The organism is Brevibacterium sp. LAARM3_SD1 (genome assembly GCF_057364765.1).
Genome location: NZ_JBNFOL010000021.1, coordinates 1 through 57,671 on the forward strand (window position 1 = coordinate 1; position 57,671 = coordinate 57,671).

General features: G+C 64.5%; 51 protein-coding genes, 3 tRNA genes and 3 pseudogenes (1 of these 57 running past the window's edge). 44 read left to right on the plus strand and 13 right to left on the minus strand.

Annotation, left to right across the window (positions count from 1 at the left end):
• Positions 1-111: 111 nt before the first annotated feature.
• Positions 112-185, minus strand: a tRNA-Met gene (locus AC2W7L_RS12185).
• 161 nt (positions 186-346) lie between these two features.
• Here AC2W7L_RS12185 and AC2W7L_RS12190 point away from each other — a divergent pair.
• Positions 347-895: a YceI family protein gene (locus tag AC2W7L_RS12190; protein ID WP_486004679.1), complete on the plus strand. Its 549-nt coding sequence runs from the start codon at positions 347-349 to the stop codon at positions 893-895.
• Between the two features lie 212 nt (positions 896-1,107).
• Here the strand turns inward: AC2W7L_RS12190 and AC2W7L_RS12195 are convergent, their stop codons facing one another.
• The 5 genes from AC2W7L_RS12195 to AC2W7L_RS12215 are packed head-to-tail and all read right to left on the minus strand — an operon-like array spanning position 1,108 to position 6,154.
• Positions 1,108-2,373 (minus strand): aminotransferase class I/II-fold pyridoxal phosphate-dependent enzyme, encoded by a 1,266-nt coding sequence (locus AC2W7L_RS12195; protein ID WP_486004680.1) that lies wholly within the window; start codon positions 2,371-2,373, stop codon positions 1,108-1,110.
• The gene (gene hisN / locus AC2W7L_RS12200; protein WP_486004681.1) at positions 2,373-3,164 is read right to left on the minus strand and encodes a histidinol-phosphatase; all 792 of its coding nucleotides are present in this window, start codon (positions 3,162-3,164) and stop codon (positions 2,373-2,375) included. The genes AC2W7L_RS12195 and hisN overlap by 1 nt, the downstream gene beginning before the upstream one ends.
• Positions 3,165-3,173: 9 nt before the next feature.
• Positions 3,174-4,328 carry a ribosome small subunit-dependent GTPase A gene (gene rsgA / locus AC2W7L_RS12205; protein ID WP_486004682.1) on the minus strand — a complete coding sequence of 385 codons (1,155 nt, stop codon included), beginning with the start codon at positions 4,326-4,328 and terminating at the stop codon, positions 3,174-3,176.
• Position 4,329: 1 nt separating this feature from the next.
• The gene (gene aroA / locus AC2W7L_RS12210; RefSeq protein WP_486004683.1) at positions 4,330-5,664 is read right to left on the minus strand and encodes a 3-phosphoshikimate 1-carboxyvinyltransferase; all 1,335 of its coding nucleotides are present in this window, start codon (positions 5,662-5,664) and stop codon (positions 4,330-4,332) included.
• Positions 5,657-6,154, minus strand: coding sequence for a DoxX family protein (locus AC2W7L_RS12215; RefSeq protein WP_486004684.1), 498 nt, complete (start codon positions 6,152-6,154; stop codon positions 5,657-5,659). Before AC2W7L_RS12215 ends, aroA begins: the two co-directional genes overlap by 8 nt.
• Before the next feature lie 143 nt (positions 6,155-6,297).
• Here AC2W7L_RS12215 and AC2W7L_RS12220 point away from each other — a divergent pair, with 143 nt between their 5' ends.
• Both AC2W7L_RS12220 and rsrA read left to right on the plus strand, forming a co-directional pair.
• Positions 6,298-6,954 (plus strand): sigma-70 family RNA polymerase sigma factor, encoded by a 657-nt coding sequence (locus AC2W7L_RS12220; protein ID WP_486004685.1) that lies wholly within the window; start codon positions 6,298-6,300, stop codon positions 6,952-6,954.
• The gene (gene rsrA / locus AC2W7L_RS12225) at positions 6,951-7,208 is read left to right on the plus strand and encodes a mycothiol system anti-sigma-R factor (protein WP_167195710.1); all 258 of its coding nucleotides are present in this window, start codon (positions 6,951-6,953) and stop codon (positions 7,206-7,208) included. The genes AC2W7L_RS12220 and rsrA overlap by 4 nt, the downstream gene beginning before the upstream one ends.
• Before the next feature lie 99 nt (positions 7,209-7,307).
• Here the strand turns inward: rsrA and AC2W7L_RS12230 are convergent, their stop codons facing one another.
• The 3 genes from AC2W7L_RS12230 to AC2W7L_RS12240 all read right to left on the minus strand — a co-directional run bounded on the left by AC2W7L_RS12230 (position 7,308) and on the right by AC2W7L_RS12240 (position 11,851).
• The gene (locus AC2W7L_RS12230) at positions 7,308-7,382 is read right to left on the minus strand and encodes a 50S ribosomal protein bL37 (protein ID WP_098731028.1); all 75 of its coding nucleotides are present in this window, start codon (positions 7,380-7,382) and stop codon (positions 7,308-7,310) included.
• A 147-nt stretch (positions 7,383-7,529) separates the two neighbouring features.
• The gene (locus AC2W7L_RS12235) at positions 7,530-8,144 is read right to left on the minus strand and encodes a GDSL-type esterase/lipase family protein (protein ID WP_486004686.1); all 615 of its coding nucleotides are present in this window, start codon (positions 8,142-8,144) and stop codon (positions 7,530-7,532) included.
• Entirely contained in the window at positions 8,141-11,851 is a 3,711-nt protein-coding gene (locus AC2W7L_RS12240) for a multifunctional oxoglutarate decarboxylase/oxoglutarate dehydrogenase thiamine pyrophosphate-binding subunit/dihydrolipoyllysine-residue succinyltransferase subunit (protein ID WP_486004687.1), read from the minus strand. The genes AC2W7L_RS12235 and AC2W7L_RS12240 overlap by 4 nt, the downstream gene beginning before the upstream one ends.
• Before the next feature lie 102 nt (positions 11,852-11,953).
• Here AC2W7L_RS12240 and guaB1 point away from each other — a divergent pair.
• The 31 genes and pseudogenes from guaB1 (at position 11,954) to AC2W7L_RS12395 (ending at position 44,893) form a co-directional block, all read left to right on the plus strand.
• Positions 11,954-13,409: pseudogene (gene guaB1 / locus AC2W7L_RS12245) on the plus strand (GMP reductase).
• Positions 13,410-13,540: 131 nt separating this feature from the next.
• A complete protein-coding gene (locus AC2W7L_RS12250; protein ID WP_486004688.1) occupies positions 13,541-14,872 on the plus strand; it encodes a hemolysin family protein in 1,332 nt (443 codons plus the stop codon).
• Positions 14,869-15,930 (plus strand): hemolysin family protein, encoded by a 1,062-nt coding sequence (locus AC2W7L_RS12255; RefSeq protein WP_167195725.1) that lies wholly within the window; start codon positions 14,869-14,871, stop codon positions 15,928-15,930. Before AC2W7L_RS12250 ends, AC2W7L_RS12255 begins: the two co-directional genes overlap by 4 nt.
• A gap of 434 nt (positions 15,931-16,364) precedes the next feature.
• On the plus strand, positions 16,365-17,402 hold the full coding sequence (locus AC2W7L_RS12260; protein WP_486004689.1) for a M15 family metallopeptidase: 1,038 nt from the start codon (positions 16,365-16,367) through the stop codon (positions 17,400-17,402).
• Positions 17,403-17,515: 113 nt separating this feature from the next.
• Positions 17,516-17,591 (plus strand) — tRNA-Arg (locus AC2W7L_RS12265).
• 122 nt (positions 17,592-17,713) lie between these two features.
• The gene (locus tag AC2W7L_RS12270) at positions 17,714-18,487 is read left to right on the plus strand and encodes an ABC transporter ATP-binding protein (RefSeq protein ID WP_486004690.1); all 774 of its coding nucleotides are present in this window, start codon (positions 17,714-17,716) and stop codon (positions 18,485-18,487) included.
• Positions 18,484-21,033, plus strand: coding sequence for an ABC transporter permease (locus tag AC2W7L_RS12275; protein WP_486004691.1), 2,550 nt, complete (start codon positions 18,484-18,486; stop codon positions 21,031-21,033). The genes AC2W7L_RS12270 and AC2W7L_RS12275 overlap by 4 nt, the downstream gene beginning before the upstream one ends.
• Before the next feature lie 49 nt (positions 21,034-21,082).
• On the plus strand, positions 21,083-22,258 hold the full coding sequence (locus tag AC2W7L_RS12280; protein ID WP_486004692.1) for an MFS transporter: 1,176 nt from the start codon (positions 21,083-21,085) through the stop codon (positions 22,256-22,258).
• Between the two features lie 107 nt (positions 22,259-22,365).
• Positions 22,366-23,190, plus strand: a complete 825-nt coding sequence (locus AC2W7L_RS12285; RefSeq protein ID WP_486004693.1) for a DALR anticodon-binding domain-containing protein — start codon at positions 22,366-22,368, stop codon at positions 23,188-23,190.
• Positions 23,190-24,629 carry a diaminopimelate decarboxylase gene (lysA, locus tag AC2W7L_RS12290; protein ID WP_486004694.1) on the plus strand — a complete coding sequence of 480 codons (1,440 nt, stop codon included), beginning with the start codon at positions 23,190-23,192 and terminating at the stop codon, positions 24,627-24,629. Before AC2W7L_RS12285 ends, lysA begins: the two co-directional genes overlap by 1 nt.
• A 35-nt stretch (positions 24,630-24,664) precedes the next feature.
• Positions 24,665-25,972, plus strand: a complete 1,308-nt coding sequence (locus AC2W7L_RS12295; RefSeq protein ID WP_486004695.1) for a homoserine dehydrogenase — start codon at positions 24,665-24,667, stop codon at positions 25,970-25,972.
• A gap of 2 nt (positions 25,973-25,974) precedes the next feature.
• Positions 25,975-27,059: pseudogene (gene thrC, locus AC2W7L_RS12300) on the plus strand (threonine synthase).
• Between the two features lie 2 nt (positions 27,060-27,061).
• Positions 27,062-27,964, plus strand: coding sequence for a homoserine kinase (thrB, locus tag AC2W7L_RS12305; protein ID WP_486004696.1), 903 nt, complete (start codon positions 27,062-27,064; stop codon positions 27,962-27,964).
• A gap of 224 nt (positions 27,965-28,188) precedes the next feature.
• Positions 28,189-30,234: a transcription termination factor Rho gene (rho, locus tag AC2W7L_RS12310; RefSeq protein ID WP_486004697.1), complete on the plus strand. Its 2,046-nt coding sequence runs from the start codon at positions 28,189-28,191 to the stop codon at positions 30,232-30,234.
• Position 30,235: 1 nt separating this feature from the next.
• Positions 30,236-31,312: a peptide chain release factor 1 gene (gene prfA / locus AC2W7L_RS12315; protein ID WP_486004698.1), complete on the plus strand. Its 1,077-nt coding sequence runs from the start codon at positions 30,236-30,238 to the stop codon at positions 31,310-31,312.
• A gap of 180 nt (positions 31,313-31,492) precedes the next feature.
• Entirely contained in the window at positions 31,493-32,230 is a 738-nt protein-coding gene (locus tag AC2W7L_RS12320) for a N5-glutamine methyltransferase family protein (RefSeq protein ID WP_486004699.1), read from the plus strand.
• Positions 32,231-32,308: 78 nt separating this feature from the next.
• Positions 32,309-32,959: an L-threonylcarbamoyladenylate synthase gene (locus AC2W7L_RS12325; protein ID WP_486004700.1), complete on the plus strand. Its 651-nt coding sequence runs from the start codon at positions 32,309-32,311 to the stop codon at positions 32,957-32,959.
• Positions 32,960-34,069: an MraY family glycosyltransferase gene (locus tag AC2W7L_RS12330; protein WP_167195761.1), complete on the plus strand. Its 1,110-nt coding sequence runs from the start codon at positions 32,960-32,962 to the stop codon at positions 34,067-34,069.
• Positions 34,066-34,512 (plus strand): Cg1360 family ATP-synthase-associated protein, encoded by a 447-nt coding sequence (locus AC2W7L_RS12335; protein ID WP_486004701.1) that lies wholly within the window; start codon positions 34,066-34,068, stop codon positions 34,510-34,512. The genes AC2W7L_RS12330 and AC2W7L_RS12335 overlap by 4 nt, the downstream gene beginning before the upstream one ends.
• Positions 34,513-34,775: 263 nt before the next feature.
• Entirely contained in the window at positions 34,776-35,588 is an 813-nt protein-coding gene (gene atpB / locus AC2W7L_RS12340) for a F0F1 ATP synthase subunit A (RefSeq protein WP_228281799.1), read from the plus strand.
• Between the two features lie 81 nt (positions 35,589-35,669).
• A complete protein-coding gene (gene atpE, locus AC2W7L_RS12345; RefSeq protein WP_025776917.1) occupies positions 35,670-35,894 on the plus strand; it encodes a F0F1 ATP synthase subunit C in 225 nt (74 codons plus the stop codon).
• Positions 35,895-35,913: 19 nt separating this feature from the next.
• Complete coding sequence (locus AC2W7L_RS12350) at positions 35,914-36,465, plus strand: F0F1 ATP synthase subunit B (protein ID WP_039210678.1); 552 nt, start codon at positions 35,914-35,916, stop codon at positions 36,463-36,465.
• Positions 36,465-36,770, plus strand: coding sequence for a hypothetical protein (locus tag AC2W7L_RS12355; RefSeq protein ID WP_486004702.1), 306 nt, complete (start codon positions 36,465-36,467; stop codon positions 36,768-36,770). The genes AC2W7L_RS12350 and AC2W7L_RS12355 overlap by 1 nt, the downstream gene beginning before the upstream one ends.
• Positions 36,767-37,270, plus strand: coding sequence for an ATP synthase F1 subunit delta (atpH, locus tag AC2W7L_RS12360; protein WP_486004703.1), 504 nt, complete (start codon positions 36,767-36,769; stop codon positions 37,268-37,270). The genes AC2W7L_RS12355 and atpH overlap by 4 nt, the downstream gene beginning before the upstream one ends.
• An 81-nt stretch (positions 37,271-37,351) precedes the next feature.
• A complete protein-coding gene (atpA, locus tag AC2W7L_RS12365; RefSeq protein WP_486004704.1) occupies positions 37,352-38,986 on the plus strand; it encodes a F0F1 ATP synthase subunit alpha in 1,635 nt (544 codons plus the stop codon).
• Between the two features lie 31 nt (positions 38,987-39,017).
• Positions 39,018-39,950 (plus strand): F0F1 ATP synthase subunit gamma, encoded by a 933-nt coding sequence (locus AC2W7L_RS12370; protein WP_062242192.1) that lies wholly within the window; start codon positions 39,018-39,020, stop codon positions 39,948-39,950.
• A gap of 26 nt (positions 39,951-39,976) precedes the next feature.
• Complete coding sequence (gene atpD / locus AC2W7L_RS12375; protein ID WP_486004705.1) at positions 39,977-41,425, plus strand: F0F1 ATP synthase subunit beta; 1,449 nt, start codon at positions 39,977-39,979, stop codon at positions 41,423-41,425.
• A gap of 3 nt (positions 41,426-41,428) precedes the next feature.
• Positions 41,429-41,689, plus strand: coding sequence for a F0F1 ATP synthase subunit epsilon (locus tag AC2W7L_RS12380; RefSeq protein ID WP_025776911.1), 261 nt, complete (start codon positions 41,429-41,431; stop codon positions 41,687-41,689).
• A gap of 22 nt (positions 41,690-41,711) precedes the next feature.
• Positions 41,712-42,179 carry a DUF2550 domain-containing protein gene (locus tag AC2W7L_RS12385; RefSeq protein ID WP_025776910.1) on the plus strand — a complete coding sequence of 156 codons (468 nt, stop codon included), beginning with the start codon at positions 41,712-41,714 and terminating at the stop codon, positions 42,177-42,179.
• Positions 42,179-43,492, plus strand: coding sequence for a UDP-N-acetylglucosamine 1-carboxyvinyltransferase (gene murA / locus AC2W7L_RS12390; protein WP_486004706.1), 1,314 nt, complete (start codon positions 42,179-42,181; stop codon positions 43,490-43,492). The genes AC2W7L_RS12385 and murA overlap by 1 nt, the downstream gene beginning before the upstream one ends.
• A gap of 759 nt (positions 43,493-44,251) precedes the next feature.
• Positions 44,252-44,893 (plus strand): hypothetical protein, encoded by a 642-nt coding sequence (locus AC2W7L_RS12395; RefSeq protein ID WP_486004707.1) that lies wholly within the window; start codon positions 44,252-44,254, stop codon positions 44,891-44,893.
• 217 nt (positions 44,894-45,110) lie between these two features.
• Here AC2W7L_RS12395 and nucS read toward each other — a convergent pair whose 3' ends face one another.
• Complete coding sequence (gene nucS, locus AC2W7L_RS12400) at positions 45,111-45,806, minus strand: endonuclease NucS (protein ID WP_486004708.1); 696 nt, start codon at positions 45,804-45,806, stop codon at positions 45,111-45,113.
• A 30-nt stretch (positions 45,807-45,836) separates the two neighbouring features.
• On the opposite strand from nucS, the gene AC2W7L_RS12405 reads away from it, so the two are divergent.
• Positions 45,837-46,133, plus strand: coding sequence for a hypothetical protein (locus AC2W7L_RS12405; RefSeq protein ID WP_486004709.1), 297 nt, complete (start codon positions 45,837-45,839; stop codon positions 46,131-46,133).
• A 140-nt stretch (positions 46,134-46,273) separates the two neighbouring features.
• On the opposite strand, the gene AC2W7L_RS12410 is transcribed toward AC2W7L_RS12405, so the two are convergent.
• A complete protein-coding gene (locus AC2W7L_RS12410) occupies positions 46,274-47,935 on the minus strand; it encodes a coiled-coil domain-containing protein (protein WP_486004710.1) in 1,662 nt (553 codons plus the stop codon).
• 231 nt (positions 47,936-48,166) lie between these two features.
• Between AC2W7L_RS12410 and AC2W7L_RS12415 the strand changes: the two genes are divergently transcribed.
• From AC2W7L_RS12415 to ettA, 9 genes are all read left to right on the plus strand, one after another.
• Positions 48,167-49,357 (plus strand): acetyl-CoA C-acetyltransferase, encoded by a 1,191-nt coding sequence (locus AC2W7L_RS12415; protein WP_486004711.1) that lies wholly within the window; start codon positions 48,167-48,169, stop codon positions 49,355-49,357.
• A gap of 85 nt (positions 49,358-49,442) precedes the next feature.
• Positions 49,443-49,757, plus strand: coding sequence for a thiamine-binding protein (locus AC2W7L_RS12420; protein ID WP_486004712.1), 315 nt, complete (start codon positions 49,443-49,445; stop codon positions 49,755-49,757).
• Positions 49,758-49,845: 88 nt separating this feature from the next.
• Positions 49,846-50,052: a hypothetical protein gene (locus tag AC2W7L_RS12425; RefSeq protein ID WP_167195787.1), complete on the plus strand. Its 207-nt coding sequence runs from the start codon at positions 49,846-49,848 to the stop codon at positions 50,050-50,052.
• A gap of 120 nt (positions 50,053-50,172) precedes the next feature.
• Positions 50,173-50,246, plus strand: a tRNA-Arg gene (locus AC2W7L_RS12430).
• A gap of 125 nt (positions 50,247-50,371) precedes the next feature.
• A complete protein-coding gene (locus AC2W7L_RS12435) occupies positions 50,372-52,069 on the plus strand; it encodes a dynamin family protein (RefSeq protein ID WP_486004713.1) in 1,698 nt (565 codons plus the stop codon).
• Entirely contained in the window at positions 52,066-53,646 is a 1,581-nt protein-coding gene (locus tag AC2W7L_RS12440; RefSeq protein WP_486004714.1) for a GTPase, read from the plus strand. The genes AC2W7L_RS12435 and AC2W7L_RS12440 overlap by 4 nt, the downstream gene beginning before the upstream one ends.
• Positions 53,647-53,837: 191 nt before the next feature.
• On the plus strand, positions 53,838-54,518 hold the full coding sequence (locus AC2W7L_RS12445; protein WP_486004715.1) for a single-stranded DNA-binding protein: 681 nt from the start codon (positions 53,838-53,840) through the stop codon (positions 54,516-54,518).
• 99 nt (positions 54,519-54,617) lie between these two features.
• Positions 54,618-55,361 carry a DUF6993 domain-containing protein gene (locus AC2W7L_RS12450; RefSeq protein ID WP_486004716.1) on the plus strand — a complete coding sequence of 248 codons (744 nt, stop codon included), beginning with the start codon at positions 54,618-54,620 and terminating at the stop codon, positions 55,359-55,361.
• A 108-nt stretch (positions 55,362-55,469) separates the two neighbouring features.
• Positions 55,470-57,152: an energy-dependent translational throttle protein EttA gene (ettA, locus tag AC2W7L_RS12455; RefSeq protein WP_486004717.1), complete on the plus strand. Its 1,683-nt coding sequence runs from the start codon at positions 55,470-55,472 to the stop codon at positions 57,150-57,152.
• A gap of 103 nt (positions 57,153-57,255) precedes the next feature.
• Here the strand turns inward: ettA and AC2W7L_RS12460 are convergent, their stop codons facing one another.
• Both AC2W7L_RS12460 and AC2W7L_RS12465 read right to left on the minus strand, forming a co-directional pair.
• Positions 57,256-57,501 (minus strand): hypothetical protein, encoded by a 246-nt coding sequence (locus tag AC2W7L_RS12460; RefSeq protein WP_486004718.1) that lies wholly within the window; start codon positions 57,499-57,501, stop codon positions 57,256-57,258.
• Positions 57,498-57,671 (minus strand): annotated as a pseudogene (locus AC2W7L_RS12465) (acyl-CoA thioesterase); it runs 733 nt beyond the window's last position. Before AC2W7L_RS12465 ends, AC2W7L_RS12460 begins: the two are co-directional and overlap by 4 nt.

The following is a 57,671-nucleotide window of genomic DNA, read 5'->3' on the forward strand; positions in this document are numbered from 1 at the left end:
CAGCAACCTCGCGCGAGGTTGCTGGGCCGCCGTCAGGTAGTAATAGAGATGAGGGGGATGAATGAGAAGAACCCCCAGTCAGTGAACTGACTGGGGGTTCTGCCGCTATCGTGGCGGGGGAGGGATTTGAACCCCCGACCTCCGGGTTATGAGCCCGGCGAGCTACCGAACTGCTCCACCCCGCGGCGTGTTCTTAACTTTACACGAGGGGTCACCTGACGGCCAAACCGAATACAGGTGACCTCCGCCACATGGTCACTTGCTGTTCACCCGCAGGGATTGCGTATGGTTGAAAGTTGAACTATAGTCATTTTTGTACTTCAAATTTCAACCAAAAGGAGAAATCATGACTGCTCTGCCTCAGGGACTCACCGCCGGAACCTGGAACATCGACCCCGTCCACTCGGAGTTCACATTCACTGCTCGCCACGCAGGCGTCTCGAAGGTCCGCGGACACTTCGAAGAGATCGCCGGCAGCGTCAACGTCGGTGAGACCCTCGAAGACAGCGTCGTGTCCGCCGAGGCCTCGGCGAACTCGATCAACACCCGCAACGAACAGCGCGACGGTCACCTCAAGAGCGGTGACTTCTTCCTCGCCGAGGAGCACCCGAAGCTGAGCTTCAAGTCGACCGGAATCAAAGCCGACGCTGCTGATGAGTTCCAGACCGTCGGCGAGCTGACCATGCGCGGCGTGACCAAGGAAGTCGCCTTCGCCACCGAATTCGCCGGTGTCGCCACCGACCCGAACGGCAACCAGGTCGCCGGCCTTTCGGCCACCGCCACGGTCAACCGCAAGGACTTCGGAATGTCCTTCGAGGCTGTCCTCGGCGGAGGAGAGCTCCTCGTCTCCGACAAGATCAAGATCGAGCTCGAGCTCGAGCTCGTCAAGGCCTGATCCGTCGGCAACAGGATCCTGTCTGAGGCGCGAGTGCGCCGTCAGCCGATCTGACCCCAGCAGACAGCTTCACTGCCCGACACAGAAGGGGCGAACCGCATCAGCGGTTCGCCCCTTCTTCCGTTTCAGACCTCACCGATCACGGCTCAGCGAATTCAGCGCATTCTGGTTCGTCGAGTTCTCATTCTGCCTGTTTTCGAGTCGAAGACTGCTCATCGCCTTGGCCGCAGAGCGTCCGGGTTCTCTCGCAGATGCGCACCGAGGGCGATGAACAGCTGTGAGCCCTTGTCGACGTCGGCGACGGACTTGCAGAAGGAATACCGGATCGATGACCGATAGGCGTCGTACGCTGGACTCCCCGGCCGGCACAGGGCAGGGACGGGAATTCCTACCAATGAGAATTCTCGGGCCAGCAGCTCATTGAGCGCGAAGGCGTCGAGATCCGTCACCGCAGAGAAGTCGACCACCGTGAAATAACCGGCGCGCGGAGTCGATACCTCAGCACCGGGCACTGTGCGACAGGCCGGCACCAGAACCTCTGCGCGGGCCCGCAAAGAAGCCCGGTTCTCGGTGACGAAGCGAGAGTCGCCGCTGAGCATGTCGGCCATCCCGATCTGCATCGGGCCGCCGGCCGTGAACGAGAGGAACTGTTTGACCGTCTGAACGGCCTGTCGAACCTCAGGTGAGGCGATGACCCAGCCGATCTTCCATCCCGTGGTGTTCCAGGATTTGCCCGCCGAGGAGACCGTGACGACCCGTGCGGAATCCTCGATCGCCACGGCGGGAGGGACATGCCCCTGATCGGTGAGGACGAGCTGTTCGTAGACCTCATCGGAGAGCACCCAGGCGTCGACCGACTCGGCCGCTTGACCGATGCGGGCGAGACCGTCGGTCGAGAAGATGAACCCGGTGGGATTGTGCGGAGTGTTGAGGAGGATGATTTCTGGTTCGACCTCGGCGACCACCCGATCGAAGGTCTCCCAATCCGGGACGAAGCCGCCGTGGCCATCGGGCAGGATCGGCACCGTGTGCAGTGTGCCGCCTGCGGCGGCGATCGCCGCAGGATAGGAATCGTAGAACGGTTCGAATGCGACGAGCGAACCGCCGCGGGGCAGAAGCGCGAGGATTGCTGCCGTCAGCCCCTCTGTGGCGCCCGCCGTGTAGAGCACCTCGTCGGGGGAGACGTTCTGACCGAAATCACGACCGCGCTGAGCGGCCACAGCCTCGAGCAGCTGGGGGAATCCCTGACCAGGGGCGTACTGATTGAAACCGGCCCGCATCGCTTCGGCGGTGGCGGCGATGAGTTCGTCCGGAGGCTCCGTGCCGGGAGCACCCTGCCCGAGGTTGACGGCTCCGACTTCGGCGGCGAACTTCGTCATCTGCCCGTAGATGGTCTCTCCGATCGACCCGTCAGGGTTGGTCAGACCTGCTGATTCGGCCATCGAATGCCACAGCGGGGCCCCCATGATGTCCGGCATCACGACACCTCCGCAGGGGCAACGCGCCCGAGCCGGTCCAGAGCCGCCTCGTGGAGTCGCGAATTGCTGGCCAAGGCGTTGCCGCCGAAGGGACCCGGGGTCCCTGCGGTGTTCGTGAAGGTGCCTCCGGCTTCGAGGACGATGGGCACGAGCGCACCCATATCGTAGAGTGCGAGCTCCGGTTCGCAGGCAAGGTCGACCGCGCCCTCGGCCAGCAGCATATAGGAGTAGAAGTCGCCGTAGCCGCGCGTACGCCACAGCGAATCGCAGAGGTCGAGGAACTCGTCGAGGATTCCGAGTTCCTTCCAGCCCGACAGTGAGGAGTACGACAGCGACGCATCGGCGAGAGCATCGACCGAGGACACGGTGATGCGTTCGGCTGGGGATCCGAGCTCGGTGGCATAGGCGCCCTGACCGGCTTCCGCCCACCACCGGCGACCGAGTGCGGGAGCGGAGACCACTCCCAGCAGCGGCTGGTCGCCGTCGTAGAGCGAGATCAGCGTCGCCCACACGGGTACTCCGCGCACGAAGTTCTTCGTCCCGTCGATCGGATCGATGATCCATCGTCGCGATGAGTCCCCGTGGGCTCCGAATTCCTCACCGAGCACGCTGTCCTCGGGGCGAGCCTCGGTGAGGCGAGTCATGATCGCCTTCTCCACCGCACGGTCGCATTCGGTGACAGGGGTGAGGTCGGGTTTGGTTTCGACAGCGAAGTCCTGGGCCCGGAAATGCGGGTGGCTGATGGCATCGGCAAGATCGGCGAGTGCGATCGCCAGGTCGAGGTCGTTCATGCCTCCAGCCTATCCAGTCGAGGGCAGCAGCCGGCGCAGGGACTCCAGCCGCGAGACTCCTCCGGGCCCGGCCTTACCGTCGGCCACCCACTCATCGAGTCGGCAGCCGGGGGAGTCGGCGAGGTGAGTGCACCCACGGGGGCACTCGGCCGTGGCGTCGACGAGCTCCGGGAACGCCGAGATCAGGGTCTCCCGGTCCACATGGGCAAGACCGAAGCTGCGCACTCCCGGGGTGTCGATGAGCCATCCGCCGCGCTCCAACGGCAGACACACTGCCGAGGACGAGGTGTGCCGCCCGCGCCCGGTGACATCGTTGACGTGGCCCGTCGCGCGCTCGGCGGCGGGAACGAGGACGTTGGTCAGGGTCGATTTGCCCACGCCCGAATGGCCCACGAGGACGCTGATGCGTCCCCGCAGACGTTCGGCCACCTCGGCGTGGGGTTCGCTCTCGTTACGATCAGAATCGTCCGCGTCACAAGCGGAATCGTTCGCGTCATGCGCAGAATCGTTCGCGGTCGATTCGGTCGTGGCCGTATCGGATGACTCGGCAGCGGGGGCGACGGAGGACTCGACGATGTCGACCCCGGAGGCGGAGAACCGTTCCTGCAACTCCGTGGCCGGGTGCAGGTCGGTCTTCGTGACGATCAGCAGGGGAGTGATCCCCGCATCGAAGGCGGCGACGAGGGCGCGGTCGATGAGTCCGAACGAGGGGTCGGGGTCCATGGTGGCCGTGACGATGCCCATGACGTCGACATTGGCCACGAGGACGCGCTCGGTCGGGTCGGTGTCATCGGCGCTGCGGCGCAGCAGGGTCTGCCTTTCGGTGATCTCCACCAGTCTGGCCAGGGTTCCCTCCGCTCCCGAGGTATCGCCGACGAGGCGGACGATGTCGCCGGGGACGATCGCCTGCTTGCGCAGGTGCGAGGCGCGCACCGCCGTCACCGAGGTGGCCCCACGTGAGCGTTTCCCCTTCTTCCGAGTCGGGGGAGTCGAGGGGAAGTTCCCATCGTCGTCGGCGAGGATGACGCGGTACCGGCCCCGATCGACCGCGGTGACCAGACCGGACACGGCATCCTTGTGGTCCGGGCGGTTCTTCGTCCGGGGGCGCGAACCGCGGCGGTTCGGTCGGGGACGGTAGTCCTCGTCGCGGAAGATCTTCGCCATATCAGGCTCCGGGGGTGAGCATGGCTTCCCACAGCTGAGTGAAAGCAGGCAGGGTCTTGGCGACGGTGCCGGCGTTCTCGACGACCATTCCGTTGTTGCGCAGGGCGAGGACGGCGCCGGCCATGACCATGCGATGGTCGTGGTAGGTGTGCCACAGTGCCGGGCGCAGCTGGCTGGTGCCGGTGATCGTCAGCGCATCGGGATGCTCGACGACGTCGACGCCGATGGCTCCGTACTCCCGGGTCAGGGCGGATAGGCGATCGGTCTCGTGCCCGCGCAGATGTCTGATTCCGCGCAGCTGCGAGGTGCCTTCGGCCAGAGCCGCGAGAGCCGAGACCACGGGGGTGAGCTCGCCGACGGCTGACAGGTCGAGATCGACAGCGGTGAGCCGCTCAGGGCCCTGCACATGCAGTCCGTCCCGGTCGAGGCGCACCGTCGCTCCGAAGGCTTCGGCGATCTCACGGAAGCCGTCGCCGGCCTGGGTCGTGTGCGCGGGCCAACCGGCGATGGTCAGGGAACCACCGGTGGCGACGGCTGCCGCAGCGAAGGCGGCGGCGTTGGACAGGTCGGGTTCGACCTGGACGTCGAGACCGCGGGGGAGCCCGGGTTCGACGATCCAGCGTTCGGGTTCGGGTTCGCTGATGTCGACGCCCGCGTCCCGGAGGACCTCGATCGTCATATCCACGTGCGTTCGGCTGGGCACCGTGTCCGCGGTGTTGGTCAGTTCGAGGCCCAAAGGCATGACGGGGGCCGAGAGCAGCAGTCCCGAGACGAACTGACTGGAGGCGCTGGCGTCGATGCCGAGGTGGCCGCCGCGCAGGTTCGAGTCGGCGTGGATGGTCATCGGCAATGTTCCGTCGGCGGAGGTGATCGAAGCACCGAGCTCGCGCAGAGACTCGATCGTCACCGACATCGGCCGCACCCTGGCCTGCTCGTCGCCGTCGAGGGTGACTTCACGTCCGGTCAGCGCGGCGAGCGGGGGAATGAAGCGCATCACGGTTCCAGCGAGGCCGCAGTCGATGGTGATCGACTCCGAATCCTGTACCGCTGGAGCGTTCCCGCCGGCGAAGGGGATCGGCTCGATGTGGAGTTCATCTTCGTCTTCGTCGATCACAGCACCGAGGCGGCGCAGCGCTTCGACCATCAGCAAGGTATCGCGGCTGCGCAGCCATCCCCTGAGGTCCGAGCCGGAACGGGCCAGAGCCGCGAGGATGAGATAGCGGTTCGTCAGGGACTTCGAACCGGGAACGGAGACGGTGGCAGAGATGGCGGAACCGGCGACCGGCGGCTGCCAGTCGCCGGTCACCGGGGGAGTGTGCGTGGAGATGTCAGTCAACTCCGAGTGCGCTCAGAGCCTGCTTCGAGGTGTCTTCGACACTCGACCACAGGTCTTCGGCCGCATGCTGTGTCCGCCACCACAGACCGGGGCGTCCGGCGGTGTCGACGGCGGCGAGCAGGGCACCGCCGAGCATCGATGTGCGCAGGAGTGTGCGTTCGTTGCGGGCCTTCTTCTCGTCCTTCGACGTCGTCTTGTCGGCAGACAGACGCTCACCGACGGTGTCGAGCAGGTATGTGCCGACGAGGATCGATGCGCTGAGGCGGGGGAAGCGCCCGATGGCCAGCATCGAACCGGCAGCGACCTGTGCCACACCGGTTGCCCGGGCGAGAGTCACTGCGTCGACCGGAACGTCGACCTGCTTGCTGGCCTGGTTGAGGAGCGGGCCGACCGATGCGGCCGCTGCCTCCGGCTTGCGCAGTCGTTCGACGCCGTTGAGGATGTAGCCGGCGGCCAGCATGGGCCGTGCGATAAGACGAATGGGAGACACAGTGGTCCTTCCTACGTGGCGGTCATCTCACTGGCAAGCATAACTGCTGAGGTGGGAATAGTGGGACGCCGGTCCGATGTTGTACCGGGTGAAGCCATTCGACGGGTGCACGTCGCGAAGTCGACAGGCAGAAGGAGAAGTCTATGAGCGCCACTGCCGTCCTGGAGAGAACGGGCGTACCATTGACTGCGATGACCGAATCAGTCAAAGAAGCCCCCGAAACGGACGCCGAGAGGTCGGCGCGTTTCGAGCGGGATGCTCTGGAATATGTCAACCAGCTCTACGCAGCTGCTCTGCGTATGACACGCAACCCGGCAGACGCCGAGGACCTCGTCCAGGAAGCCTATGCGAAGGCCTACGCGGCCTTCCACCAGTACAAGCCCGGAACCAACCTCAAGGCGTGGCTGTACCGGATCCTGACGAACACCTTCATCAACAACTACCGCAAGAAGCAGCGCCAGCCGCAGGAGCACGGCAGCGAGGACATCGAAGACTGGCAGATCGCACAGGCGAACAGCCACTCGTCCTCCGGCGGTCGTTCCGCTGAGCTCGAAGCTCTCGACCACCTTCCCGACTCCGACGTCAAGGAGGCGCTCTCGGCCCTGCCCGAAGACTTCCGGATGGTCGTCTACTATGCCGATGTCGAAGGCCTGCCGTACAAGGAGATCGCCGAGATCATGGAGACGCCGATCGGCACGGTGATGTCGCGTCTTCACCGAGGCCGCCGACAGCTGCGCGAGATGTTGGCCGACTACGCCGCCGACCGCGGTTTCGTGAGTCCCGAGGGAGGTGCGAAATGAGTGACGAAGAATGCTGCGAAAGCGTGAGAACCGAGTCTCTCATGCGCATCTACCACTATCTCGACGGAGAGCTGACGACGACGGAGATCCGCGAGATCTCGATCCACCTCGAACAGTGCCCGTCATGTCATGACGAGTACGAGATCGAAGCGCTGCTCAAGGAGCTCGTCCGTCGTTCGTGCAGCCACGATCGTGCCCCGATGGGACTGCGTGAGAAGATCCGCCAGCGGATCGCACTCGAACAGAACTCCTGACCGGCGGCCCGGGTACAGCCCGGAACCTCGGACACAACGAAGGCGGGAAGAGATTCGAATCTCTTCCCGCCTTCGTCATTCACTGAACGAATCAGCGATTCATGCGTTTGGACGCTTGCCGTGGTTTGCTTTCTTACGGCGGCGATCGCGACGCTTACGGCCACGCTTGCTCATTGTGCCCTCCTTTGATAGACGCTCAATTGTCTCATAATGCCCGAGCAGAGCAAAGTCGGCGCACGTCACAGACCTTGCCGATCCGCCTCGACGCGATGGTGCGATTGTCACCTCGGGTGCTGCTCGGCCGAGTAACGCGAAGACGCCTCAGCTGTCGCCGAGGACGTCCTGGACTCCCAGCCAGTTGAACCAGCCGCGGTGGAGAACCAGCCAGGCCAGCAGACCGTAGCCTTCCTGCGCCGGCAGATGGTCCCGTGACGAAGCGACCTCGCGCTGCCAGACCGGATGGCCGAGGAGCGGAGTGAAGGTGTCGACATAGGTGATGCCGCGCCGCTTGGCCACATCGGAGAAGCTGGCGTTGAGCTCAGCGATGCGACGATTGCGATCACCGTCGTGCTCCGGCGGTGGGCCCAATACGAATGTCGAGACCTTCCGGGCCAATGCTTCGTCGAGGATATTGGCCACATCGAGTCGAGCCCGGGCCACGGAACGACCCGAATCGAGATCCCCGGATCCCAGTGCAAGCACCAGGCGGTTGTCCCCGTCCGGAGAGAACCGCAGGGACGCCTCGGCGATGGTGCGGGCATGAAGGCCGGCGGAATCCTCTGACGGTACGGCCAGGGGATACACCTTGAGCTCCGGCAGACTCGGCAGAGTCCGCGCCGTCACCCGACCGACCCATCCGAGGCCACGGCCATCGCCGTGGCCGGCGACCAAAGGGCCTCCGACCACGGCGATGGTAGTGGTGACGTCGCTGCTCACCGGCTGAAGATCCGGTCGACGAGTTCCTTCTGCTGTGCATCGTGGAAGTGCTTGAGTCCAGTCGATGTGGCTGCAGAAGCGGCACGGGAGATGACCTTGACCTCACGGCCGCCGAGGAGCTCGGGCAGGTGCAGCGCCATGAAGGGCCATGCGCCCTGGTTCTCCGGCTCTTCCTGAGCCCAGACGATCTCGGCGTCGGCCGGGAAGCGGTCGAGCACGGCGGTGATGGCCTCTTCGTCGAGTGGGTAGAGCTGCTCGAGGCGGACGAGAGCCAACTTCTGGTCGTTGTCCTTCTCGCGCTTGGCCTTGAGCTCCCAGTAGAGCTTGCCGGAGACGAGGACGACACGCTCGACCTGCGAGGCATCGACGTCCGTATCGTCGATGACGGCCTGGAACTTGCCCGAGGTGAACTCCTCCGGCGAGTTCGCCGCAGCCTTGAGACGCAGCATCGACTTCGGGGTGAAGACGATGAGCGGACGCTTGTTCGTCGTCGAGGCGTGGCGACGCAGCAGGTGGAAGTACGAGGCGCCCGAGGACGGATAGGCGACCGTCATATTGTTCTCCGCGCACAGTTGGAGGTAGCGCTCGATGCGGCCCGAGGAGTGGTCGGGTCCCTGCCCCTCGTAACCGTGAGGCAGGAGCATGACGACACCGGAGTTCTGCTGCCACTTCTGCTCGGAGGAGGAGATGAACTCGTCGATGACGGACTGCGCACCCTGTGCGAAGTCACCGAACTGAGCCTCCCACGCCACAAGAGCGTCCTTGCGTTCGACGGAGTACCCGTATTCGAAGCCGACGGCGGCGTACTCGCTGAGCAGGGAATCGTAGACCCAGAAGCGAGCCTGCTCCTCGGTGAGGTTCTGCAGCGGGGTCCACTCGTTGCCGTTCACCGAGTCGATGAGCACCGAGTGGCGCTGGACGAACGTTCCGCGGCGGGAGTCCTGGCCCGCCAGTCGCACCGGCACACCGTCCATGAGCAGTGAACCGAAGGCCAGAAGCTCGGCGAAGCCCCAGTCGATGCCGCCTGAGAGCGACATCTCCTTGCGCTTCTCGAGCAGCGCCCGCAGCTTCTTGTGAACCGTGAAGCCGTCGGGGATCTCCGTGAAGGCCTCACCGATGCGCTGGAGCGTCTCGGGGCTGATGGCCGTCTCGGCATTGTTGAAGGCCTCGATGTCGCTGGGCTCGTAGGGAGCGTTGAACGCTTCCCCGTCGTAGGGGCCGGTCTCGGCCTCCTTGGTCTCGGCGAACGCCGATTCCAGCTTCGACTGGTAGTCCTTGAGCGCCTCGGCGGCCTCTTCGTCGGTGATGCACTTCCTGCCCACGAGCGATTCGGTGTAGAGCTTGCGCACCGAACCCTTCTTCTCGATGAGCGAGTACATCGTCGGCTGGGTCATCGACGGATCGTCGCCCTCGTTGTGGCCGCGACGGCGGTAGCACACGAGGTCGATGACGACGTCCCGGTTGAATTCCTGGCGGTATTCGAAGGCCAGACGAGCCGCCCGGACAACGGCCTCGGGGTCATCGCCGTTGACGTGGAAGATCGGGGCGTTGATCGACTTGGCGACGTCCGTGCAGTAGAACGAAGACCGCGCCGAGGCGGGGGGAGTGGTGAACCCGACCTGGTTGTTGATGATGACGTGGACCGTTCCACCGGTGCGGTAGCCGCGCAGCTCGGAGAGGTTGAGCGTCTCGGTGACCACGCCCTGACCGGCGAATGCGGCATCGCCGTGGACGAGGACCGGCAGCACGGTGAAGCCCGACTCGCCCTGGTCGATGAGATCCTGCTTGGCGCGCACGATGCCCTCGAGTACCGGGTCGACGGTTTCGAGGTGGCTGGGGTTGGCAGCGACGTAGACACCGGTGGTGTTGCCTGCCGGTGAGGTGAACGAACCCTTGGTGCCCAGGTGGTACTTCACATCACCCGAGCCCTGGACACTGTCCGCGGACATGGTGCCGTCGAACTCACGGAAGATCTGCGCATAGGACTTGCCGGCGATGTTCGTGAGCACATTGAGGCGACCGCGGTGGGCCATGCCGATGGCGACCTCGTCGAGGCCGGTGTCGGCGGACTGGTTGAGGATCTCGTCGAGCAGGACGATCGCGGACTCTCCGCCTTCGAGGCTGAAGCGCTTCTGTCCGATGTACTTCGTCTGGAGGAAGGTCTCGAAGGCCTCGGCGGCATTGAGGCGGCCGAGGATGTGTCCCTGCTCCGAACGGGTGAGCTCCTGATGCGGAACCTCGATCTTCGACTGGAACCAGCGGCGCTGGACCGGGTCGGCGATATGCATGTATTCGAATCCGGTGGTCCGGCAGTAGCTCTCGCGCAGCAGTCCGAGGATGTTGCGGAAGGGCATCATCGGCTTCGCGCCGAATCCGCCGGTGGGGAACTCGCGTTCGAGATCCCACAGGGTCAGACCATGCTGGTTGATGTCGAGATCCGGGTGCGACCGCTGACGGTAGACCAGCGGATCGATATTGGCCATGAGGTGGCCGCGCGTGCGGTAGGCATCGATGAGTTCGATGACGCGTGCGGTCTTGTTGACGTCGTCCTGGTCTTCGGCCGAGACGTCGGGAACCCAGCGGACCGGCTCGTACGGCAGACGCAGGGATTCGAAGACATCGTCGTAGAAGCCGTCTTCGCCCAGCAGGTAGCTGTGGACCAGCTTGAGGAACTCGCCCGAACCGGCGCCCTGGATCACGCGGTGATCGTAGGTCGAGGTCAGGGTCAGCACCTTGGACACGGCCAGGGAGTTGATGGTCTGCTGGCTGGCGCCCTGGAATTCGGCGGGGTAGTCAAGCGCGCCGACGCCGATGATGCAGCCCTGGCCCTTGGTCAGACGCGGCACGGAGTGGACGGTGCCGATTCCTCCGGGGTTGGTCAGCGAGACGGTGGTGTCGGCGAAGTCGTCGGCAGTGAGCTTGCCCTGCCGTGCCTTGTCGACGAGGCCGTCGTAGGCGTCGACGAACTGGCGGAAGGTCAGCGTCTCGGCCTTCTTGACATTGGGCACCAGCAGGGTGCGGGATCCGTCCTTCTTCGGCACGTCGATGGCGAGGCCGAAGTTGATGTGGGCGGGGGAGATCATCACGGGCTTGCCGTCGCGGACGTCGTAGGAGACGTTCTGCGAGGGGAAGTTCTGCAGGGCGCGGATCACGGCATAGCCGATGAGGTGGGTGAAGGAGACCTTCCCACCACGGGTGCGCTTGAGGTGCGAGTTGATGACGATCCGGTTGTCGATGAGCGCCTTGGCAGGCAGGGCCCGGACCGAGGTGGCGGTCGGGACTTCGAGCGACTCATCCATGTTCTTGGCGATGAGCTTCGCGGGGCCGCGCAGGGGAGTGATCGTCTCCTCCGGTGCGGGCTTCGGTGCGGCGTCCTTCTCGGAGACCTTCGGCACGGACTTGGTCTCGGCCTTCAGCGTCTCGGACTCAGCCGAGGACGGGGTGACTCCGCGAGAGGTCGCCGGAGCGGCGACGGGGGCAAGGGCCTTGGTATCCGACTTCTTTGCGGCCGGCTTCGCCTCCTGTTTGGCGGCCGGCTCGGCAGCGGACTGAGCGCCTCCGCCGTTCTTTTCGTACTTGTCGAAGAAGGGCCACCAGGACTGGTCGACCGAATTCTTATCTGACTTGTACTGCTCATACAATTCCTCGACCAGCCACTCATTCGACCCGAAGTCTTCAACGGTGCGGTTCGGAGTATTGACGGACACGGCGTTGATCGCCTACTTCCTGATTCAAGACTTGCTGCTTAACGACATCTCCAAGCCTAACGTGATGTGCCATCGAATGTGCAGTTAAGGGACAATAGTGTTATGCGTTTCATCTCAAATGACCCGAACACCGATCTCACCTACTCCGATGTGTTCCTCGTCCCGAAATCCTCGGTGCTGACTTCGCGCTTCGAGGTCGACCTCACGACCACCGATCCGACCGGCTCGACGACGCCGCTCGTCGCCGCGAATATGACCGCGGTGTCCGGTCGTCGGATGGCTGAGACGATGGCCCGTCGCGGGGGACTGGCGGTGCTGCCGCAGGACATCCCGCTGACCGCTGCGCAGGAGACCATCGCCTGGGTGAAGAGCCGGGACCGGATCTTCGAATCTGCTCTGCGCTTCGTGCCCGAGGACACAGTGCTCAATGCCCTGCACGTGCTGGCCAAGCGTCCGCACGGCTTCGGCGTCGTCGTCGACGCCGCGGGTAAGTTCGAAGGCACCATCAATGCCGCGGATCTGCGCGGAGTCGACCGCTTCACCTCGGTGGCGGAACTGGTGGACTCCTCACCCCATGTCATCCGCGCCTCCGACGTCGACTGGGAGGACACCGCGCAGCTGGAGTCCCTATTCGAGCGGATGACGGAATCGCGGGCCGAGTTCGCCGCCGTCGTCGACGACGAGAACACGGTGCTCGGCAGCCTGACTCCGAAGTCGCTGCTGCGCTCGTCCATCTACACCCCCAATCTCGATGATCAGGGACGGCTGAAGATCGCCGTGGCCATCGGCGTCAACGGTGCCGCGGTCGAACGCGCCACGTCACTGGTCGAGGCCGGTGCCGACGTCCTCGTCGTCGACACCGCGCACGGTCATCAGGTGAAGATGCTCGACACGCTGTCGGCGATCGCCGATGCCGAGCTCGGGGTGCCGATCGTGGCCGGCAACGTCGTCACGCCGAAGGGGTCCGCGACCTGGTCTCCGCCGGTGCCGACATCGTCAAGGTCGGCGTCGGCCCCGGAGCCATGTGCACGACTCGGATGATGACCGCCGTCGGTCGTCCGCAGTTCTCTGCTGTGCTCGAATGCGCCGAGGCGGCTCGCGAGCTGGGGGCCCATGTGTGGGCCGACGGCGGAGTCCGCTATCCCCGCGACGTCGCCCTGGCTCTGGCCGCCGGAGCCTCGCAGGTCATGGTCGGATCCTGGTTCGCCGGGACCCACGAATCTCCCGGCGACCTGCTGATCGACGGTGAAGGCCGGAAGTACAAGGAGAGCTTCGGAATGGCTTCGGCACGGGCCGTGGCCAATCGCACCCGCACCGAATCGGCCTTCGCCCGAGCACGGAAGGGGCTGTTCGAAGAGGGCATCTCGTCGTCGACCATGTACATCGACCCCGAATCTCCCGGTGTCGAGGACCTGCTCGACGGCATCACTTCGGGCGTCCGCAGCTCCTGCACCTACGCCGGCGCCGCAGCCTCGGCGAATTCGCGCGTCTGGCCGCGGTCGGAGTCCAGAGCGCCGCCGGTTACGAAGAGGGCCGACCGCTGTCGGGAAGTTGGTAAGATCTCCTCATGCACAGTGACAGTCCCGGCCGGCGGGAAGCCGGCGCCCCAGATGACGATCCTCACCCCGCGAGGGTCTCACGCTTCACCTGCTCTGCTCAGCAGACAGCGAACGGCGGGGACAGTCACTGATGGAATGGATACTCCTCGCCCTCGCACTGCTGCTCATCCTCGGCACCGGCGTCTTCGTCGCCGCCGAATTCTCACTGCTGACCCTCGACCGTCATACCGCCGATAAGGCGGTCGAGGACGGCGTCGTCGGCGCGAAGACGCTGCGGCGCTCGATGACCCACCTGTCAACCCAGCTCTCGGCGGCGCAGGTGGGCATCACGATCACCACTCTGCTCACCGGTTACCTCATGGAACCGTCCTTGGGCAGGCTGCTCGCGCCGCTGTTCGAGGCTTGGGGCGTCGGTCCCGGTCTCGCAGCACCGATGGCGCTGACCATCGCGCTCATCGTCTCCACGGTGGGATCGATGATCTTCGGAGAGCTCGTGCCGAAGAACCTCGCCATCGCCGTTCCGCTGGCGACGGGCCGCATCGCGGCTCCGATGCAGTACCTATTCTCCATCGTCTTCAAGCCTGTCATCGCAGTCCTCAACGGCACGGCGAACAAGATCCTCATGTCGATGGGCATCGAACCGCAGGAGGAGGGTTCGGTCGGTCGCTCTCCCGAGGAGCTGACCTCACTCGTGCGCCACTCCGCAGAGGAGGGAGTCCTCGACGAGCAGACGGCGGGTCTGCTGGAGCGGACCCTGAGCTTCTCCGAACGCACCGCCGAAGACGTGATGACCCCGCGCACACGCATGTCCACGGTCGACAAGGACACCACGGCTCGACTGATCATCGAGCAGGCACGTGACACCGGATTCTCCCGCTTCCCCGTGGCGGCCGAGGACAAGGACCACATCGTCGGCGTCGTCCACGTCAAACAGGCCTTCGCCGTGCCTCCGGGCAACCGCGACGACGCCTATGCAGGAGGGCTGATGACCGAGGTTCGTGAGATCCCGGAGACCCAACGCCTCGATCCGCTGCTCTTGGAGCTGCGGGCCACAGGTCTGCAGATGGCCGTGGTCGTCGATGAGTTCGGCGGCACGGCCGGAGTCGTCACCCTCGAGGATGTCGTCGAAGAGCTCGTGGGAGAGGTCGCCGATGAGCACGATCGGATGCGCGTCGCGGCACGACCGGCTCGCGACGGCTCCTGGATCGTGCCCGGTCAGCTGCGGCCCGATGAGATCTCGTCGACGATCGGTGTGACGATCCCGGAGGACTCGGACTACGAGACTCTGGCCGGATTCGTGCTCAAGGAGCTCGGACGGATTCCCGAACCGGGTGACGAGGTCCGCACGGACGATGCCCGCATCGTGGTCGAACGGATGCACGGTCGACGCATCGAGCGCCTCCGGGTGGTGCTGCGCGCCGCCGACGCAGGAGCTTTCGAGGCCGGAGGTGAGAAGCGATGAGCGCCGATTGGTTCGGTCTGGTCTGGCTGGTCGTTCTCCTCCTGGGCAACTCCTTCTTCGTCGCCGCCGAGTTCGCTGTCGTCGCGGCCAAACGCTCACAGATCGAGCCGCGCGCGGCCGAAGGCTCCGCAGCGGCGAAGACAGCGCTCTATGCGATGGAACACGTGTCGCTGATGCTTGCGATCTGCCAGCTCGGCATCACCGTGTGCTCACTGCTACTGGGCAACGTGGCCGAACCGGCCATCCACCATCTGCTCGCCGGTCCGCTCGAGGGCCTGGGGATTCCCGCGGGACTGTCCTCGACGATCTCCTTCATCCTGGCACTCGGCGTCGTGACCTACCTGCACGTGGTGATCGGCGAGATGGTGCCGAAGAACCTGGCTCTGGCGGCGTCCGGCCAGGCCGTGATGCTGTTGGCGACACCACTGGTGTTCCTGGCCCGAGTCTTCGGATTCGTCATCCGTCCTCTCAACGGACTGGCCAACGGGATCCTGCACCTGTTCAAGATCGAGGCCCGCGACGAGGTCAACGAGGCCTACACGATCGAGCAGGTCGAATCGATCGTGGCCGAGTCGAAGCGCGAGGGACTGCTCAGCGATGACACCGGGCTGCTCAAGGGCGCCATCGAGTTCAGCGACAAGACCGCGTCCGACATCATGGTCCCGATGTCCGAGCTCATCACGATCTCGGACAAGGTGACCCCGAACGAGCTGGTGACCCTGGTCGGCAAGACGGGCTTCTCTCGGTACTTCGTCGTCGGTGACGACGGATATCCGGAGGACTATCTCCACATCAAGGACGTCCTCTACGCGGATACGGAAGAGGCGTTCGATGCTCCGGTGCAGAGCAAGCGCTTCCGTCCTCTGTTCACGGTCACGGCCGATGACGAAGTCGAGGAGGCTCTGGCTCAGATGCAGAAGGCCGGAATCCACGTCGCCCGCGTCATCGACTCGCAGGCGCAGGTTCTCGGTCTTCTCTTCCTCGAGGACGTGCTCGAAGAGCTCGTCGGTGAGGTTCAGGACGCGATGCAGCGAGGGCGATTCGACTTTCGCAGCTGAGCATCCTGCACCCGAGCATTCCGAGCCGGCTCAATTGCCTGCCTCACCCGGTCGCCCCGGCGGCGGATTCCTGTCTTCAGGAGTCCGCCGCCGGGGCGCTGTACCAGTTGACGGTGTATTCGGGGCGCTGTTTTCGAGGCGGCGTATTCGACGGCGCTGTAGGAGCTCGCCCGGGGGAGGCGCCGTTCGACGTGGAGACCCATTCGTGACCGACTGTGTAACGGTTCGTAACGAAACAGTGATTCAGGACACCTGGAGTAGGGCGCCTGTAGTGATTCGTGACCAATCACTGGTGGTGAATGACCTGGTCACACGCCGTGTATGCCCTGAAGGTGACATTCTGTAACGATGTCTTTATAGTGTTGTGACATAGGCTTTCGGGTGCCCGACAGAGGGCCTCCACCGCACAACTTTCACCAACAGTATGGAGCACTATGTCGAGTCAGCTCTCGACCGTCGAGGCGCCGCCGGTTCGCCGACGTGATCTGCGCAAGCAGAACGCCTCTTCGCAGGTTTCGACCATCAACTCCGCGCATCCCGTGACATCGCAGTCGCGGAACGCCGCATCCGCAGCCCTCTCGCCCCGCCGTGCGGCCATGGCCGCCGAGGCCCGCGCCGCAGCGGGTTCACCGCGACGGGCGGCGATGGCCAAAGAGGCTTCGCAGCCGATGACCCCGGCGGGTCATACGTCCACGCTGGCTGCCGCTCACCTCGGCAACCGCGGTTCCGACGGTTCGCTGCTGCGCTCGGTCCGCAGCCGCCAGGTCACGACCTTCTCCGCTCTGGCCACCGTCTCGGTCACCGGCACCGCCATCGCCGCTGTGATGGTCGCCGGAAACATGAGCGGGAACCAGGAAGTCAAGGTCGACGACACCGCCGCTCAGTCCGAACCGCGTGCGATCAGCGCCGAGTCGGTCTCCGCCGACATCAAGGTCGACAAGGACGATAAGACCTCGATGACCATCGGCGCCCCGAGCGCCAAGCAGACCAAGGTCGATGCGGCGTCTCGTGCGATCACGAAGACCGTTCTGCCCGGCTGTGACGAAGCAGCACCGAAGGGCGACGCAAGCAACGGCGAACTGCCCGACGGATGGCTGTGCGAGATCGGTGTGGGCAATCACAAACTGCGCACCGATGCGGCCGTGTCGTTTGCGAAGATGAACGCCGCCTTCAAGAAGGACACCGGCAAGGACATCGCCGTCACCGACTCCTACCGGTCGCTGGAATCGCAGGTCTCCGTCGCCGCACGCAAGCCCGGCTTCGCAGCTCGTCCGGGAACCTCCAACCACGGTTGGGGACTGGCTCTGGACCTCGGTGCAGGCACACAGAACGGAACCGGCGAGCAGTACGAATGGCTCGTCGCCAATGCTGAGAAGTTCGGGTGGGAGAACCCGGACTGGGCCAAGCGCAACTCCTACGAGCTCTGGCACTGGGAATACGTGCCGGGTCGCAAAGCCATGAAGGGCGCCTGATCTGGTCGAACATCGCTGATCACAGCCTTCTTGACACCGCGTGCAGTCCCTCGGGTCTGCACGTGGCGTCGTTTTGGGAGGTGGTGCCCAACGGTGATAGAGTTGCACCCGTTGCCCGCGTAGCTCAGTGGATAGAGCGTCTGCCTCCGGAGCAGAAGGTCGTAGGTTCGAATCCTGTCGCGGGCACCACAACACCGCCCATCTCAACTGCTGAGGTGGGCGGTTCTGCATTCGCGACCCGAGTGGTCGGCAGTGCAGACAGGATCTAAGGTAGTCGGAGACGAGACCCGAACCGTGATGTGAGGCATGCGATGTCGGAACCTGGTGATGAGCCCGTCCAGACGAGCACGGGGGATGACGATATCGTCCTCCGTGCGCAGGGCCTGCGCAAGAGCTTCGGCCGCGGCGATACGGCGGTCGACGCCCTCGACGACATCAGCGTCGACTTCGAATCGGGCCGCTTCACCGCCATCATGGGTCCCTCCGGCTCCGGGAAGTCGACGTTCATGCACGTGCTCGCTGGGCTCGATCGCGTCGATTCGGGCTCGATCATCATGCGCGGCCAGGACATCACCCGTCTCAACGACCGACAGCTGACCCAGCTGCGGCGAGATCGCGTCGGCTTCATCTTCCAAGCCTTCAACCTCGTCCCGACGCTGAGTGCCGAGCAGAACATCGAACTGCCGGTGTCTCTGGCCAGGAAGAAGATCGATCGTGAGTGGAAGGCCGAGGTCGTCGAACGGCTCGAACTCGGCGATCGACTCCAGCACCGGCCGCATGAGCTCTCCGGCGGTCAGCAGCAGAGAGTCGCCGTGGCCCGGGCGCTGCTGACCCGGCCGGATGTCATCTTCGCCGATGAGCCCACCGGGAACCTCGACTCCCATGCCGGCGCGGAGGTCCTGTCCCTGCTCGGCCGCGCCACGACCCTGTACGGGCAGACGATCATCATGGTCACCCACGACCCCGTTGCGGCATCGCATGCCGGTCGGGTCGTCCTCCTCAAGGACGGGCGTGCCACGGGCGAAGTCCGCCAACCGACCCGAGAGAGCGTGGTCACGGCGCTGAGCGAACTGAGCTCTCTGTGATCGCAGTCGCCCTCGCGCAGATTCGGATCCACTGGGCCCGGTTCCTCGCAATCGGCCTCGGCATCGCATTGGCTTCCGGATTCGTCGCGACCACCCTGATCATCAACTCCTCACTGCAGGACAGCCTCGAGCATGCCGTGGGGCGCTCATTCGAGAAGTCCGACCTCACCGTCGTCCCGAGCAGAGACGTCTTCGTCGGGGGAGACGAGGCCTCCCCGCTGCTGGGGCCTTTGGCCGAAGTCGACGGCGTGGACACAGCGTCTCTGTCGGCCCGCACGGTGACCACGGGGCGGGGAGCGGCATTCTCCGAAAGTTCCTTCGCGCTGTCACCGGTGCCCGCGGATGAACGGCTCGACACCTTCGACATGATCTCCGGCCAGCGCCCGGACTCGACGACCGACCTCGTCCTCGACACCCGCACGGCAAGCGAACTCAAGGTGGGAGTCGGTGATGAGATCCGCTTCACCGTCGATGCGGTTCCGGTGGAGAGCGGCAACGATGACATGCCCATATATCGTGGTCCGAGTCAGAGCAGCGTCACCTTCTCCGTCGTCGGCATCGCGGAGATGGGGCAGGATCCGGCGATGCCCGGCGCCACTCGAGCACTGACGACCGCCTCTGGCTATCAGGAGTACTTCGCCCAGCAGGGTGATGTCATCGCCATCCAGATCGCCCTCGAAGACGGTGCGGACCCGGAGGCGGTGCGATCCCAGCTGCAGAGGGTCATCGACGATTCGGACCTGGACGGCAGCCTCGAAGCGCTCACCGTGGACGATGCCGTGAAGGCGAAGACCGACCGTCTCTCCGGCGGCAATGCCGTCGTGACCGGACTGCTGCTCGTCTTCGCCGGAATCTCCGTCATCGTCGCCATCCTCGTCGTCTCCAACACCTTCTCCGTCATCGTCGCCGGACGCCGTCGCGAATTCGCACTCCTGCGCTGCCTCGGCGCCACTCGCGTGCAGATGTACGGCTCCGTCGTGGCCGAAGGACTCTTCGTCGGACTGCTCGGGTCGATCTTCGGCGCCCTCGCCGGGGTGGCCGTCAGCCGCGGACTCATGGCCGCGGCCGTGAAGTACTGGCCGGAGGAGTTCCCCTACGACACGCTCACCGTTCCCGTCTCCGCCCTGGTCAGCGGCGTCGTCGTCGGCGCCCTGCTGACGATCGTGGCCACCATGCGGCCGGCCCGCAGCGCCATCGCTGTGACCCCGCTCGAAGCACTCCAGCCCTTCGACGCATCCATCTCTCCCCGCACCCGCGCCCGACCCCGTCAGCTCGTGGGCTTCGGCTTCATCGGACTGGGCATCGTCCTCGTCATCGTCTCTGTCTATGCCGTGTCGACCACCCAGCTGTGGATCCTCGGCGGCGCGGTGGGCGGAGGGCTCGTGGTCACGGGACTGGTGATCAGTTCGGCGAAGATCATCCCGCCCGTCGTCGCGTGGACGGGCGAGGTGCTGTTCAGCCCCTGGGGCGTGCCCGGACAGCTGGCGACCCTGAACACCCTGCGCAATCCGCGCCGCACCGCGGCCACGGCCACGGCGCTGATCATCGGTGTGACCCTGGTGGCGACGATCCTCGTCGGCGGAACGTCGACGAAGGCGACGCTCAGCCACGGACTCGACCAGCGCTATCCCGTCGATATCTCCGTGCCGCTGTCGGGCCTCGTCGACGATGACGAACTCGATGACGTCCGCGAGATCCCCGGTGTGTCGACCGCGGTCATCGCTCACCGCGCCGAGGCGGTCGAAGACTTCAAGGGTTCCCGTCCCGAGATCTTCGTCATCGACCCGGACAGTGCCGAGACCGTGCTCGGTGACGCAGCCGCCGATATCGTCTCCGGTCGCGTCACCGTTCCCGAGGACTACCGCTCTTCGACCGTGCGGGTGAGAGGGCTCAACGAGATGAGCCTGCCCGTGCACAGGGACGGACTCTCCAGCCGCGCGTTCTTCACCACCCCCGATGTCGGCAACGACCTCGGCATCTCAGCGACGACGACGGCCGTGCTCGTCCGTCTCGATGAGGACGTCGAGGTCGACGAGATCACGCGCATCCGCCAGTCCGTGGCCGAGACACTTGACGTCTCGAGCGAAGAGGTCGGCGGTTCGGCCGTCGCCCGCGGCGCCTATTCCGAACTCATCGACGTCATGCTCGCCGGGGCCGTGGCCCTCCTCTTCGTCTCCGTGATCATCGCGCTCATCGGAGTCTCGAACACGGTCAGCCTCTCCGTCATCGAACGCCGGCGGGAGAACGCGCTGATGCGGGCGCTGGGCTTGAGCATCGCGCAGCTGCGGACCCTGCTGGCGCTCGAAGCCGTGCTCATCTCATCGGTGGCCGCGCTGCTCGGGCTCGTCCTCGGCGGTGCCCTGGGCATCGTCGGCACACGGCTGGTCACGCACGACTACTCCACCGACCTCATCGTCGACTTCTCCGCACCGTCCTTCCTCGGCATCCTCGGCGTGGCGATCATCGCGGGGATCCTCTCCGCGCTGGCACCGGCCAGACGAGCGTCTCGCCTTTCACCCGTCGAGGGGCTCAAGATCGACTTCTGATGCGCCCCGGTCGCGGGACGGAAGGTCGGCGTCTGATAGGAAAGAGCTCATGAACTCCGCCCACATCCGCATTCTGATCGTCCTCGGAATCGTCTTCGCCGCCTTCAATCTGCGGCCCGGAGTCACCGGTCTCTCACCGCTGCTCGATGCCATGGGCGCAGAGATCGAACTGAGCGCGGTGTTCCTCGCGATCATCGGCATGCTGCCGCCGCTGCTCTACGGACTCAGCGGCTTCCTCACCCCGCGGCTCTATGCCCGCTTCTCCGGGCTCGGCCTGACCCTGGCCGCGATGGTGATGGTCACGATCGGATTGGGAATCCGCGCGGTCATCGATTCCCAGTCGCTCTTCCTCGCCCTCAGCGTGCTCGCCCTGCTGGGAATGGGCATCGGCAACGTCGTCCTCCCGCCGCTGGTGAAATCGTATTTCCCCGACAAGGTGGCGCTCATGTCGACCGTTCACGTCGGGCTGCTCCAATTCGGCACGTTCATCCCGCCGCTGGTCGCCGTTCCCCTCGCTTCCGGCGTCGGATGGAGGGGGTCGCTCCTCGTCTGGGCCGGGTTCGCGGCTCTGGGAGTGGCCGCCTGGTTCGTCATCCGCATCGTCAGGCCGGCACCAGCCAACGAGGTGGCCGCCGCCGTGGTCGGCGGCAGCGAACTCTCCCGCCTGCTGCGCAGCCCACGGGCGTGGGCGCTGATGACGATGACCGGGCTGACGTCGTTCAACAACTTCATCCTCTTCACCTGGCTGCCGAGCCTGCTCACCCGGTCCGGATTCGATGCGGCCTTCGGCGGAGCGATGCTGGCGCTGGTCACCGCCATCCCCCTCGTCCTCGGCTTCGTCCTGCCGACCCTGGCGCAGAAGATGCGTTCGGCATATCTCATCGTCGTCGGCTTCTGCCTCAGCCTGGCCGTAGGCTACCTGGGCCTGTGGCTGCTGCCGACGGCGGCTCCCGTCCTGTGGACTGTGCTGCTGGGCATCGGCATCTCCACGTTCCCGCTGGCGCTGACGCTCATCACCCTGCGGGCACGTGACGCCGAGGCGGCGGCCGCACTGTCCGGGTTCGTCCAGGGCGGCGGCTACCTGCTGGCGGCCACGGGACCGCTGATCTTCGCGTTCCTCATCCAGAGTTTCGACAGCATGTGGCCGGCATTCGCCGTGGTGCTCGCCTCGGTGGTCGTCAAACTCTTCGTCAGTCACGCTGCGTGCCGGCCCGGCGCGATCTGAACTCCAGTGGGCTTCCGTCCCGATCTGCCGCGGGCATCCGTCTCGTCATGAGAGCGAAGATGACACCGGATTCGTCCTCGCAGTCCGGCCCCGAGTACTCTGTTCGAGTGACCCCGGAAGACCTGCAGACTGCACTCGCGCGCGCCTTGGCGACGGCCGAGGCAGGTCTCGTGGCACCGGGATTCGACACACCCGTCGATGTCCTCGCCCCGACTCGTCCCACACTCGGCGACTGGACGACACCGGCAGCGCTGCGCGCAGCCTCTGCACCCGAACGGCGAACCGAACTCGCGGCACATCTGTGCACTGAACTGAGCCGCCACCCCGAGGTGGCAGACGCCGTCATCGCCGAGCCCGGGTTCGTCAACGTGACCCTGACTCCGGCCGGCCGGGCGCAGGTTGTCTGCGACATCGTCACTGTGGCGGAGACCGACGCCGATGGGAACGCGGGCCAGGATCGTACCCCGCTGCGTTCGCTGCTCGCACCCTCGGACCGGGAGTCGGCACAGGATCTCCTCGCAGACGGAATCGATGTGCACATCGATCCGGTCGCAGTGGACGACCTCCGACGCGGGCATGCCGCCGCGTGCCGCGAACGGCGGCGGGCACAGCGAGCGGGAATCCCGACCGACGGCATCGATGCTGCGAGACTCGAACATCCGTGTGAGACTCGGATGCTCAATGCAGTCGCGGGCCTGCCGTCAGCGCTGGAACGATCACGCCGCCTCGGCGAGGCCGATCCCTTCCTCATGGCACTCCTCGACCTTGCCGACACCGTCGAGGTCTGGATCCGCCGCTGCCCGGTCACCCCGACGGTCGATGAGGACATCACCGTCACCCATACCTCCAGGCTCCTCGCTCTGAGGGCCGTCATCATCGTCCTCGCCGCAGGACTACGACAATTGGGCGCTTCGGCCCCGGAGAGGATCTGATGCCCGCACATATCGCAGGGACACTGCACGCGACACCGGCCCCGGTGTGGCTGCCCTATCCCGATGACGTCAACGCGTTGCTGCCGAGTCTGTGGTCGGACAATGTCACGAAGACCGCCGAGGGAGTGCTCACGATCGCCGGTCATCCCGTGACGGACCTGGCCGAGCAGTACGGCACCCCCACCCTCGTCATGGACGTCGCCGACTTCCGCAGCCGCGCCGAGAGCTACCTGAGCACCTTCTCCCACGCGTTCTCCGTCGACAAGGGCCTGGCCGGAGCCGACGTCTTCTATGCAGGGAAGGCGTTCTTGTGCACGGCGGTCGCCCGATGGGTGCATGAGGCCGGCCTCGGACTCGACACCTGCTCTCTGGGAGAGATGATGATCGCCCGCGCCGCCGGCGTCCCCGGCGACCGCGTCGGACTGCACGGAAACAACAAGTCCGCGGCAGAACTCGAATACGCCCTCGACTACGGTGTGTCCAGGATCTTCGTCGACAGCCTCGACGAGGTCGCTCGACTGGAATCCATCGCAGCGGCCAGAGGTGCCGTCGCCCCCGTCATGCTGCGAGTCACCGTCGGTGTCGAAGCGCACACCCATGACTTCATCGCCACGGCTCACGAAGACCAGAAGTTCGGACTCTCCCTCGCCGATGGCACGGCAGCCCGGGCGGCTCGCCTGGTCGCGGAATCCGAACATCTGCGTCTCGACGGCCTCCACTCGCATATCGGATCGCAGATCTTCGACATCTCCGGATTCCAGGTCGCCGCCGCACGCGTTCTCGCATTCCGCGCCGAGATCATGGGCGAACACGGCATCGACCTGCCCGATGTCGACCTCGGCGGCGGTTTCGGAATCCGCTACACCTCGCAAGACACCCCGATCCCGGTCGCGGAGATGGCCGAGGAGCTCGCCTCCGTCGTCGCCAAGGAATGCCGGGGGCTGGGTACGAGCGTTCCTCGGATCTCCATCGAACCCGGACGAGCGATCGTCTCCCCGGCGGTGTTCACGCTCTACGAAGTCGGCACCGTCAAGCAGGTGAGCACCGACAGCGGCCTGCGCACCTATGTCGCCGTCGACGGGGGCATGAGCGACAACATCCGCACCGCTCTCTATGACGCGGACTATTCGTGCACTCTGGCCAACCGGAACTCTTCCGCTGAACCCGCCATCGTGCGCGTCGTCGGCAAGCACTGCGAATCCGGCGACATCATCGTCCGCGACGAGTACATGGGCGCCGACGTCACCGCGGGCGACCTCGTCGCAGTCCCGACCACCGGGGCGTACTGCCGGTCGCTGTCCAACAACTACAACCACCTGCCCCGGCCGGGCGTGCTCGCCGTCGAGGCCGATAGAGTTGAGTGGATCGTGACACCCGAGGACCACGCGCAGATGTTCGCCACCGACCCGGGCATGACCGGGGGAGGAGCACCGAACTGATGAGCCTGGGAGACAAGAGCGAAAAAGGTGAGAAAATGCAGGCATTGAAGGTTGCCATGCTCGGATGCGGAGTCGTCGGCACGGAAGTCGCCGCCCGTATTCAGAACCGGGCAGAAGGCCTGGCCGAACGCATCGGCGCTCCGCTGGAGCTGAGCGCCATCGTCGTCCGCGATGCCTCTAAGGCCCGTCCGGGAATCGATGAGAAGCTGCTCACGACCGACGCCGAGGCGGCCATCGCCGGCGCCGATATCGTCGTCGAGCTGATGGGCGGGATCGAACCCGCACGCTCGCTCATCACCGCGGCGCTGCGCCAGGGATCATCCGTCGTGACCGCGAACAAAGCGCTGCTGGCCGCCAGCTACGGCGAACTCATGTCCGCGGCCGATGCCGCCGGTGTGCGCCTCGAGCACGAAGCAGCGGTGGCCGGAGCGATTCCGATCATCCGTCCCGTCGGCGATTCGCTGGCCGGTGACCGGATCGAGCGCATCATGGGCATCGTCAACGGAACGACGAACTACATCCTCGATCAGATGGACTCCGAAGGCTGGGACTTCGACCAGGCGCTCACCGCCGCTCAGGAGCTCGGATACGCAGAGGCCGATCCGACCGCTGACATCGGCGGTCACGATGCGGCTGCGAAGGCCGCGATCCTGTCGTCTCTGGCCTTCCATGCTCCCGTGTCGATCGATGACGTCCACGTCGAGGGCATCGAAGGCATCACCGCCGAGATGGTCGAGACCGCCCGGGACCAGGGATTCGTCATCAAACTCCTGGCCGTGTGCGAACGCGTCGTCTCGTCTCCGGCAGGCGCCGGGCTCTCCGCGCGCGTGTACCCGGCTCTGCTCGACAGGGGCCACGCATTGGCCTCCGTGCGCGGTGCCTTCAACGCGGTGTTCATCGAAGCCGAAGCCGCCGGAGAGCTGATGTTCTACGGCCAGGGAGCCGGGGGAGCCCCGACCGCCTCCGCCGTGCTCGGAGACCTCGTCTCGGTGGCCAGGCGCAAGGTGCTCGGCGGACGCGGACAGTACGAACGCCCCTTCCACGAGGACTACCCGATTCTGCCGATCTCGGCCATCACGACCAGGTACCACATCACCCTCGACGTGGTGGACCGTCCCGGCGTGCTCGCCGCGGTCTCCGAAGTCTTCGCCGACGAAGGCGCCTCCATCGAACTCATGCGACAGACGATCGGCGACGTCGACGAGCAGGGCGTCCAGCATGCGAAGCTCGTGTTGGCCACCCACTCGAACACCGACTCGACTCTGCAGAAGACGGTTGATCGCCTCATCGATCTGCCTGTCGTCCACACCGTCAAATCCGTGATCCGCGTAGAAGGACAGTGACAATGAACTACCCCAGACACCAGTGGAAGGGCGTCGTCGAGGAATACCGCAGCCTCCTCGACATCTCCGCTGACACTCCCGCAGTCACCCTCGGAGAGGGCGGGACCCCGTTGATCAAGGCGGAGAAGCTCAGTGCGCGCACCGGTGCTCAGGTGTGGGTGAAGTACGAAGGCCTCAACCCGACCGCCTCCTTCAAGGACCGCGGCATGACGATGGCGATCACGAAGGCCGTGGCTCACGGTGCCAAGGCCGTCATCTGCGCCTCGACGGGCAACACCTCGGCCTCTGCAGCCGCCTATGCCACGAAGGCCGGACTGACCTGTGCGGTGCTCGTGCCCAGCGGCAAGATCGCGCCGGGGAAGATGAGCCAGGCCATCGCCCACGGGGCGACTCTGCTCGAAGTCGACGGAAACTTCGACGACTGCCTGACGCTGTGCCGGAAGCTCTCCGAGTCCTACCCGGTCCACCTCGTCAACTCGGTCAACCCCGATCGCATCGAGGGCCAGAAGACCGCGGCCTTCGAAGTCGTCGACGTCCTCGGCGACGCCCCCGACATCCATGCGCTGCCCGTCGGCAATGCCGGCAACATCACGGCGTACTGGAAGGGCTACAACGAATACCGCGAAAACGGCATCTCCAAGCGGCTGCCGCAGATGTGGGGCTTCCAAGCCGCCGGAGCCGCACCGCTGGTGCTCGGTCACCCGGTCGACGAACCCGATACGGTGGCGACCGCCATCCGCATCGGCAACCCCGCCAGCTGGACGCAGGCGGAGACGGCGCGTGACGACTCCGGCGGCCTCATCGATTCGGTCACCGACGACGAGATCCTCGCCGCCCACAAGATCCTGTCGGGCGAAGAGGGCATCTTCGTCGAACCCGGTTCGGCCGCCTCGGTGGCGGGACTGCTGAAGATGGCCGACGCCGGCCGCATCCCGGCCGACGCGACGATCGCCGTTACCGTGACCGGTCACGGACTCAAGGACCCCAGCTGGCCCTGCATACCGCAGACGGCTCCGATATCGAAACCAAGCGCGTCTCCGTCGACGCAGTCAGCGCCGCACGTGCGCTGGGACTCGAGGACAGCTGAGCGTGCGCGTCCGACTCGAGGTCCCGGCCACCTCGGCGAATCTGGGGCCCGGCTACGACTCGTATGGGCTGGCGCTCGACATCGTCGACACCCTCACCCTCACCGTCCATGACGCAGCGGTCGATCCTCACCGCTGCGTCGAAGTGACGGGGGAGGGCGCGGACGTGCTGCCCCGGGACCGCTCGCACCTGATCATGCGGATCATCGGCGAAGTGCTCGACGCGGAGTTCCCTGATGTCGCTGCCGAGCTGAAACCGCGTCTGACGCTCGAGTGCGTCAACCGGATCCCCCATTCCCGTGGCATGGGCTCATCGGCGGCAGCGGTCGTCGCCGGGATCGGCCTCGCGGCCGAACTCGGAGCCTGGTCGACCGGAGCGGAACTGAGCCGCGATCGGATCCTCGAGATCGCCACCGCCGTCGAAGGGCATCCCGACAATGCCGCGCCCGCGATCTTCGGCGGACTCACCGTCTCTCTTTCCACGCCCGTGAAGTCGTGGCAGGTGCCCGTGCGCACACTCGAGACGGTCACGGTTCTCGTGCCCTCCTTCCGCCTCGACACCGAGGTCGCGCGGGGGCTCATCCCCGCGGGCATCGATCATGCGATCGCGGCAGACAACTCAGCCCGGGCCGGCCTGCTCGTCCACGGGCTGAGCAACGACGCGGACGTGCTCTTCGACGCCACCCGCGATCAGCTCCATCAGGAGTTCCGTCGCAGCGCCTATCCGGAGTCGATGGCGCTGGTCGACACGCTGCGCGCCGAGGGACTCCCGGCCGTCATCTCCGGAGCCGGACCTACGGTGCTCGTCCTCGCCGAGGCGGTGCCCGACACACTCGTCCCGGCAGGCATCGACGTTCACCGCACGGCGATTGACCTCGACGGTTATCGCGTGAGCCGAGAAAATTGAGGAAACGATTCGCCAGATCGGCTGCGAACAAGTAGACTGTGGGTGTTCCGACAGGGCACGGCTTCCCGCTGTTCTTCACAGATCCGTCGCCGATGTCATACATTCTGGAACATCTCCTGCTCAGTCTTTAGCAGGTTTTCTTTCACAACGCACCGTCAATGGTGTTTCCGTCGCCGTGAGCAAACGGCACATGCCGCACGGCCGAAAGAGGGAGAAGGACCTTCGTGTCTGAAACCACCACTCAGGATTCCACCCCGCGCACAGGCAGCCTCACAGCGCTGCGGCTGCCGCAGCTCCAGGAAATGGCCGCCGGTCTGGGAATCAAGGGTTACCGTCGTCTTCGCAAGAGCGAACTGATCGACGCCATCAACAGCCACTCGGGCGGATCCGCTGAGACGAAGTCCGCCCCCGCCGAGAAGAAGTCCGCGCAGCCGGCCGCCAAGGCCGAGAAGCCGACGGAGAATCAGGACGAGAAGAAGCAGGAGTCGACGACTCGTCGCTCCTCGCGTCGTTCTGCCGCTTCCGCGTCCGAGGATGCACCGGCGCTCATCATCGAACCGACTTCGGACTCCTCGTCGGAGAACGAATCCGGCGCTGCTCAGTCCGGGGGAGCACACTCCGACGAGACGAGCAGTGACCAGGATCGTCAGCGCTCCCGCCGCAGCCGTTCGCGTTCCCGCGGTGCTGACGCCCCGGGCGAGAGCCGCGACAGCAGCGGTGAGGAATCGACCGAACGCGGCGGCCAGGATCGCTCCGGCAACCAGGATCGCTCCGGCGATCAGAACCGCTCCGGTGATCAGAACCGCTCCGGTGACCAGGACCGCTCGGACCGTGACCACCGCGGTGGACGCGACAACGATCGTCGCGGCCGGAACAACGATCGCTCCGACGACAACCGCGGCGGCAATGACCGCAATGGGGGCAACGGCCGGAACAACAACGACCGGGACGGCGGCAACGATCGCGGACACCGCAATGATCGCGGCGGCAACAACGATCGTCGCAATCGCAGCAACGACGATGACGACCGCGGCAACAACCGACGCGGTCGGGGCCGGGACCGGAAACGTCGCGGCCGCGGCAACGACGAGCCGGACATCCGCAACGACGATGTGCTCATCCCCGTCGGCGGCATCCTCGACGTCCACGACAACTACGCTTTCCTCCGCACCTCCGGCTACCTGCCGGGACCGAACGACGTCTATCTCTCGGCTTCCATGGTGCGCAAGAACGGTCTGCGCAAGGGTGACGCCGTCGCCGGCGCCATCCGTCAGCCGCGTGAGAACGAACAGCGCGGCAACAAGCGCGAGAAGTTCGATGCTCTCGTCCGCCTCGACTCCGTCAACGGACTCACCGTCGACGATGCTCGCAGCCGCGTCGAGTTCTCCAAGCTGACTCCGCTCTACCCGCAGGATCGTCTGCGCCTCGAGACCACCTCGAAGCTGCACTCGACCCGCCTCATCGATCTCATCACCCCGATCGGCAAGGGCCAGCGCGGACTCATCGTCGCACCTCCGAAAGCCGGCAAGACGACGATCATGCAGCAGATCGCCAACGCGATCACCGAGAACAACCCCGAAGCGCACCTCATGGTCGTCCTCGTCGACGAACGTCCCGAGGAAGTCACGGACATGCAGCGTGCGGTCAAGGGCGAAGTCATCGCCTCGACCTTCGACCGTCCGGCCGACGACCACACCACGATCGCCGAACTCGCCATCGAACGCGCCAAGCGTCTCGTCGAGATGGGCTCCGATGTGGTCGTGCTGCTCGACAACATCACTCGCCTCGGCCGTGCCTACAACATCGCGCAGCCGGCATCCGGCCGGATCCTCTCCGGCGGTGTCGACGCCAATGCGCTCTACCCGCCGAAGAAGTTCTTCGGTGCGGCACGCAATATCGAAGGCGGCGGCTCGCTGACCATCCTGGCCACGGCCCTCGTCGAGACTGGTTCGAAGATGGACGAAGTCATCTTCGAAGAGTTCAAGGGCACCGGCAACATGGAGCTGCGTCTGAGCCGTCAGCTCGCCGACAAGCGCATCTTCCCGGCCATCGACGTCAACTCCTCAAGCACCCGTCGCGAGGAGATGCTCATGACCAATGAAGAGACGAAGGTCATGTGGCAGCTGCGCCGACTGCTCTCCGGACTCGAGCAGCAGCAGGCAGTCGAACTGCTCATGTCGAAGCTCAAGGAGACCGGCTCGAACGTCGAGTTCCTCATGCAGGTCCAGAAGACGACTCCGCTGCCGAAGTCGTCGACCGACAACAGCTGAGATGGTCGACGACACCCTCACGGCCGGCGTCAGCGCACTGCTCGATGAGCATGCCCGGGTACAGGAGGAACTCTCCGATCCCGCGGTCCACGCTGACGCCGGCCGGGCCAAGAAGCTGACCAGGCGGTACGCGGAACTCGACAAGGTCGCCGCAGCCGCCCGGCACTTCGCCCAGCTCGAGGCCGACCACGCAGCCGCCGTGGAACTGGCCGACGACGACGCCGACTTCGCCGCAGAGGCCAAGCGACTGTCCGCAGAGATGGAAACGGCCGAGGGTGAGCTCAAGGATCTCCTGGTCCCCAGCGACCCGGACGACTCCCGAGACGCGATCATCGAGATCAAAGCCGGCGAAGGCGGAGACGAATCCGCACTGTTCGCCGGTGATCTGCTGCGGATGTATCAGCGGTGGATCGATGCGCGGGGCTGGTCGAGCCAGATCCTCGACGCCACCCATTCGGACCTCGGCGGATACAAAGACGTCAGCATGGCCGTCAAGGCCAAGAACGACGGCGCCTACGGCTGGGTGAAGTTCGAAGGCGGAGTGCACCGAGTCCAAAGAGTCCCGGTCACCGAGTCACAGGGGCGTATCCACACCTCCGCGGCCGGTGTGCTCGTCTTCCCCGAGGTCGATGAGCCCGAAGAGGTCCAGCTGGACGAACACGATCTGCGCATCGACGTCTACCGCTCATCCGGCCCCGGCGGGCAATCCGTGAACACCACGGACTCAGCCGTGCGCATCACCCACCTGCCGACCGGAATCACCGCGAGCTGCCAGAACGAGAAGTCCCAGCTGCAGAACAAGGACGCAGCGATGCGCATGCTCCGTGCCCGGATCCTCGCCAAACAGGCGGAGGAGGCCGCAGCGGAAGCCGCGGACATCCGCCGTTCACAGGTGCGCACCGTCGACCGTTCGGAACGCATCCGCACATACAACTTCCCGGAGAACCGGATCACCGATCACCGCACCGGTTACAAGGCCTACAACCTCGACCAGGTGCTGGCAGGCGACCTCGATCCCGTCATCGGCTCCTGCCGAGACGCCGACAAGGCCGCTCGCCTCGACGCACTGGGGGACTGAGCTGGACACCGCCAGGCCGACCCGCGTCTCCGACATCCTGCGTGGGGCCACCCATCTCTTCACCGAGGCAGGAATCCCGAGCCCCGAAAGCGATGCGCTCGAACTGCTCGCCCACGCGTGGAGATCGATCGGGCAGCTCTGAGCCGCCGCCGTCTCTTCGACGATCCCGTACCGGTGACTGTGAGCTCGCGATTCGCCGAACTGTGTGATCGGCGCCGGCAGCGAACACCGCTGCAGCATCTCACCGGCATCGCCCACTTCCGGCACCTGGAGCTGCAGGTGGGACCCGGAGTCTTCGTCCCCAGGCCGGAAACCGAGCTGCTGGCAGGCGCTGTCCTGACCGAACTGTCCGAGCTCGACTCGACGCCGAAGACCGCCGAAGTCCGACGACCTTTCGTCATCGATCTGTGTTCCGGATCGGGAGCAGTCTCCCTGTCCGTCGCCACCGAATTCGACGGCGTCGACGTCCTCGGAGTCGAACGCGAACCCACCGCCCTCGATTGGTCACTGACGAACCTCGAGCACAGCCGCCTCGGCGAGTCGACTGTCGAGTTCATCCTCGGTGATGCGACGACGATCGCCGAGGCGCGACCCGATCTGCGCGGATATGCCGACATCGTCGTGACTAACCCGCCCTACGTTCCCGATTCCGCGGTGCCGAGGGATCCGGAGGTCGCCGACCACGACCCCGCGGCCGCTCTCTACGGTGGGGATTCAGGTCTGGAAGTACCGGGGCTCATCATCCTCGAAGCCGAGCAGCTGCTGCGACGCGGCGGACTATTCCTCATGGAACACAGCGAGGAACAGGGCGCCGGCGCACGGGAACTGCTGGCAGCCACGGCCAGTCTGAGACACCCCGCAACCTTCCAGGACTACACTGGACGCGACCGGTATACGGTGGCACGCCGCGAGGCGTAGGAGACCGCGGAGACGAATCCGTGCCCCGCACCGCTCAAACACCGAGACCACAGCCCGAACATTCGAAACGGAGAACTCGTGTCGAGACGATTCGACGTCAGCCAAGCCGAAATCCGTGAGCTCGTCTTCGACGAGTGCGCGCGAGTCGTCGACACAGGCAACCTGCTCGTCATCCCCACCGATACCGTCTACGGAATCGCCGCCGATGCCTTCAGCGCTTCGGCCGTCGCTGCCCTGCTCGCGGCCAAGGGCCGCGGCCGAGACATGCCGCCTCCGGTTCTCGTCCCGCGTGCGGAGACCATCTTCGGTCTCGTCGACGGGGTGGACGAGACCGTGCTGGCACTGACCGCGAAGTTCTGGCCCGGACCGCTGACGATCATCGCCAACGCCCAGCCCTCCCTCGATTGGGACCTCGGCGACACCCACGGAACCGTGGCCGTGCGCATGCCCGATGACGAGTCTGCACTGGCACTGCTCGGTCGCACCGGGCCGCTGGCCGTGTCGAGCGCCAATATCTCCGGACAGCCCGCCGCCCAGACCGCCGACGAAGCGCAGGAGATGCTCGGCGACGATGTCGACATCTATGTCGACGGGGGAGTGCGCGAGTCGGGAATGTCGTCGACGATCATCGACCTCAGCGGTGACGTGCCCCGTATCCTGCGCCGCGGCCCGATCTCCGCCGAGGAGCTGCGCGAGATCGTCCCCGAGCTCATCGACCTGGACGGCTGAGTGCGCGCCTACCTCTTCATCCTCATCGTCTCCGCCCTCGTGGCGTACCTGCTGACCCCCATGGTCAAGCGGGTCGCCGAACGAGGAAAGATCTTCTCACCCTTACGCGACCGCGACGTCCATTCCGTCCCGACGCCGAGGCTGGGGGGAGTGGCCATGTTCGGCGGGCTCCTCGCCGGGCTGATCTTCGCCTCCCAGATGCCGTTCCTCAATCGGATCTTCGTCGAACTGGGACCGATCATCGGCATCGCCGGAGCCGCCGGACTGCTCTGCCTGCTCGGAGTCATCGACGACATCTGGGACCTGCATTGGATGGCGAAGCTCGCCGGCCAAGCTCTCGCCGCGGGCTTCATGGCGATCAAGGGCGTGGCCCTGCTGTCGATTCCCTTCGGCGGCGTCATCATCGGCTCACCGCGGATGTCGATCATCGTCACCGTCCTCGTCGTCCTCGTGACCATCAACGCGGTGAACTTCGTCGACGGGCTCGACGGGCTCGCCGCGGGCGTCGTCGCCATCGGCGGAAGCGCGTTCTTCATCTACTCCTACTGGCTGGCCCGTGACGCCTCACCGGAGTCCTACGCGAACCTCGCCTCGCTCATCATCGCGATCCTCGTCGGTGCCTGCCTCGGCTTCCTGCCGCACAACTTCAACCCGGCCAGGATCTTCATGGGCGACTCAGGGTCGATGCTCATCGGCCTGCTGCTGGCCGCTTCGACGATCAGGGTCACCGGGCAGGTCGACCCGGCACTGATCGGCCAGGAGCGGGCGTTTGCCACCTTCATGCCGATCATCCTGCCGATCGCCGTGATGTTCCTGCCGCTGCTCGACCTCGGACTGGCCGTGGTCCGCAGGCTGCGTGCCGGACAGTCTCCGTTCTCCGCCGATGCGAAACACCTCCACCACCGGATGCTGCGCCTCGGGCATTCCCATGCCCGTGCGGTGCTCATCCTCTACACCTGGACGGCGCTCATCGCCTTCGGCTCGGTGCTCCTTCTGTTCCAGGGCTGGCTGTTCTCCGCCTGCGTCATCGGCGGTCTTGCGGCCATCACCCTGATCTTCACCTTCTATCCCCTTCGCATGCGTCAGAAAGCCAGAGAGGAAATCTCGTGACCGACCCGATACCGCGCCAAGAGACCGAAGTCGAAGCAGCCTGGACCCGCGTGTGGAGGACGCTGCTCATCCGCGGCATCATCCTCGTCCTCGTCGTCGCTGCCCTCGGAATGGGCATCGGCTGGCTGGTCTCGGGGATGACGGGACTCGTCGGCGGCGCCGTCGGCGGGGGACTGGCCGCAGTCTTCATCATCATCACCCTCGTCATCATGTATCTGGGCCGGAACATGGGACTGACCGCGATCGCCGGGTTCCTCGGGATCGGGTTCCTGTTCAAGGCCTTCATCTTCATGATCGTCATCTGGCGCATCAAGGACGCGACGTGGCTCGACGGCACGGTCGCCTTCTTCACGATCGTCGTCGCAGTGATCGGTTCGTCTCTCGTTGAAGCGATCACCGTGGTCAAGGGACGCGTCCCCTACGTCGATCCGGAAGCTCGATAGGCGAGCAGCGGCTCGTCTGCGCACCCATCCGAGACACGTCGAGGGGCGCTGCGCATGATGAATGACGTGTCGTATAAAATCGTTGACAGAAATTGCACAGAGAAGCCTGATGAATTTGTCGGTGACTCTCTACAGTTGGTAGAGTAGTCCCGGTGCTTGGGCGGATCTTCGCCCTTTGTCGCTCCTGAACCTCAAGCCTCGCCTTCAGTGCGGGGCCAAGGCCAGGCCATCAGGGCCCTTGACCATGGGAGAGTAGTAAAAACGTGGGAACACTCAACGCCGCGAACACAACAGTCAGTGCTGCAGAAGGCGGCTTCCACGCACCGTCGATGGCTGAGTTCTTTCCAGCCTCGTTCCTCTTTGAGGGCACACCGTTCGAAATGAACCGCGTGATGCTCATCCGCATCATCGCCACCGTCGCAGTCGTTGTGTTGCTGGCCGTCTGGGCCAAGCGCATGAAGCTCATCCCGACCCGCTTCCAGTCGAGCATGGAGCTCGCTATGGAGTTCGTGACCGTCGGCATCGCCGAGGACACGATGGGCAAGGAGAAGGCCAAGAAGTTCATGCCGCTCATCGTGGCGATCTTCTTCGGCATCCTGTTCTGGAACGTCACGAAGCTCATTCCGTTCCTCAACATGCCGGGCACCGGCGTCATCGGCATGCCGATCGTGCTCACCCTCGTGGTCTATGTGACCTACCACTGGGCCGGCATCGCAGAGAAGGGCCTCGGCCGCTACCTGAAGGATTCGCTCATCCTGCCCGGCGTTCCGCCGGCGATGCACATCCTGCTCATCCCGATCGAGTTCATCACGAAGTTCGTCACCCAGCCGTTCACTCTGGCGATCCGACTCTTCGCGAACATGATGGTCGGCCACCTCCTGCTCGTCCTCTGCTTCTCCGCTACGAGCTTCTTCCTCTTCGACGCCGCGAACGGATTCCAGTTCTTCGGCATCGTCACCTTCGCCGGCGGCATGTTCGTCTTCATCCTGGAGATGCTCATCGTCGTGCTGCAGGCCTACATCTTCGCTCTTCTGTCCTGTGTGTACATCAATGCCGCGATCTCGGACGAACACTGAGATCGCACCCCTAGATCCGTAACTCACGAGTTGCACGGTCGGGCCAACCACCCGGCTTCATTATGAAAGGAAAAGCATCCTATGGATATGCTCGCCGAAGTGTCAGGTAGCGTTTCGACGATCGGTTACGGCCTCGCCGCAATCGGCCCCGGTGTCGGTGTCGGCATCGTCATCGGCAAGACCATCGAAGGAACCGCCCGTCAGCCCGAGATGGCCGGCGCCCTGCGCGGAAACATGTTCCTCGGTATCGCTCTGATCGAGGCTCTGGCCCTCATCGGTATCGCCACCCCGTTCTTCCTGCCCTGATCTCGAAGAGGACTGAAAGATGACTCCGGTAAACATCGTCGCCTCCGCGGAGAACCCGCTTCTCCCGGCGCTGTACGACATCGTCTGGAGTGCCGTCTGTCTGCTGATCGTCTTCCTGGTTGTCTGGAAGTACGTCCTTCCCGCCTTCAACAAGACCCTCGACGAGCGCGCTGAGCGCATCCAGGGTGGAATTGAGAAGGCTGAGAAGGTGCAGGCCGAAGCCGATCAGGCTCTGGCCGAGTATCAGAAGCAGCTCGCCGACGGTCGTGCCGAAGCTGCACGACTGCGCGCCGAGGCTCAGGAAGAGGGCGCCCAGATCATCGCCGACATGAAGGCTCAGGCTCACTCCGAGGCTGATCGCATCATCGCTCAGGCACAGACTCAGATCGACGCCGAACGTCAGTCCGCCATGGTGCAGCTGCGTTCCGAGGTCGGCACTCTTGCCACGGACCTGGCTTCGCGCATCGTCGGTGAGTCGCTCACGGATGACCAGCGTTCGGCCAACGTGGTCGATCGCTTCATCTCCGATCTCGAGTCCAACTCGTCCGCGCAGCCGGTCAAGGGGGCGTGATGCTCCAGTCGAGCAGATTGTCCCTGCAGGCCGTCCTCGAGACCGCGAACTCCGAGATCTCCGGGGGAGACCCTCGACAGATCGGTGAGGAGACTCTGGCAGTCGTCGGCATCCTCGCCGAGAATGTCGGACTGCGCAAGGCTCTGGCAGACTCCTCCGAGTCGGCCGAGAGGAAGCAGCAGCTGCTGCGGACTCTGTTCTCGACTCGGATCACGGATGCGGTTCTGCGCATCAGCGATAAGGCAGTCAGCCGCGCTGGGCGCGGACCCAGGACCTCGTCACCAGCCTCGAAGTCGCCGGTGTGACAGCGGTTGCCGCTGCTGCACAGGCAGCTGGGCAGCTGGGACAGGTCGAAGAGGAGATCTTCCGCTTCGCGCGTCTGCTGGAATCCAACCACGAGCTGTCCCGCGCGCTTGATTCGCAGGCGACAGACGAGAGCAAGCGTGCCCTCGTCTCCGACCTGCTGGGCGGCAAGGCACAGCCAGACACCATCAAGCTGGTCGAACAGGCTGCTCTGCACCCGCGCGGACTCCGCGTGGCGAAGGCGCTCGATCAGTACAGCGATATCCTCGCCGCCCGTCAGCAGCGGTCGGTTGCGGACGTCACCGTCGCCAGACCCCTGAACGAGGCGCAGACCGAAAGGCTGCAGGCGGCATTGTCGGCCAGCTATGGTCGCGAACTCGTCCTCAATGTCCAGGTCGATCCCGAGGTCCTCGGGGGAGTCCGGGTGCAGGTCGGCGACGAGATGATGAACTCGACCGTGGCCGATCGACTGGCCGATGTGCAGCGCAAGCTCGCAGGTTGACACTAGTGGCCGGCTTCTCCGGCATCGGCGGCCCACCGGTCGCCGGACGCAAGATTTGAGTAAAGGAAGCAGGGAAACCAGATGGCGGAACTGACAATTCGCCCGGAAGAGATCCGGGACGCTCTCGGGAAGTTCGTTGACTCGTACAACCCCGAGAGCTCGGAAAAGACCGAGGTCGGCAAGGTCGTCACCGCTGGTGACGGTATCGCTCACGTTTCGGGACTGCCCGGCACCATGGCCAACGAACTCCTGCGGTTCGAAGACGGCACCCTGGGCCTGGCGCAGAACCTCGACGAACGCGAGATCGGCGTCGTCATCCTCGGTGAGTTCTCCGGAATCGCTGAAGAACAGAACGTTTACCGCACCGGCGAGGTCCTCTCGATTCCGGTCGGCGACGGCTACCTCGGTCGTGTCGTCGATCCGCTGGGTCGTCCCGTCGACGGACTCGGAGACATCGAGACCGTCGGTCGTCGTGAGCTCGAGCTCCAGGCCGCCGGCGTCATGGACCGCCAGGAAGTGCGCGAGCCCCTCCAGACCGGCTACAAGAGCATCGATGCGATGATCCCGGTCGGCCGTGGACAGCGTCAGCTGGTCATCGGTGACCGCAAGACCGGTAAGACCGCTCTGGCGATCGACACGATCATCAACCAGAAGGCCAACTGGGAGACCGGAGACCCGAAGAAGCAGGTCCGCTGCATCTACGTGGCCGTCGGCCAGAAGGGCTCGACCATCGCCGGCGTCCGCCGTTCGCTGGAAGAGGCCGGTGCACTCGAGTACACGACCATCGTGTCCTCGCCCGCCTCGGACCCCGCAGGCTTCAAGTACCTGGCTCCTTACTCCGGTTCTGCAATCGGTCAGCACTGGATGTACGACGGCAAGCACGTCCTCATCGTGTTCGACGACCTGTCGAAGCAGGCTGAGGCCTACCGCGCCGTGTCTCTGCTGCTGCGTCGTCCGCCGGGCCGTGAAGCTTACCCCGGTGACGTCTTCTACCTGCATTCGCGTCTGCTGGAACGTTGCGCGAAGCTCTCCGATGAGCTCGGCGGCGGTTCGATGACCGGTCTGCCGATCATCGAGACGAAGGCCAACGACGTCGGTGCGTTCATTCCGACCAACGTCATCTCGATCACCGACGGTCAGATCTTCCTGCAGTCCGATCTGTTCAACGCCGGTCAGCGTCCCGCTGTGGACGTCGGTGTGTCCGTGTCGCGAGTCGGTGGTGCCGCTCAGACGAAGGCTCTCAAGGGAGTTTCGGGAACGCTGAAGATCTCGCTGGCTCAGTACCGTTCGCTCGAGGCATTCGCGATGTTCGCATCCGACCTCGACGATGCGACCAAGCGCGATCTGGCCCGCGGTGCGCGCCTGACCGAACTGCTCAAGCAGGGTCAGTACGCTCCGATGCCGTTCGAGAAGCAGACCGTGTCGATCTTCGCCGGAACCAACGGCTACCTCGACGAGATCCCGGTCGACGATGTGCTCCGCTTCGAGACCGAACTGCACGATCACATCGAGCGCAAGACCGGCATCTTCACGACCATCCGTGAGACGCTCAAGCTCGACGATGATACGACCGAAGAGCTGAAGAGCGTCCTGGCCGAGTTCACGCAGAACTTCGCCAGCTCGGACCAGAGCGGGTCGAAGGCCGGCAGCGAAGACACCGCAGCCGCGTCCTCTGACGAGGTCGAGCAGGAGCAGATCGTTCGGCAGAAGCGTTGAACCTGTTCCGTAACGGCGAAAGGAAGAACTGATGGGAGCCCAGCAGAGGGTCTTCAAACAGAAGATCCGCTCGACTCAGTCCTTGAGGAAGATCTTCAAGGCGATGGAGCTCATCGCTGCTTCGCGGATCCAGAAGGCCATTGCCCGCTCGCAGGCCGCCAGCCCGTACGCGAACGCCCTCACACGGGCCGTGTCGGCGGTGGCCAGCGAGTCGAACGTCGACCACGTTCTCACCACGGAATCGGACAACGTCAAGCATGCTGCCGTCCTGGTGATCGGCCCCGATCGCGGATTCGCCGGCGCCTATTCGGCGAACCTGCTGCGTGAAGCTGAGGAACTCATTCGGCTTCTGCGCAACGAGGGCAAGAGTGTGGATCTGTTCACGGTCGGCAGCAAGGCCAAGAACTACTACACCTTCCGCGATCGCAAGATCGAGAAGTCCTGGACAGGTATCTCCGAGAACCCGTTGGCAGAGCATGCCCGCGAGATCGGTGAGGCGCTGTTGGAGAACTTCGACCCAGAGTCGGCCGACTCCGGGATCGACGAGATCTACATCGTCTTCACCCGTTTCGTCTCCAGCGTCACGCACGACCCTGAATACCGGCGACTGCTTCCGTTGGAGGTCGTCGACGCCGAAGAGGCGTCGACCGGCGGACAAGCTGGCGCATCGTCCGACGCACCCGCGTTCCCGCTCTACGAGTTCGAACCGAGTGCGGAGGCTGTGCTCGACGCTCTGTTGCCGCGATACATCGATTCGCGCATCCTCTCGGCGCTGCTCAGCGCAGCTGCTTCCGAGCAGGCCTCGCGACAGGCGGCGATGAAGACAGCCACGGACAACGCGGATGATCTCATCAAGACCTACACCCGGTTGGCCAATACGGCTCGCCAGGCGGAAATCACCCAGGAACTCACCGAGATCGTCGGTGGGGCGGATGCCCTCGCGGCATCGGCAGCCGGCGACTGACCGGCGAGAGCAGAGAGAAAGAGACCATGACTGCCACAGCAACGGAAACCTCTCCGGCACAGGGCACTGCCCTCGGCCGGATTTCCCGAGTCATCGGCCCGGTTGTCGACATCGAGTTCCCGCTCGACTCCGTGCCCGAGATCTACAACGCACTGACCGCGTCGGTGGACCTGTCCGAAGGAACCCGGAAGCTGACCTTCGAGGTCGGGCTTCACCTGGGCAACGGACTGGTCCGCGCCGTGTCGCTGCAGCCGACCGACGGCCTTGTCCGGGGACAGGAAGTCGTCGACACCGGCGCGCCGATCTCCGTTCCCGTCGGAGACGTGACTAAGCACCACGTGTGGAACACCACTGGTGACTGCCTCAACCTCGCCGACGGCGAGGAGCTGGAGATCTCCGAACGGTGGCCGATCCACCGTCCGGCTCCGTCCTTCGACGAACTCGAGTCCAAGACCGAGATCCTCGAGGTCGGAATCAAGAGCATCGACCTCCTGACCCCTTACGTTCAGGGTGGAAAGATCGGCCTGTTCGGCGGCGCCGGCGTCGGCAAGACCGTGCTCATCCAGGAGATGATCTTCCGTATCGCGCACAACCACTCGGGCACCTCGGTGTTCGCCGGTGTGGGCGAGCGTACCCGTGAGGGCAACGACCTCATCATGGAAATGGATGAGGCAGGCGTGTTCAAGGACACCGCGTTGGTGTTCGGCCAGATGGACGAGCCCCCAGGCACCCGTCTGCGCGTGGCGCTGTCTGCGCTGACCATGGCGGAGTACTTCCGCGATGTCCAGAACCAGGACGTGCTGCTGTTCATCGACAACATCTTCCGCTTCACCCAGGCCGGCTCCGAGGTCTCGACCCTGCTGGGTCGCATGCCCTCCGCCGTGGGCTACCAGCCCAACCTGGCTGACGAGATGGGTCTGCTGCAGGAGCGGATCACCTCGACGCGTGGTCACTCGATCACGTCGATGCAGGCGATCTACGTTCCCGCCGATGACTACACCGACCCGGCTCCGGCGACGACCTTCGCCCACCTCGACGCGACCACGGAACTCAGCCGTGACATCGCCTCGCGCGGTCTGTACCCGGCGATCGACCCGCTCGCATCGTCCTCGCGCATCCTCGATCCGCTGATCGTCGGTGACGAGCACTACCGCGTGGCCAACGAAGTCAAGGCGATTCTGCAGAAGAACAAGGAACTGCAGGACATCATCGCCATCCTCGGCGTCGACGAACTCGGTGAAGAGGACAAGCTCGTCGTTCACCGTGCACGTCGCATCGAGCAGTTCCTCTCGCAGAACACTTACACCGCCGAGAAGTTCACTCAGGTTCCCGGTTCGACCGTGCCGCTGGCCGACACGATCGAAGGCTTCTCGAAGATCTGCTCCGGCGAAGTCGACCACATCCCTGAGCAGGCATTCTTCAACGTGGGTGGCCTTGACGATGTCATGCGCAACTACGAAGAGATGCAGAAGTAAGCCATGGCGACACTCGAAGTGAATGTCGTGGCTGCTGATCGCGAGGTATGGGCCGGTGAGGCCAAGCGCGTCATCGCCCGTACCCTCGACGGCGAGATCGGCATCCTGCCGGGCCATGAGCCCGTGCTGGGTGTCGTCGCCGACGGCGAAGCGCGGATTCTCACCCCGGGAGAGGACACCATCAGGGTCAAAGCCGATGGTGGATTCCTCTCGGTGGAGAACAACCGTGTGATCATTGCCGCTGATCAGGCCGAACTTCTCTGATCCGCAGGTTACACTGGCAACCGTGAACCCTTCTGTCCTGCTGATCGTTCTGCTCTCGTTGGTAGGACTCGCGCTTGCTCTGATCGTGGTCGTCACGATCCGACGCAGGTCGATCTCGAAGCTCTCGGGTGCCTTTGACTGTTCCATCAACGTGGGCGAGGAGTATTCTTCTCGCCCACGTTGGCGTTTGGGTGTGGCCGTCTTCTCGGTCACGTCCTTGGACTGGTACCCTGTCTTCGCTCTGACCCGGCGGGCAGCGTTCCGACTGCCGCGCGCGGATCTCGATATCCTGGTGCGGCGCAAGCCCACCTCGGGGGAGCAGTACTCAGTTCTGCCAGAGGCAGTCGTCGTCGACTGCTCCTACGGCAAGGCGGACGGTCGACCGCGTTCCGTGTCCCTGGCGATGGACACCGAATCCCTGTCCACGATGGCTTCGTGGCTCGAATCCTCACCTCCTGGCTTCAATCCGACGATGGGACGTTTCACTTAATGGATGTCTTCCGCTTGACCGGGCCCGCACAGTTGGCGGGAACCATTGATGTCAGAGGCGCCAAAAACAGCGTCCTCAAACTCATGGCCGCAAGTCTGCTGGCCGTGGGACGCACCACCATCACGAATGTCCCGGCTATCCTCGACGTGCGGATCATGGTGGAGCTGCTCGTCCGCCTCGGCTGCGAGGTCGACTACGATGCCACCGAGGGCATCGTGAGCATCGACGTCCCAGCAGAAGTCGGCATCCAGGCCGACTACGAACTCGTCCGCGCCATGAGGGCCTCGATCTCCGTCCTCGGACCGCTGACCGCACGGATGCGGGCCGCTCATGTGGCTCTTCCCGGCGGTGACGCCATCGGCTCCCGCGGACTCGACATGCACCAGGCCGGGCTCGAAGCCCTGGGCGCCGTCGTCCATCTCGACCACGGCTACTTTGTCGCCGAGGCTCCTGACGGGCTGCGCGGCACCGAAATCGTCCTCGAATTCCCCTCCGTGGGCGCCACGGAGAATCTCGTCATGGCGGCGACGCTCGCTCATGGCACCACGACCATCGCCAATGCTGCGCGCGAACCCGAGATCGTCGACATCTGCACGATGCTCGTCGAGATGGGAGCGCAGATCGAAGGCATCGGCACCTCCGACCTCACGATCACAGGTGTCGAGTCGCTGCAGCCGGTCACCCACCGAACCGTCGGCGATCGCATCGTCGCCGGAACCTTCGCCTTCGGCGCCGCATTGAGCGCTGGAGACGTGACCGTGCGCGGAGTCGGGCTCGACATCATGCCGAACATCGGGATGAAGCTGCGTGATTCCGGAGCGACGGTCGAAGACCTCGGAGAGATCAGCCTCGGTGACGGGACCCGGGGAAAGGGCTTCCGTGTGATCGGCGCTGCGCGACCATATGCCATCCGGGTCGCCACCATGCCGTTCCCGGGATTCCCGACCGACCTGCAGCCGTTCGTCATCGCTCTGAACTCGGTCTCGGACGGAATCGGGCTGCTGTCGGAGAATCTGTTCGAAGCACGCTGGCGCTTCGTGCAGGAGATCGCCCGCCTCGGTGCGAAGGTCCGCATCGACGGCAACCATGCGCTGGTCACCGGCAGCGAGAGTCTCTCAGGTGCCGAAGTGGAGGCCTCCGACATCCGGGCCGGTGCGGGCTTGGTCATGGCCGCGCTGCGTGCCGGGGGAGTGACCGAAGTGTCGGGAATCGATCACATCGAGCGCGGTTATGAGAACTTCGTCGAGAATCTTCGCTCGCTCGGCGTCGACATCGAACGAGTCGAGAAGCGAGACGTCCTCAGCTTCGACTAGGACACCGAAACAGGAGGTCTCCCAGATTCCCTCATCTATCCGAAGCCGCCGCTCTCGTTCAATTGTTCCCTCGAGTGTCTATGGTCCCCTCACCCGTTCAAGCCAGCCCTCGTCCGTCCATGGGCGCACGGGCCGAAATCCGCGCTTCCCCTTGATCGGCGGTTGATGACGGCAGACTTCGTCGGTGGACCTGGTGCGCTGCGACGGCACTGCGACGGCACCACTCGTATTCCGGTTGCAGCGGAGTGAGCGGCGCAGTGATCATGCTGGTGTGCGTCGGCGTATGTGAGGGTGTGCAGGAAGTCCCGCCTGCCACATGATCCTCAGTTTGCTGCAACCTGTGAGGTCGAGTTGCGGGTTGTCCACAGGCCGATGTCTCGACCTGGCTCTTCCGCGATCAGTCGCTCAGGCTTGATGGCATGTATGGATGTCTGTCGACGGCAGCACTGCTCGCAGCCGGGTGGGACTGTCATCGGATCAAAGCCGCTGAACGATGCTGTCTGAGAAGACTGGAACGCGGCATGTACGTGGTCACCGCGGACTGCTCTGACCCGTCCCACAGTTTCGTCAGTGCAATCGCAACAGCCCCGTCAACTACCCTGCCCAAGGAGTCGACGGGCCTTCGCAGGCGTTTGGAGGATCTGAGGATCCTCGTCAGGTCGCCTGCCTCCGGATGCGGTGTTCTCTCACCGCAGCGCCCTCATCGTTCACGGCCTTCCGGTCCCGTACATCGACCCTGGCGAGGTTTTTGCCGAATCAGTGAGTCCCCGCAGCGGTGTGCGTCTCGCGAATATGCTCGTCAGACGACGCAGCCTTGATATTGCTGCGCAGGAGATCCTCGAAGGGATTCCCGTGACCACGGTCTTGCAGACGCTGCTCGACATCGCTCGGGACTATCCGCTCGCGTTCTCCGTCGCTGTGCTTGATTCAGCTGTGCGCAGTTCAGCCGTGACTGTCGATGAGCTGCGCTCCTATAGCGAGTCTCATCCAGTTCGCACTGGCACCAGAAAGATTGTCAGAGCGCTCGAGAATGTCGACGCGCGTCGAGAGAGCGTCGCTGAGTCGATCTGTGCAGTGCGGTTCGTCGAGTATTCGGTGCCCGGTTTCGAGCCGCAGATCGAAGTCCGGGACGAGAACGGCAAACACCTGGGCCGGACCGACTTCGCCAATGAAGGGGCCAAGGTCATCGCAGAATTCGACGGAGCAGGAAAGTACTATCTCGACGGTTCGGATCCGCAGGAGACATTCGAGCGTGAACGGCGACGGGAGTACGCGCTGCGGAACGAGGGTTGGTTAGTCTTCCGCATCCGGTGGAGCGATCTGTTCTCCGCCGACCTTTTTCTGCGCATCGGTGAAGCGGTGCGTCGACGCCTGATCGTGGACGACCGGAGCCGGAGCTGAGGCCAATTTTCACGCTCGATCAAGGCGTACAGCGTCTATCGATCGGTAGACGGCTCGATAGACGCTGTACGCCTTGATTGAAGACTCCTGGGTGGGCGGAGGGTCGATGAACGTGGGCCGGCTGGAACGAGGTAGCCCGGCTAGGCGGAGGATCGATGAACGCAGGCCGATTTGAGCGATGCGCCAGGTGGTTAGGAAGCCGATCGACCGCGGGTGGTCAGAAGAGGCGTGTCTCGGGGTCGTCCATTCCGCGCAGTGCATCGTAGTCGAGAACGACGCAGCGGATGCCGCGGTCCTCTGCAAGAGTGCGTGCCTGCGGTTTGATCTCCTGAGCTGCGAAGACTCCCTCAACGGGGCTGAGGAGAGGATCGCGATTCATCAGTTCGAGATAGCGGGTGAGCTGTTCGACACCATCGATATCGCCACGACGCTTGATCTCCACGGCCACCGACTTCTGTCCGTCGTCCCGAGCCAAGATGTCGACGGGACCGATCGCCGTCATGTATTCGCGGCGAACCAGACTGAAGCCTTCGCCGAGGGTCTCGATGTGCTCAGCGAGCAGCTCCTGCAGATGGGCTTCGACACCGTCCTTGACCAGCCCCGGATCGACACCGAACTCATAGGTCCCGTCAGAGAGCACCTCGGCAATGGAGATGACGAGACGGTCGCCCGTCTTCGTCTGGGAGACCTCCCACAGTTCGGTGAGACCGGCTTCTGCCTGCTCGGCATCCGGTTCGATATGACGAACCGTGCACGGGGGAGTCATCCAGTTGAGTGGCTTATAGGAACCGCCGTCGGAATGGATGAGCACCGAGCCGTCGGACTTGAGCATGATGAGGCGGGTGGCCATCGGAAGGTGGGCGGTCAGACGACCGGCATAATCAACGGAGCATTGGGCTATGACTAGACGCACGCGCTTCAGCCTACGTGAGACAATGGCTCAATGCCACGATCTTCATCCTCGCGTCGCAAGAACAAATGGCAGCAGGCTCCCCGCGATCTGTCCGACTCCGTATCAGGCATGAGGACCAGCCGTTCACTGCCGGACGGAACCTGGTCTGTGCAGACTGTGAAGGGCAACGAAACCGGCAAGGTCTATGTCTGCCCGGGCTGCGGACGTGACGTCAGTGCGGCCTCGAGCCATATCGTTGCGTGGCGGCAGGACGCCCCGCACGGAATCGAGATCGGGGTCGAGAGCAGACGACACTGGCACCAGCGCTGTTTCGATCGCTTCCGGTGAGCACGGACTGTCCGAGGGCATTCGAATGAGTGGTCGCAGCCGACCGAGCTCCGAAGCTGTCAACGACGAAGGGACCCGCACCAGCGGGTCCCTTCGTCATTGTCGTCTCAGCCGGCCTCAGCCGAGAGTCTCAGCCGGCCTCAGCGCAGCGAGTTGCGTGAGCGTGAGGTCTTCGAGTTGTTCTGCTTCGAGCCGGAGACCTGCGCATTGATCGAGATGGTGTCCTCGTCGGTGGCACCATTGGGCAGGTCCTCACCCGCCGTGTTCTCGGCATCATCGTCGGAGTCGGCATCCGACCCCGAATCGGTCTTCGAGCCAGGTGTCGACTTCGAACCGTCGGCCGACTGAGCGGACGTCTTAGCGGACCCGCTGTTCTGGGTGCCGGAAGCATCCTTCTTCGCCGGTCCGGTCGACTTCGCGCCCGTGGACTCGGCCGATCCGTCCTTCGTCGCGGCATCCTCGGAGTTGGTCGACTCTGAGCCATCAGTCGACTTCGCGGATTCGCCGGACTTCGCGTCTTCGCTCGACTTCGCCGGATCGTCGGCTTTCGCCGCGTCCGAAGAGTCGTCGGCGAGCAGGTCTTCGAGTTCCTGGCCGTCGGCGATCTGCTCGGTGGCGTGAGAAGCCGATTCGGCCTTCGCCGGATCCACTGAGTCGCCGCCCATGACTCCGGGCATGGCGAACAGCGAACGGAGCTGATCGAGCTGAGCGGTGATCGTCTTGCGCTGCTTCGTGAGCAGATCGACCTGCGACTGTGCGGAGGCGACATTGCGCTTGGCCTCTGCCGCGGACTCCTCGATGGTCGCCTCGGCGGTGGCCCGAGCCTCGGAGATGAGCGTCTGGGCACGGGACTTGCCGTCGGCGATGATCTCGTCGGCTTTCTTCACTGCATCGGTGCGGGTCTGCTCCGCACGTTCGGCAGCTTCCTTGGCCTCGGTGTCGGCCTTCGCCGCACGTGCCTGAGCCTCTTCGACGAGCTTCTTGTTCTCTGCCTGAGCCTCTTCGTAGCGTTTCTTGCGCTCGGACTCGGCATCCTTGCGCTTGTTCGCGAGTTCGACGTCGAAGTCGTTTGCGGCCTTCTTCGACGCCTCATCGCGGGCCTTCGCAGACTTGAGCAGCTCATCGGCCTGTGCCTGAGCGGCTGCGATGGTCTCTTCTGCTTCGGTCTTGGCCTCGGCACGCAGGTCCGCAGCTTCCTTCTCGGCGGTTGCCCGAAGCTCGGAGAGCTCGAGATCGAGGCTCTCGCGAGCCTCCTTCGCGGAAGCGGCATTCGCTTCCTTGGCCTGGTTGGTCTCGCGTTCGGTAGTCGCGCTGAGTTCGGCCGCTCGCTTCTCCGCGGCCTTGATCGTCTCTTCGGCGCGCAGTTCGGCCGAGGAAGTGATCGCATCGGCTTCCGAGCGTGCATTGGACAGAGTGTCGTTGCTCTCGGTGTGCATCCGCGCGCGAGCGGAAGCCGCCTCCGCGCGGGCCTTGTTGCGAATCGTCTCGGCATCGGAATTGGCCTGAGCCAGGGTCTCGCGGGCCTGCGATTCGGCGATCTTGAGCAGGTGGTCGATGCGGCTTCCGGGAGGCCCGGCGGCCTCTGCGTTGTCGTTGGCAGCCTTCTTCAGCTGTGCCTTGGCTTCCGAGAGCTCTCCGGCAATCTGCAGCTTCGCCCGATCCGCATTGATGACCTGGCTGCGCGCATCGGCCAAGGCCTTGCGGACCGACTCGACCTCGGTGCGCAGCTGCTGCAGACGCGAATCGACTTCACTCTTCTCGTAGCCGCGCATCGCTGTGCGGAATTCTTCGGTGGGCGTCACTGAAGCGAACTCCTGTCATCTTGGAAAGGGGGTGTTCTTAGGCTGTCCTCGTCCTACTCTAACGGAGACTCCATGAGTGTTGGATGCGAATGCGAGAGTGTGGACAGGGTCTGCGACCGCCGTCGGACGGACCCCGTGATGCAGGCCACATGGGCCTCGACTAGGCTGGTGGATGTCGAAATGCATACGTGCCGGGTCACGAGTCCGGGCGCGGATATCCGAGGAGGAAATATGGCTGATGCAGTGATCGTCGCCGGAGCACGCACACCGTTCGGGCGGCTGCAGGGAGAGCTGTCGAAACTCAGTGCCGTAGAGCTCGGCGCCGAAGCCATCTCCGGCGCACTCGATCGTGCCGGAATTCAGGGCTCTGACGTCGAGTACGTCATCATGGGCCAGGTTCTGCAGGCCGGCAACAGTCAGGGTCCCGGCCGTCAGGCTGCGGCCAAGGCCGGCATCCCCATGTCCGTTCCGGCCGTGACGGTCAACAAGCTGTGCCTGTCGGGAATCAACACGATCACCCAGGCGGCCCAGCTGATCCGGGCCGGTGAGTACGACGTCGTCGTGGCCGGAGGTCAGGAATCGATGAGCCAGGCTCCGCACATGCTCATGAAGTCGCGTTCGGGGTACAAGTACGGCGATGTGGTCGCCAAGGACCATATGGACTACGACGGCCTCTGGGATGCTTTCACCGACCAGGCCATGGGCGGCCTGACCGAGGAAGCCAACGCCGGTGATCGCGAATTCTCCCGCGCCGAGCAGGACGCGTTCTCCGCTCGTTCGCATCAGCGGGCCGCCGCCGCGCAGGAAGGCGGGGCCTTCGAGAACGAGATCGTCCCCGTGACCATCAGCTCGCGCAAGGGCGATGTCACCGTCTCCGCCGACGAGGGGGTGCGTCCGGACACGACAGCCGAGTCCCTGTCCAAGCTGCGTCCGTCGTTCCGCAAGGACGGAACGATCACCGCCGGCAACGCTTCGCAGATCTCCGACGGTGCCTGCGCCGTCGTCGTCATGTCACGAGAGAAGGCCGAAGAGCTGGGTGCTCCGATCCTCGCCGAGATCCGGTCGCATGCATGGACCGCCGGACCGGACTCGACTCTCCAGCACCAGCCCTCACAGGCCATCAAGGCTGCTGCCGAGCGCGAAGATGTCGCGGCCGATTCCTTCGATCTCTATGAGATCAACGAGGCCTTCGCCGCCGTCGGTCTGGCCAGTGCCAAGGACCTCGGTATCGACGAAGACAAGGTCAACGTCAACGGAGGCGCCGTCGCGCTGGGGCACCCGATCGGCGCCTCGGGAGCTCGGGTCGTCCTCACTCTTGCCCTCGAACTCCAGCGCCGAGGCGGCGGCACTGGCATCGCCGCGCTCTGCGGAGGCGGTGGGCAGGGTGATTCGCTCATCGTGTCAGTCCCTGCGCAGGCCTGATCGAGGCGTTCTGCTCGATTCAGACAGTTGAGACGGTGGGGAGCCGATCGGCTCCCCACCACTCGGGATAGAAGGGACCATCACCATGCTCGCAGCATTCTCAGTCGCCCCCAGCGGGGGAGAAGGGGCCGACGCATCGGTCCACGACGCCGTGGCAGCGGCTGTCGAGATCGTCCGCAACTCCGGTCTGCCCCACCGGACGGACTCGATGTTCACGACCATCGAAGGCGAATGGGACGAAGTCTTCGCCGTCATCAAGGAAGCCACCGAGGCTGTCGGTGAGTTCGGCACTCGGGTATCACTGGTGGTCAAGGCCGATATCAGGCCGGGCTATGCCGGCGAGATCGACGGCAAACTCGAACGCCTGGAGAAGGCGATCGACGCTCGAAGCGAAGCCTGAGACGAAATCTTCTGAAATTCTCAGTGACGTGAGTCTCATCTGGCGTTAGTCTTTCTCCATCGGATGCATCGGTCGAAGGAGACAGACAATGAATGGTGCAAAGCTCTTCTCTGTTGCCACGGCACTCACGCTTGTCGCGTTGCTGGGCTTCATGCTCGCAGGATTCTTCCCGATCATCGTCGACTTCGCCTTCGGCATCGAAGCCGTCGCAGTCATCCTTGCGATGGCGGGAGTGGTCGCGGTGTCCTTCGTGACAGTGCGCAAGTCGATGGAGAACGCGGCCCGTCACTACTGAGAATCTCACGCCGGGCTGCTCCGGCGGCACAACGGCCCTGGTCTGCGGCGGCGACTGAACTAGTCGCGCCAGACCAGGGCCGCTTTCTGTTCTCATCCGGGCATCGGTTACGATATTCGAGCCTCCGTAGCTCAGTCGGATAGAGCAACCGCCTTCTAAGCGGTAGGTCGCGGGTTCGAGCCCCGCCGGGGGCGCTTCTCATGCTCGCATCCGCCGGATCCCGCAGGTCCGGTCGATCGACGTCGGTGCCGAGCAATTCCGCGCCGATACGGCGTGGCAGTTGGTGCCGAGCTGGGAAAACATAGAGAGTGGAGGCGTGATGACTGAGAGCAAGAGCGCCGTGACGCCGCCGGTCGGCCAAGCGTTGAACGATATCGTCAAGCGAGTCTCGGAGACGTGCTTCACCCTGCGCAGCGAGGACTTCGCCGACGCTCGGACAGCACACTCGACACTGACCGCGGAGCTCAACGACTACGTGCTGCCGCGGATCAACCGCTCGCGGACTCCGTTCCTCATCGCCGTGGGCGGATCGACCGGCGCAGGCAAATCGACACTGGTCAACTCCCTCGTGGGTCGCAGCGTCAGCCCCGCCGGAGTGCGTCGGCCGACGACGGGCAATCCGGTCGTCATCTTCAACCCCGCCGATGCCAAGTTCTTCGAATCGGAGCACTACCTGCCCGACCTGCCGCGCAGCTCCGACCCGCAGTCGAGCATGCCCGGAGTCGTTCTCATCGCCGATGAGAACGTCGAAGCGGGCACGGCCATCCTTGACTGTCCCGATATCGACTCCATCTCCGAGACGAACCGTGCGCTCTCCCGCAGAGTGCTGCTCAGTGCCGATCTGTGGCTCTTCGTGACGACGGCGAATCGGTATGCCGATGCCGCGCCGTGGGCACTGCTGAAGACGGCCGCGGCACGCAGCACCTCGGTGGCCATCGTCCTCGACCGGGTTCCACCCGAGGCCAACCGCGAAGTCAGGCATCATCTCTCCAGTCTTCTCTCCGAAACGGGCCTGGCGAATTCCCCGATCTTCTCCGTCGCCGAGCTCGAACTCGAAGACGGACTGCTCCCTCATGCCGCGATCTATCCGATTCGCTCGTGGATCTCTCAGGTCGGCAGCGAGGGCACCTCTCTCGAACGCATCCGAAATCGCACGCTCACCGGTGCGATCTCTGCCCTGCCGGCACGAGTCCGCGAGCTCGCCGACTTCGCCGAAACACAGGAACAGGCACACATCACCCTGGCCGATTCGTTGGAGAAGAGTTTCCGATCCGCTCAATCCGGACTCGCGGAGGTCTTCTCCGACGGTCGGGTGCTGCACGGAGAGGTCAATGCCCGCTGGCAGGACTTCGTGGGCACCGGACAGCTGTTCCGCGGCCTGGAACCGACGATGGCTCGGATGCGCGATCGCATCTCCGCGGCGGTGACCGGAAAGCACGACGCTGCCACACCACTGCATGTGGCGATTCTGCGCAGCGCGGCCGTCTCCCTGCGCGAACGGGCCATCGACGTGGTCGATGAGGTGAATGCCGAGTGGCGCAATACTGCGGCCGGCGCAGCGCTCATCGAAGACCAGCCTGAGCTCCGCACGGTCGGGGGAGGGCTCGAGGACGCAGTGAAGTCCGCCGTGAGCACCTGGTCCGACGAAGTCAATGCGCTCGTTCGCGATATCGGTCAGGGCAAGAAGTCGAAGGCTCGAATTCTCTCCTTCGGGGTTGCCGGCGTCTGCGCCGTCGTCGAATACGCGGCCTTCTGGGATCCGCGGCGCACCCGCGGTGCCGGGCAGAGCACCCAGCAGGGAGCCGGCGTCGCACTCAACCTCGCGGAGACGATCTTCGGAGCCGACGAAGCAGCCGGGCTCATCTCTTCCGTCCGCCAGCGCTTCCTCGATGCCGCTGCGGGAATCGTCGCGGACTGCCGCACCCCTTTCGATAACGCACTGAGACTATCCGCGGTACCGGCGCGGCAAGCAGGCGCCCTGCGCGCCTCCGGTGAACGACTTGAGGTGGCATTGTGAACAGTTCAGCACAGACCGAGATTCGGAGCTTGGCCGAAGGCATCCGACACGCGCTGTCACTGAGCGAGGACAAGCTCGCCAGTGACGTGCGCACCGATGCGCAGAATCTACTGGATCGGGCAGAGGATCGCCTGGGTCTGGGCGAGGACTTCACCGTTGTGGCCTTCGCCGGCTCCACCGGGTCCGGCAAATCCTCACTGTTCAATGCGGTTGCCGGTCTCGAGATCGCCCGCGTGGGCGTCCGCCGGCCAACGACCTCTCGACCGACCGCATGTGTCTGGGGCGAGGGCGGCAACGATGTCCTCGACTGGCTGCACGTGCCCGAACGCAGCCGTACCTGGCGCGAATCGGCACTCGACGGAGACGATCAGAGGCGTCTGCACGGACTGATCCTCCTCGACCTGCCCGACCACGACTCCACGGCAGTCGAACACCGTATCGAATCAGATCGCCTGGTAGGTCTCGTCGACGTCGTGTTCTGGGTCGTCGACCCGCAGAAGTATGCCGATTTCTCGCTGCACTCGGAGTACCTGACCAAACTCGCCGAGAACAGCGCGAACATGGTCGTCGTCCTCAATCAGATCGACAAACTCAGCCCGGAGGAGCAGAAGGCCGCAGCCGATCATCTCCGCCAGCTGCTCAACGAGGATGGGCTGAGCGAGACGAATGTGCGCATCTCCTCGGCAGTGACACGAGAGGGCATCCCGGAGATCCGCAGCATCCTTGCCGACACCGTCGATTCGAACGACGCCGCGGCCGAAAGGCTGCTGGCGGATATGCAGGCGATGGCAAAGCGGATCCGCAGGGAACTCGGCGAACCGGTGTCCTCTCCGGACGAACTGGCGGGCGCATCACGGTTGGTCGAAACGATGTCGGAAGCCGCCGGTGTCGAAGCCGTGGCACAGACCGTCCACGATGACTACATCCGCCGCGCCTATCGCAAAACCGGGTATCCCGTACTCGCGTGGGCTCAGCGCAATGCGCCCGATCCCCTGGGCGCCAAACACGGTCAGGACCGGGACGAACTCGTCCGGGCCTCGGTGCCGGCGACGACGAAGGCCCAGAGCTCACATGTACGGCTCATGGCCCACGAACTCATCGCGGAATCCGTATCGACAATGCCGCAGGCCTGGCAGAACGAAGCTGCAGAAGCCGAGAAGAAGAGCACGGACGAACTGTCCGATAACCTCGACTCGGCCGTCACAGCTGTGGAGATCACTCGCCAGAGTCCTGGCTGGTGGTCGTTGGCCCACACCCTGCAGATCGTCTTCTTCGTCGCGTCGATCGTCGGTCTCCTCGGCATCATCGCCTCCGCGCTCGTCGCCGCCATCGGCTCGGGCGCTCTGCCGACGTGGTGCTGGATCGTCAGCTTCGGACTGTTCGTGATCGGCGTGATCGGTTCGTTCGTGACCTCGCTGGTGGCGAAGTCCGCGCGGGCCAAAGGCGCCAAGGAGGCGGCCGCCGAGGTCGACGGCAAGCTGCGAGACGCAGTCGGCCGCGTCGCCCAGAGCTCGTACCTCAATCCGGTGAAGATCGTCATCGGAGAGCACCGACAGGCATACGAGATGCTCGGCTGAGACTCGGACGCATCTGTCCGACTCGAACACGCCTGAGTGCGCGACTCGGACCGCAATGCCCTGTGGACACAGAACTGCTGTCCACAGGGCATTTCCTGTCCCTGGACACCGGACCGACGGATCGGGCTGACTGGAGCTCCATGCGGACGCAGATGACCGTATGGTTCGATCACACCGATTTGGAGACACCGATGTCCGCAATCCCGATCACCGTCACCGGCACCATCGCCACAGAGCCGACCGCGCGCACGCTGCCGTCCGGGCGAGCCTGTGCCTCTTTCCGGCTCGCTGTCAATCACTGGAGAGTCGACAAGAGCACAGGAGAGTTCGTCACCGACGGCACCTCGTGGTTCGGAGTCGACTGCTACGGCGAACTGGCCAGCAATTCCGCGATGTCGCTGAGCACCGGAGCAGCGGTGATCGTGTCGGGCAGCTTGCGAAACCGAGAATGGGCCACCGAGGAGCGGAGCGGAATCTCGCCGACGGTGGTCGCGGAGCATATCGGACCCGATCTGAGATACGGTACCGCTCACTACAAACGAGCCAAGGCAACTGACCGCTCACAGTCGAGTTCCGGCCAGGCGAACACTGAGTCATCAGGGCCGAGCGATGCGATCTGGGGTGCTTTGGCTCCGATGGAAACTCCATCAGGAGACGGTGTTGGGGCCGGTGAGGCGGCGGGGCTCACAGCCACTGGACCGGACAGCGCTGCGCACACTGATTCGGATGACGACCGCACCACCGACGAGACCGGTACCGCCGGCCGCGACACCGGCGTCGAATCCGGGGGCAGTGCCGGAACCGACATCGACGCCAGCGGCGAAGAGGAACCGATCGCGCGCGACACCGCAAAAGCCGCGGCCCCGTTCTGAGCGTGGATTCTTCGCGTCGGCGTCGTCTCGCTGCCGCGCTCGGCACGTGTGATCCGCTAGAGTGAGACTGTCAATCGTCCCCTCTCGCCGAGGTTGTAGATGCGTCTCGTTCCTGTGCTGGGTGCTGCAGCACTGACTCTGGCATTGTCGGGCTGTTCACTCTTCGGCTTCGGAGCCGATGACTCTCAGCCCCAGCCGAAGCAGACCCAGGCGAAGCCCGTCGCCGAAGTCGACAAAGTGCTCAAAGCACTCAAACCCCTGACCGGCGACAAGGAGTCGGTGCCGTCGACGAAGAAGTTCTTCTCAACGATGCTCGACGCCGGATATGAGCCTGAGCAGCTCGAGGCGACGATCGACGAATCGCCGCTGGGCAATGAGGTCCCTTCGAAGATGTTCGGGGTCAAAACCGACAAAGGCTGCGTCGTCGGAGAGATCCGAAAAGGGAAAGCCACGGCCGACCTCGTCGAGCCCACGGAGTCGACGGGCTCCTGCCTGTTCGGCGAAGTCGAACGGCCGGAGGGCGTCAAAGCGCCCAAGGGCGAGAAGCGCGACGAAGACGGCGACTCCAACGGGGCCGGCCACATGCCCGGTGAGGACATCAACGGCAAAGACGGTGAGACCGAGAGTCCCGCGCCGAGTGAAAACGGCTCCGAATCGACGAGCACCGGGGGAGCGGAGGGGACCGCGGGTTCCGAAGGATCCGAAAGCGCCGACAGCTCTGAGGGCACCGCCGGGACGTCCGGCGAGGGCACATTTGGAGAGGCTTCGAGCGAAGGCGGATCTGGCGAAACCTCGAGCGAAGGCGACACCTCAGGAGAAGCCCCGTCACTCGGCGGCGGCTGAGCCGACTGCTTCGGGCGACCGCGCACCTCAGTCGACGCTCAACATCCCCGGCGGACGCCGTGCGCCAAGTAGCGCTGGAGTGCGCCGAACCGATAGCCTGAGAGCACTATGGCCGAATTCATCTACACCATGCACAAGGCGCGCAAAGCGCACGGTGACAAAGTCATCCTCGACGATGTATCGATGTCGTTCTACCCCGGAGCGAAGATCGGTATGGTCGGCCCCAACGGCGCCGGCAAATCTACGATTCTGAAGATCATGGCAGGAATCGAGCAGCCCTCCAACGGCGAAGCTCGACTCAGCCCCGGATACTCAGTGGGCATCCTCATGCAGGAACCGCCCCTGAACGAAGAGAAGACCGTTCTCGGCAACGTGGAAGAAGGCGTCGGCGAGATCAAGGCGAAGCTCGACCGCTTCAACGCCATCTCCGAGGAGATGGCGAACCCCGATGCCGACTTCGACGCTCTGATGGACGAAATGGGCAAGCTGCAGGAGGCCATCGACGCCGCTGATGCTTGGGACCTCGACTCCCAGCTCGAACAGGCGATGGACGCGCTGCGCTGCCCGCCGCCGGACGCAGCGGTCTCCGTCCTCTCCGGTGGTGAACGCCGCCGCGTGGCACTGTGCAAGCTCCTGCTCGAGAAGCCCGACCTGCTGCTCCTCGACGAGCCGACCAACCACCTCGACGCAGAATCGGTGCTGTGGCTCGAGCAGCACCTGCAGAGCTACCCCGGCGCCGTCATCGCGATCACGCACGATAGGTACTTCCTCGACCACGTGGCCGAATGGATCGCCGAAGTCGACCGCGGGCACCTCTACCCCTATGAGGGCAACTACTCGACCTACCTCGAGAAGAAGCAGGAGCGCCTCCAGGTCCAGGGTAAGAAGGACGCAAAGCTGGCCAAGCGGCTCAAGGACGAACTCGAATGGGTCCGTTCGAATCCGAAGGCGAAGCAGACGAAATCGAAGGCCCGTCTGGCTCGCTATGAGGAGATGGCAGCCGAAGCGGAGAAGACGCAGAAGCTCGACTTCGAAGAGATCCAGATTCCCGCCGGCCCTCGCCTCGGCGATGTCGTCATCGAAGCGGACAAGATCGAAAAGGGCTTCGACGGGCGCAAGCTGATCGACGGACTGAGCTTCTCCCTGCCGCGCAACGGCATCGTCGGCGTCATCGGTCCCAACGGCGTCGGCAAGTCGACCCTGTTCAAGACCATCGTGGGCATGGAAGAGCTCGACGGAGGAAACCTCAAGGTCGGCGACACCGTGAAGATCTCCTATGTGGATCAGTCGCGCGGCGGAATCGATCCGGACAAGAACCTCTGGGAAGTCGTCTCCGACGGACTCGACTTCATCCAGGTCGGCAAGGTCGAGATGCCGTCTCGTGCCTATGTCTCCGCGTTCGGATTCAAGGGGCCGGACCAGCAGAAGAAGGCCGGAGTCCTCTCCGGTGGTGAACGCAACCGCCTCAACCTCGCGCTCACCCTCAAACAGGGCGGAAACCTGCTCCTGCTCGATGAGCCGACGAACGACCTCGACGTCGAGACCCTGGGCTCCCTGGAGAACGCTCTGCTCGAATTCCCCGGCTGTGCCGTGGTCGTCTCGCACGATCGTTGGTTCCTCGACCGCGTGGCCACGCACATCCTCGCCTGGGAAGGCACCGAGGAGAACCCGGCGAACTGGTACTGGTTCGAAGGCAACTTCGAGGCCTACGAGAAGAACAAGGTCGAACGACTCGGCGAAGATGCGGCCCGTCCGCACCGAGTCACACACCGCCGACTCACCCGCGACTGATCCCAGTCCGGTCTGAGCCGTATCGGCTCCGACCCTGCGTTCCCACAGCTGATGCCCCGGCCATTCCGACCGGGGCATCTCTGTGTCCGTGGTGGTGCGGCTATCAGTACTCTGAACGGCTGGTGAGACCGCCGAGGCGCGCAATCCCTCTGAACAGGAGACGGACGAGGATCGTCCCGATGATTCCGCAGACGACGGCCAGCAGCCCGCAGACCGCCGTATGCAGATCGGTGCGTCCCATGAACGCGACGAGGCTGAGCAGACCGATGACAAGGAACAGCGCCACGTTCACCAGCCGGCTGAGGATGGTGCCGATAATGTCCATCATCGTCGGATCCTGACGCGTCACTGAACCTCCTTGACCCGGACCATGCCTTCTTGGGCCACAGTAGCCAGCAGGGTTCCGTCCTGAGCGAAGATGCGCCCGTAGCCGAGCCCGCGTCCGCCCTGCGCGGCAGGGGACTCCTGGACATAGAGCATCCACTCGTCGACGCGCACCCGGTGATGCCACCACATGGC

Bases quoted from the DNA above. Each gene is read 5' to 3' on its own strand.
- AC2W7L_RS12190 (WP_486004679.1), top strand. From the start codon at position 347: ATGACTGCTCTGCCTCAGGGACTCACCGCCGGAACCTGGAACATCGAC.
- AC2W7L_RS12195 (WP_486004680.1), bottom strand. From the start codon at position 2,373: ATGCCGGACATCATGGGGGCCCCGCTGTGGCATTCGATGGCCGAATCA.
- hisN (WP_486004681.1), bottom strand. From the start codon at position 3,164: ATGAACGACCTCGACCTGGCGATCGCACTCGCCGATCTTGCCGATGCC.
- rsgA (WP_486004682.1), bottom strand. From the start codon at position 4,328: ATGGCGAAGATCTTCCGCGACGAGGACTACCGTCCCCGACCGAACCGC.
- AC2W7L_RS12220 (WP_486004685.1), top strand. From the start codon at position 6,298: ATGAGCGCCACTGCCGTCCTGGAGAGAACGGGCGTACCATTGACTGCG.
- rsrA (WP_167195710.1), top strand. From the start codon at position 6,951: ATGAGTGACGAAGAATGCTGCGAAAGCGTGAGAACCGAGTCTCTCATG.
- AC2W7L_RS12250 (WP_486004688.1), top strand. From the start codon at position 13,541: ATGGAATGGATACTCCTCGCCCTCGCACTGCTGCTCATCCTCGGCACC.
- AC2W7L_RS12255 (WP_167195725.1), top strand. From the start codon at position 14,869: ATGAGCGCCGATTGGTTCGGTCTGGTCTGGCTGGTCGTTCTCCTCCTG.
- AC2W7L_RS12260 (WP_486004689.1), top strand. From the start codon at position 16,365: ATGTCGAGTCAGCTCTCGACCGTCGAGGCGCCGCCGGTTCGCCGACGT.
- AC2W7L_RS12270 (WP_486004690.1), top strand. From the start codon at position 17,714: ATGTCGGAACCTGGTGATGAGCCCGTCCAGACGAGCACGGGGGATGAC.
- AC2W7L_RS12280 (WP_486004692.1), top strand. From the start codon at position 21,083: ATGAACTCCGCCCACATCCGCATTCTGATCGTCCTCGGAATCGTCTTC.
- lysA (WP_486004694.1), top strand. From the start codon at position 23,190: ATGCCCGCACATATCGCAGGGACACTGCACGCGACACCGGCCCCGGTG.
- AC2W7L_RS12295 (WP_486004695.1), top strand. From the start codon at position 24,665: ATGCAGGCATTGAAGGTTGCCATGCTCGGATGCGGAGTCGTCGGCACG.
- prfA (WP_486004698.1), top strand. From the start codon at position 30,236: ATGGTCGACGACACCCTCACGGCCGGCGTCAGCGCACTGCTCGATGAG.
- atpE (WP_025776917.1), top strand. From the start codon at position 35,670: ATGGATATGCTCGCCGAAGTGTCAGGTAGCGTTTCGACGATCGGTTAC.
- AC2W7L_RS12350 (WP_039210678.1), top strand. From the start codon at position 35,914: ATGACTCCGGTAAACATCGTCGCCTCCGCGGAGAACCCGCTTCTCCCG.
- AC2W7L_RS12355 (WP_486004702.1), top strand. From the start codon at position 36,465: ATGCTCCAGTCGAGCAGATTGTCCCTGCAGGCCGTCCTCGAGACCGCG.
- atpA (WP_486004704.1), top strand. From the start codon at position 37,352: ATGGCGGAACTGACAATTCGCCCGGAAGAGATCCGGGACGCTCTCGGG.
- AC2W7L_RS12370 (WP_062242192.1), top strand. From the start codon at position 39,018: ATGGGAGCCCAGCAGAGGGTCTTCAAACAGAAGATCCGCTCGACTCAG.
- atpD (WP_486004705.1), top strand. From the start codon at position 39,977: ATGACTGCCACAGCAACGGAAACCTCTCCGGCACAGGGCACTGCCCTC.
- AC2W7L_RS12380 (WP_025776911.1), top strand. From the start codon at position 41,429: ATGGCGACACTCGAAGTGAATGTCGTGGCTGCTGATCGCGAGGTATGG.
- murA (WP_486004706.1), top strand. From the start codon at position 42,179: ATGGATGTCTTCCGCTTGACCGGGCCCGCACAGTTGGCGGGAACCATT.
- AC2W7L_RS12405 (WP_486004709.1), top strand. From the start codon at position 45,837: ATGCCACGATCTTCATCCTCGCGTCGCAAGAACAAATGGCAGCAGGCT.
- AC2W7L_RS12415 (WP_486004711.1), top strand. From the start codon at position 48,167: ATGGCTGATGCAGTGATCGTCGCCGGAGCACGCACACCGTTCGGGCGG.
- AC2W7L_RS12420 (WP_486004712.1), top strand. From the start codon at position 49,443: ATGCTCGCAGCATTCTCAGTCGCCCCCAGCGGGGGAGAAGGGGCCGAC.
- AC2W7L_RS12425 (WP_167195787.1), top strand. From the start codon at position 49,846: ATGAATGGTGCAAAGCTCTTCTCTGTTGCCACGGCACTCACGCTTGTC.
- AC2W7L_RS12435 (WP_486004713.1), top strand. From the start codon at position 50,372: ATGACTGAGAGCAAGAGCGCCGTGACGCCGCCGGTCGGCCAAGCGTTG.
- AC2W7L_RS12445 (WP_486004715.1), top strand. From the start codon at position 53,838: ATGTCCGCAATCCCGATCACCGTCACCGGCACCATCGCCACAGAGCCG.
- AC2W7L_RS12450 (WP_486004716.1), top strand. From the start codon at position 54,618: ATGCGTCTCGTTCCTGTGCTGGGTGCTGCAGCACTGACTCTGGCATTG.
- ettA (WP_486004717.1), top strand. From the start codon at position 55,470: ATGGCCGAATTCATCTACACCATGCACAAGGCGCGCAAAGCGCACGGT.